The sequence below is a fragment of the Streptomyces sp. M-16 genome (assembly GCF_052114405.1).
Taxonomy (GTDB): Bacteria; Actinomycetota; Actinomycetes; order Streptomycetales; family Streptomycetaceae; genus Streptomyces.
Map to the genome: position 1 here is coordinate 57,672 of NZ_JBFRER010000049.1, position 49,616 is coordinate 107,287.

At 73.9% G+C, this 49,616-nt stretch carries 37 protein-coding genes and 2 pseudogenes; 34 read left to right on the forward strand and 5 right to left on the reverse strand.

The features are described from left to right. Positions 1–6: 6 nt before the first annotated feature. Both AB4039_RS22630 and AB4039_RS22635 read right to left on the reverse strand, forming a co-directional pair. A complete protein-coding gene (locus AB4039_RS22630) occupies positions 7–456 on the reverse strand; it encodes a transposase family protein (RefSeq protein ID WP_442271655.1) in 450 nt (149 codons plus the stop codon). Further along, positions 362–643: a transposase family protein gene (locus AB4039_RS22635; RefSeq protein ID WP_442271656.1), complete on the reverse strand. Its 282-nt coding sequence runs from the start codon at positions 641–643 to the stop codon at positions 362–364. The genes AB4039_RS22630 and AB4039_RS22635 overlap by 95 nt, the downstream gene beginning before the upstream one ends. A gap of 301 nt (positions 644–944) precedes the next feature. Between AB4039_RS22635 and AB4039_RS22640 the strand changes: the two genes are divergently transcribed. The 12 genes and pseudogenes from AB4039_RS22640 to trpD all read left to right on the forward strand — a co-directional run bounded on the left by AB4039_RS22640 (position 945) and on the right by trpD (position 13,585). Next, the gene (locus AB4039_RS22640) at positions 945–1,097 is read left to right on the forward strand and encodes a hypothetical protein (RefSeq protein WP_442271657.1); all 153 of its coding nucleotides are present in this window, start codon (positions 945–947) and stop codon (positions 1,095–1,097) included. Further along, positions 1,094–1,291: pseudogene (locus tag AB4039_RS22645) on the forward strand (lantibiotic dehydratase C-terminal domain-containing protein); the annotation flags it as partial. The gene AB4039_RS22640 and the pseudogene AB4039_RS22645, both read left to right, overlap by 4 nt. A gap of 23 nt (positions 1,292–1,314) precedes the next feature. After that, positions 1,315–1,758, forward strand: coding sequence for a hypothetical protein (locus tag AB4039_RS22650; protein WP_442271658.1), 444 nt, complete (start codon positions 1,315–1,317; stop codon positions 1,756–1,758). After that, positions 1,721–3,001, forward strand: coding sequence for an amidohydrolase (locus tag AB4039_RS22655; RefSeq protein ID WP_442271659.1), 1,281 nt, complete (start codon positions 1,721–1,723; stop codon positions 2,999–3,001). Before AB4039_RS22650 ends, AB4039_RS22655 begins: the two co-directional genes overlap by 38 nt. Positions 3,002–3,282: 281 nt before the next feature. Continuing rightward, positions 3,283–4,077 (forward strand): neocarzinostatin apoprotein domain-containing protein, encoded by a 795-nt coding sequence (locus tag AB4039_RS22660; RefSeq protein WP_442271660.1) that lies wholly within the window; start codon positions 3,283–3,285, stop codon positions 4,075–4,077. A gap of 337 nt (positions 4,078–4,414) precedes the next feature. After that, positions 4,415–7,399 (forward strand): BTAD domain-containing putative transcriptional regulator, encoded by a 2,985-nt coding sequence (locus AB4039_RS22665; protein ID WP_266843095.1) that lies wholly within the window; start codon positions 4,415–4,417, stop codon positions 7,397–7,399. A 77-nt stretch (positions 7,400–7,476) separates the two neighbouring features. Next, a complete protein-coding gene (gene sbnB / locus AB4039_RS22670) occupies positions 7,477–8,511 on the forward strand; it encodes a 2,3-diaminopropionate biosynthesis protein SbnB (protein WP_442271661.1) in 1,035 nt (344 codons plus the stop codon). Positions 8,512–8,583: 72 nt separating this feature from the next. Next, positions 8,584–10,122, forward strand: a complete 1,539-nt coding sequence (locus AB4039_RS22675) for an anthranilate synthase component I family protein (RefSeq protein WP_266843099.1) — start codon at positions 8,584–8,586, stop codon at positions 10,120–10,122. Then, positions 10,119–10,715 carry an anthranilate synthase component II gene (locus tag AB4039_RS22680; RefSeq protein WP_266843100.1) on the forward strand — a complete coding sequence of 199 codons (597 nt, stop codon included), beginning with the start codon at positions 10,119–10,121 and terminating at the stop codon, positions 10,713–10,715. The genes AB4039_RS22675 and AB4039_RS22680 overlap by 4 nt, the downstream gene beginning before the upstream one ends. Positions 10,716–10,738: 23 nt before the next feature. Then, the gene (locus AB4039_RS22685) at positions 10,739–12,058 is read left to right on the forward strand and encodes a class II 3-deoxy-7-phosphoheptulonate synthase (protein WP_266844096.1); all 1,320 of its coding nucleotides are present in this window, start codon (positions 10,739–10,741) and stop codon (positions 12,056–12,058) included. A gap of 265 nt (positions 12,059–12,323) precedes the next feature. Further along, positions 12,324–12,518 (forward strand): hypothetical protein, encoded by a 195-nt coding sequence (locus tag AB4039_RS22690; protein WP_266843102.1) that lies wholly within the window; start codon positions 12,324–12,326, stop codon positions 12,516–12,518. Beyond that, complete coding sequence (gene trpD, locus AB4039_RS22695; protein WP_266843103.1) at positions 12,518–13,585, forward strand: anthranilate phosphoribosyltransferase; 1,068 nt, start codon at positions 12,518–12,520, stop codon at positions 13,583–13,585. Before AB4039_RS22690 ends, trpD begins: the two co-directional genes overlap by 1 nt. Before the next feature lie 81 nt (positions 13,586–13,666). On the opposite strand, the pseudogene AB4039_RS22700 reads toward trpD, so the two are convergent. The 3 genes and pseudogenes from AB4039_RS22700 to AB4039_RS22710 form a co-directional block, all read right to left on the reverse strand. Further along, positions 13,667–14,956, reverse strand: a pseudogene (locus AB4039_RS22700) (cation:proton antiporter domain-containing protein); the annotation flags it as partial. Further along, positions 14,943–15,629: a flavin reductase family protein gene (locus tag AB4039_RS22705; protein ID WP_266843106.1), complete on the reverse strand. Its 687-nt coding sequence runs from the start codon at positions 15,627–15,629 to the stop codon at positions 14,943–14,945. The pseudogene AB4039_RS22700 and the gene AB4039_RS22705, both read right to left, overlap by 14 nt. A gap of 97 nt (positions 15,630–15,726) precedes the next feature. Then, positions 15,727–17,325, reverse strand: coding sequence for a tryptophan halogenase family protein (locus tag AB4039_RS22710; protein WP_442271662.1), 1,599 nt, complete (start codon positions 17,323–17,325; stop codon positions 15,727–15,729). Positions 17,326–17,505: 180 nt separating this feature from the next. Between AB4039_RS22710 and sbnA the strand changes: the two genes are divergently transcribed. The 22 genes from sbnA to AB4039_RS22820 all read left to right on the forward strand — a co-directional run bounded on the left by sbnA (position 17,506) and on the right by AB4039_RS22820 (position 49,427). After that, entirely contained in the window at positions 17,506–18,540 is a 1,035-nt protein-coding gene (gene sbnA / locus AB4039_RS22715; protein WP_266843108.1) for a 2,3-diaminopropionate biosynthesis protein SbnA, read from the forward strand. 138 nt (positions 18,541–18,678) lie between these two features. Continuing rightward, positions 18,679–18,942 (forward strand): acyl carrier protein, encoded by a 264-nt coding sequence (locus AB4039_RS22720; protein ID WP_266843109.1) that lies wholly within the window; start codon positions 18,679–18,681, stop codon positions 18,940–18,942. Further along, on the forward strand, positions 18,939–20,204 hold the full coding sequence (locus AB4039_RS22725; protein WP_442271663.1) for a beta-ketoacyl-[acyl-carrier-protein] synthase family protein: 1,266 nt from the start codon (positions 18,939–18,941) through the stop codon (positions 20,202–20,204). Before AB4039_RS22720 ends, AB4039_RS22725 begins: the two co-directional genes overlap by 4 nt. Beyond that, positions 20,201–21,301, forward strand: a complete 1,101-nt coding sequence (locus AB4039_RS22730) for a beta-ketoacyl synthase N-terminal-like domain-containing protein (protein WP_442271664.1) — start codon at positions 20,201–20,203, stop codon at positions 21,299–21,301. Before AB4039_RS22725 ends, AB4039_RS22730 begins: the two co-directional genes overlap by 4 nt. Before the next feature lie 117 nt (positions 21,302–21,418). Continuing rightward, positions 21,419–22,162, forward strand: coding sequence for a 3-oxoacyl-[acyl-carrier-protein] reductase (gene fabG / locus AB4039_RS22735; protein ID WP_266843113.1), 744 nt, complete (start codon positions 21,419–21,421; stop codon positions 22,160–22,162). Positions 22,163–22,209: 47 nt separating this feature from the next. Then, the gene (locus tag AB4039_RS22740; protein WP_442271665.1) at positions 22,210–22,932 is read left to right on the forward strand and encodes a 2-hydroxychromene-2-carboxylate isomerase; all 723 of its coding nucleotides are present in this window, start codon (positions 22,210–22,212) and stop codon (positions 22,930–22,932) included. Continuing rightward, on the forward strand, positions 22,929–24,419 hold the full coding sequence (locus tag AB4039_RS22745) for a condensation domain-containing protein (RefSeq protein WP_442271666.1): 1,491 nt from the start codon (positions 22,929–22,931) through the stop codon (positions 24,417–24,419). The genes AB4039_RS22740 and AB4039_RS22745 overlap by 4 nt, the downstream gene beginning before the upstream one ends. Continuing rightward, positions 24,416–25,639, forward strand: a complete 1,224-nt coding sequence (locus AB4039_RS22750) for an FAD-dependent monooxygenase (RefSeq protein ID WP_266843118.1) — start codon at positions 24,416–24,418, stop codon at positions 25,637–25,639. The genes AB4039_RS22745 and AB4039_RS22750 overlap by 4 nt, the downstream gene beginning before the upstream one ends. Before the next feature lie 146 nt (positions 25,640–25,785). Then, positions 25,786–26,013 (forward strand): MbtH family protein, encoded by a 228-nt coding sequence (locus tag AB4039_RS22755; RefSeq protein ID WP_266843120.1) that lies wholly within the window; start codon positions 25,786–25,788, stop codon positions 26,011–26,013. A gap of 82 nt (positions 26,014–26,095) precedes the next feature. Beyond that, positions 26,096–31,303: an amino acid adenylation domain-containing protein gene (locus tag AB4039_RS22760; RefSeq protein ID WP_442271667.1), complete on the forward strand. Its 5,208-nt coding sequence runs from the start codon at positions 26,096–26,098 to the stop codon at positions 31,301–31,303. Continuing rightward, the gene (locus AB4039_RS22765) at positions 31,300–37,842 is read left to right on the forward strand and encodes an amino acid adenylation domain-containing protein (protein ID WP_442271668.1); all 6,543 of its coding nucleotides are present in this window, start codon (positions 31,300–31,302) and stop codon (positions 37,840–37,842) included. The genes AB4039_RS22760 and AB4039_RS22765 overlap by 4 nt, the downstream gene beginning before the upstream one ends. A 4-nt stretch (positions 37,843–37,846) precedes the next feature. After that, entirely contained in the window at positions 37,847–38,881 is a 1,035-nt protein-coding gene (locus AB4039_RS22770) for an ornithine carbamoyltransferase (RefSeq protein WP_266843125.1), read from the forward strand. Next, a complete protein-coding gene (locus tag AB4039_RS22775) occupies positions 38,878–40,299 on the forward strand; it encodes an MFS transporter (protein ID WP_266843127.1) in 1,422 nt (473 codons plus the stop codon). Before AB4039_RS22770 ends, AB4039_RS22775 begins: the two co-directional genes overlap by 4 nt. 133 nt (positions 40,300–40,432) lie before the next feature. Continuing rightward, the gene (locus AB4039_RS22780; protein WP_266843129.1) at positions 40,433–41,218 is read left to right on the forward strand and encodes a Tat pathway signal sequence domain protein; all 786 of its coding nucleotides are present in this window, start codon (positions 40,433–40,435) and stop codon (positions 41,216–41,218) included. A 46-nt stretch (positions 41,219–41,264) separates the two neighbouring features. Further along, complete coding sequence (locus AB4039_RS22785) at positions 41,265–42,476, forward strand: inositol-3-phosphate synthase (RefSeq protein ID WP_442271669.1); 1,212 nt, start codon at positions 41,265–41,267, stop codon at positions 42,474–42,476. Next, positions 42,473–43,435, forward strand: a complete 963-nt coding sequence (locus tag AB4039_RS22790; protein WP_442271670.1) for an SCO3242 family prenyltransferase — start codon at positions 42,473–42,475, stop codon at positions 43,433–43,435. Before AB4039_RS22785 ends, AB4039_RS22790 begins: the two co-directional genes overlap by 4 nt. Further along, positions 43,432–44,343, forward strand: coding sequence for a sugar phosphate isomerase/epimerase family protein (locus AB4039_RS22795; RefSeq protein ID WP_442271671.1), 912 nt, complete (start codon positions 43,432–43,434; stop codon positions 44,341–44,343). The genes AB4039_RS22790 and AB4039_RS22795 overlap by 4 nt, the downstream gene beginning before the upstream one ends. Beyond that, a complete protein-coding gene (locus AB4039_RS22800; protein ID WP_442271672.1) occupies positions 44,340–45,038 on the forward strand; it encodes an EboA domain-containing protein in 699 nt (232 codons plus the stop codon). The genes AB4039_RS22795 and AB4039_RS22800 overlap by 4 nt, the downstream gene beginning before the upstream one ends. 31 nt (positions 45,039–45,069) lie before the next feature. Beyond that, entirely contained in the window at positions 45,070–45,927 is an 858-nt protein-coding gene (locus tag AB4039_RS22805; protein WP_266843136.1) for a TatD family hydrolase, read from the forward strand. 21 nt (positions 45,928–45,948) lie between these two features. Beyond that, positions 45,949–47,193, forward strand: a complete 1,245-nt coding sequence (gene eboE / locus AB4039_RS22810; RefSeq protein WP_442271673.1) for a metabolite traffic protein EboE — start codon at positions 45,949–45,951, stop codon at positions 47,191–47,193. After that, positions 47,190–48,575, forward strand: a complete 1,386-nt coding sequence (locus AB4039_RS22815; RefSeq protein ID WP_266843140.1) for a nucleotide pyrophosphatase/phosphodiesterase family protein — start codon at positions 47,190–47,192, stop codon at positions 48,573–48,575. Before eboE ends, AB4039_RS22815 begins: the two co-directional genes overlap by 4 nt. A gap of 30 nt (positions 48,576–48,605) precedes the next feature. Next, the gene (locus tag AB4039_RS22820; protein WP_266843142.1) at positions 48,606–49,427 is read left to right on the forward strand and encodes a 4'-phosphopantetheinyl transferase superfamily protein; all 822 of its coding nucleotides are present in this window, start codon (positions 48,606–48,608) and stop codon (positions 49,425–49,427) included. Positions 49,428–49,616: the final 189 nt, after the last annotated feature.

A 49,616-nucleotide genomic window follows, 5' to 3' on the forward strand; every position in this document is an offset into this window, starting at 1 on the left:
CGACCGTCACTGCTCGACCTCTGTGTTGGCATGCTCGACCGTGATCCGCCGTTGGGGTTGGCGGCGGAACGCACGGCCGTAGAAGTTGCGCTCGGACGGCCCGGCGTCCGTCGCTGGCTTCCTCGGCGGGGCGCTGACCTGGCCGGGGAAGTCGCGGGCCAGGCCGGCATAGCCGGAATCGACTTCGGCTTTCACGTTCGGGTGCAGACGCAACTGCTCCTCGCGGCCCTCGGTGCGTACTGCAGTGACATCGTGCGTCCGGCCTGGGCGGATCGCCCCGAGCCACAGCTCCCGACCTTGCTCGTCGCTGATCATCGTGACTTTCTCGGTGTTCTGCTTCATCTTGCCCGACACGAACGCCTTACGGCCCGGCCGCCCCGCCTTCGAGCGGCGTACCTGCACTTCGGTACCGTCGATCCGCAGCGTGATCCCCTCGGCCTGGGCATAGGCGAACACGTCCGGAAGGGCCCTGAGCCCTGATCCCGGGCCGATCCGGCACCGCGAAGCCGCGAGCGGCCAGCAGCGGGCGCACCTCGCCGACCGCCCGGTCGATCGTGGAGGGCGAGACTCCGAACGGCGCCGCGAGCACCCTGTGCGACAGCGCCCAGCGCGACACCACCAAGGTCACCAGCACCCGGTCCACGAGGACCAGTTGGTGATCCGGCCCAGCCCCGGCCGCCCGCAATCGGCCATGGCCACGCCGCTTGGTCAGCTCAGACTCTCGGGCTGCGGTCCACGGCCCGGCCGCCGGGCGTCGTGGCTGGTGGCCCCCGGCGACCTGCCCCGCCCGGGCCGGGGCCAGTCACCTGTGAGCTTCCTGCTGGAAGTGGAGCGCTGGCGCGCCCGGCTGGGCCTGCCGGACGAGGTCTTCCTCTCCCGCGTCACCGATCACGAGGGCGTCCACCACAAGCCCCAGTGGGTCGGCTTCGACCACCCCGCACGCCGTGTGGGCGGCCTTTCGGCAGATCGACGACGCCACCACCTCGGTGGAGATCACCGAGGCGCTGCCCGGTCGCGACGGGCACTGGACGGCGGATCCGCACCAACCCGCGGCGGCCACCGAATTCATCGCGATGCTGAGGCAGGACGGCCAGTGAGTGATCAGCAGGAATGGCTCTACTACCGGCTCTACGTGGCGAGCATCGCCGAGATCCGTGACCTGGTGGAACAAGTGGTCGGCCCGGCCGTGCGCCGCTTCACCGCCGAGGACCCCGCACTGCGCTGGTTCTTCCTCCAGTACGTCGACCTGATCGGTCTCCAGCTGCGCCTTCGGCTGAGGGGCACGCCCGGCCGCTGGCCGGATATGAAAGGGAGTTGGACCAGGACTTCCGCCGGGCGCTGGACGATCTCGCCGCCGCGGACGGACCGCGCGGACCGCTGGCCGCCCACCGCATGGTCACCAAGCGCCTCTACGAGCCGGAGCACGGCAAGTTCGGCGGCCCCGCCGGGGTGGCGCTGGCCGAGCGTCTGATGCAGTGCGGCAGCGAGGCGGCGCTGATGCGCCTGGGGGTACGCGGCTTCATCACCAAGGACACCTCGGCCGCGAAGCTGGCCGACGTCGTACGCCAGGTCCACGCCGGCGGCCGGTTCATCGACCCGGAGATCGCCACGGACGCGCTGGCCCTCGGCGGCAGTCCGCTCAGCACGCGTGAGCGCGAGGTGCTCACCCTCTCCGGCGAAGGGCTCAGGCTCGCCGAGATCGCGGGACGGCCGGTCGGTGGTGGCGGGCCTCGACGGCGTACTGCCGCAGGCCCTTGAGCTCTACCGGGAGCTGCATGCCGCCCCCGAGCTGTCGGGGCAGGAGGAGCACACCGCCGCGCGCTTCGCGGCATGGCTGAGGGATGCCGGATGCGAGGTGACCGAAGGCGTCGGCGGTCACGGCGTGGTGGGCGTCCTCCGCAACGGCGAAGGCCCGCTGGTGGCGCTGCGCGCCGACATGGACGCCCTCCCGATCGCCGAGTCCACCGGCCTCCCGTACGCGAGCACCCGGACCGCGACGACGGGCGACGGACGCTCCGTCCCGGTGGCGCACGCCTGCGGCCACGATGCTCATGTGGCGTGTGCGGCCGGCGCGGCATCCCTGTTGGGCCGTGCGCGCGACACCTGGTCCGGGACGTTCATGGTGATCGGGCAGCCCGCCGAGGAGACGCTGACCGGCGCCCGCGCCATGCTCGATGACGGGCTGTTCGAACGGTTCGGTGTCCCGGACGTGATCCTGGCACAGCACGTCGCGCCCCTGCCGTGCGGAGTCGTTGCCCATGGACCCGGTGCGCTGACGGCGGCGACCACCGTGGTGGAGGTGGTCATCCACGGCCGGGGCGGCCATGGCGCGGCGCCCCACTTGAGCATCGATCCGGTGCTGACGGCCGCGGCCACCGTGCAGCGGCTGCAGTCGGTGGTCTCACGGGAGAACAACCCGTTCGAGCCCCTGGTCGTCACGGTGGGTGCCCTGCGCGCCGGGACCGTGCCCAATGTCATTCCCGACCGCGCCGAGCTGGGCATCAGCATCCGTTGCTGTTCCGATGACCAGCTGGACCGGGCGGTCGCGGCGGTCGAGCGGATCGTGCGGGCCGAATGCGCGGCAGCGGGATGCCCCCGTGACCCGGACATCACGGTCGGCCCCAAGGCGCCCGTGAACATCAACGAACCGGCCGCTGCCGCGCGGGTGCACGCCGCCCACACGGCGCTGCTGGGTGCGCGGCGCGTCCTGTCCACGCCGCCGATGCTGGCCGGTGAGGACTTTCCGTTCTTCGCGCACGGATCCACCCCGGCCGTCCCGACCGTGTACTGGTTCCTCGGCTGCGTGAGCGCCGCCGATTGGCGCGCCGCTCCGGGCCGTTCGCCGCAGGAGAAGGTGCAGTCCCTGCCCGCCGACCACGCCGCGGACTTCGCTCCGGCCGCGGAGGCCACCTTGCGCCACGGCATCAGCGCCGCGGCCGCCGCGGTACCGGCGCTCGCGAGGGTGGAGCAACGGCAGGGGACCGAGGCCGGCCACCGGTAGGGGGTGCGCGACCACCGTACGGCGGTGGCGGATGCCCACCCGCGCTCCCGGTCGGTGGCCGAGAGCGCACGCCGGACGGCTCGGATCGCGCCACGCGGTGGAGCGGTGCGTCGTCGTGGTCCGGGGCGTGGTGGGGTCGGGTGCCTGCGGGGACGTGGGTGGGGGAGGGGTTTCGGCGGGGGTGCGGGGGGTCGGGAGGCGTCCGGATTCGGGGCCTTGTCGGGGGGTGCCGCGGGCAGGAGGATGCCTGCGATCGGACAGGGCAACCGGAGGGGGAACGCATGAGGTTGTGGGGGTCACTCGCCCGCGCCGCCTTGGTGCTGGCGTTGGCCGGGGTGGGGTTCGGGGGGACCGCGCAGGCGGCGCCGGCGGCTCCGCAGCTGCTCGTGAAGCGCACGACGGGGCTGCTGGACGGGGACGTCGTCGGATTCTCGGTCAAGGGCGGCCCGCCCAAGGCGTACGTCCTGGTCGAGCTCTGCGCCCCGGACACGGTCGCCGGCGCCTGCGACGAGAGCACCGGCCGGCAGTTCCGCGTCCTTCCGGACGGTACGCTCACGGATTTCCCGAAGAAGCTCTACGCCGGGCTCGCCACCGGCTCCGGCACCTTCGACTGCCGTACCGCGACCGCCGCCCATCCGTGCCGGCTGGCGCTGACCGACATCACCGGAGCCGTTCTCACCACCGTCCCGCTGGCCTTCCGGCCGCACGGGGCGCCCGAGGCGGCGCCCACCTTCCGGGTGGACCCGGACCAGGGGCTGGTGGACGGCCAGTCCGTGCACGCCACCGGGCGGGGCTACGAGCCGCAGTTCCACTCGGTGGTCCTGGAGTGCGCCGCGGGGTCCACGCAGGAGACCGCCTGCCGGACCCGGGGCCGTCCGCCGGCCACCACGGACCAGGGCAGGCTCGACGAGACGGTCCTCGTCTCGGCGACGTTCGACACCAATGACGGCCGGACGGTCGACTGCCGCGTCGCGCCCGGATGCGAGCTGCTGGTCTACGGGACCCGGGTCCGGGGTCCGGAATCGCTCCGCCATCCCCTCCGCTTCGCCCCGACGCCGAACCCGGCCCGCGGCTGACGGCCCCCCGCGCACGGCCCGGCCCCCACGAGCGACCACTCGTGGGGGCCGGCCCGTTCTGCGTGCCGGGTCAAGCGGAGCTTCCGGTTTCGTCGAGTGTGGCTTGAAGTTATTCCCTGGGCGCGGAGGGGAGGAGGGCTTCAGGGGATCATTTTCAGCCAATCCCGAGATGATCGATCAGCTTTCGGTCAGGGTGTCTCACCAGTCACTTGGCTTGCGTCCGGCACCTTTTCTGTCAGCGACAGACAGGTAGGCTGCTCCCGCTGGCCGGGCCCGGTCAGTGACGGGGGGAGATCCGTTGGGTGAGCGACTCAGCTTCAGAATTCTTGGTCCACTTATGGCCACCGTGGGGGAGCGGCCGATTCTGGTAGGAGGTGCCCGGCAACGTACGATTCTGGCCCTTCTGCTCCTGAGTCCCGGGCGGATTGTGCCAGTTGACACGCTTGTCGATGTAGTGTGGAACGGCAGGCCTCCTGCCACCGCCCGGACACAGGTGGCCATTGTCATCGCCGCCCTGCGCAAGGCCATCAAGACCGAGGGCGTGACCGAGGAAGTCATCGTCACCGCTCACCCCGGGTACCTGCTGCGTGCGGAGGGGCACGCGCTGGACACGGTCACCTTCACCGGGCTGGTCGCCGAGGCCGAGACCGCGGTCCGCGACGCCCGTCCGGCCGACGCGGCCCGCTGCTACGCCGAGGCCCTAGCGCTGTGGCGCGGACCGGCGCTCGCCGGGGTCACCGGACAGCTCGTCGAGGACGAGGCGGCCCGCTGGGAGGAAGTGCGGATCAACGCCTACGAGGCGATGACCAGCGTCCAGCTGGAGCTCGGCCGGCACCAGCTGCTGCTCCCGGAACTGGCCGCGACCGTACGGGAACACCCGCTGCGCGAACGCACCCGGTACCACTTCATCCTCGCCCAGTACAGATCCGGGCGGCGGGCCGAGGCCATGGAGAGCTTCCGGGAGGCGAGACGCCAGTTCATCGACGAACTGGGCATGGATCCGGGTCCCGAGCTCCAGGAGCTGCACGACGCGATCCTGCGCGACGACCCCTCCCTGGCCTACGAGGCGCCTGCCGCGGCCGGCGCCGACGCGACGGGCGACGCCTTAGGGGCACGCAACCGCGTCGTGCCCTCCGAACTGCCCCCGGACGTACCCGGCTTCGCCGGACGCAGCGACGAACTCACCGCCCTCGACACCCTGGTGGGCGGGCAGGGTGAGGACAGGCGCGCGCCCACCGTCGGGCTGATCACGGGCGTCGCGGGCGTGGGCAAGACCGGTCTCGCCGTCCGCTGGGCGCACCGGATGTCCGAACAGTACCCGGACGGGCGGCTGTTCGCCGACCTCCGCGGATATGACGAGCACCACGCCCCGACCACCGCCGGGGACATATTGAGCCGATTCCTGCGCTCCCTCGGGGTGGAGAGCGAGGACGTGCCCAACGGGCTGGAGGACCGGATCGCGCTGTACCGCAGCGTCCTGGCCGAACGCCGGGTGCTACTGGTGCTCGACAACGTACGCACGTTCGCACAGATCCGGCCCCTGCTGCCGGGAAGCGGCGACTGCACCGTCCTGGTCACGAGCCGGGAGCAGCTGGAGCAGTTGGTCACCTGGCCCCCGCGGGCCCGGGTCCACCTCGGAGTGCTTCCCGAGGACGAGTCCGTCGAGCTGCTCGGCCGGATCGTCGGGGAGGCCCGGATCCTGGCCGCGCCCGATGACTCGGCCCGGCTGGTCGAGTTGTGCGACCGGCTGCCCCTGGCGCTGCGCATCGCCGCGGCCCGGCTGGCGTCCAAGCCGCACTGGTCGGTGCGGCACCTGGTCACCCGGCTCAGCGACGGGCGGCGCCGACTGGACGAGCTCAGCCAGGGCGAGTCCCAGATCCGGGCGAGCTTCGAGCTGAGCTACCGCTACCTGCACAAGGACGCGGCCCGGCTCTACCGCTACCTCGGGCTGCTCTCGGTACCGGACTTCACCGCGTGGGTCGGCGCGGCGCTGATGGACCAGGACGTGCTTGACGCCGAGCGACTGATAGAGCACCTCGTGGACGCCCAGTTCCTGGAGGTCGTCGGCGTCGACGCGACCGGGCAGCTGCGCTACCGCTTCCAGAACCTGATGCGGCTCTACGCCGACGAGCTGGCGCGTGAGGAGGAGAGCGATGAGGACCGACTGGCGGCCTGCGACCGGGTGTTCCGGACCTGCCTGACCATCGCCGAGGAGGCGCACCGGCGCGAGTACGGAGGTGACTACGGCATCGTGCACAGCGAGGTGCCCCGGCGGGAGATCGACGCGGTCCTGCTGGAGGAACTCCTGGCGGCGCCGTTGGAGTGGTACGAGGCCGAGCGGCTCTCGCTGGTCGCCCTGGTCGAACAGACGGCCCGCACGGGCCTGTCCGACCTCGCCTGGGACCTGGTCGCCTCGATGACGGTCCTGTTCGAGTCGCGGAACTACCTGGAGGACTGGCGCCGGTGCAGCGAAGTCGCGCTGAAGGCGGCGCGCGCGGCGGACAACCTGCGCGGCGAGGCGGCGATGGAGCAGCAGCTCGGTGCCCTGGATCTGCGGCTCCGGCTGCTCGACCAGTCCGCCGAGCGGCACGAGACGGCCCTCGACCTCTACGCGCGGGCCGACGACGCGATGGGCAGGGCCCTGGTCCTGCGCAACCTCGCGGTCATCGACCGGATCCGGGGGGAATACGGCCGGGCCGTGGAGCGGCTGGGTGAGGCGCTTCCGGTGTTCCGCGAGGCGGGTGACCGGGCCTCGGAGGCCTACGTGCTCAACGGGCTGGCCCAGCTCGCCCTCGACCAGGGCCAGCCGGAAGCCGCCGTGGAGCTGGGCCTGGACGCCGTACGGGTCTCCGAGGCCATCCAGGGCGGTGTCTCCCGCAGCCTGGCGCAGGGCGCGTACCGGCTGGCCAGCGCGTACCTGGAGCTCGGCAGGCTGGAGGAGGCCGAGGTGGCCTTCGCCCGGGCGGTGCGCATCGTGGAGGAGAAGTCCGACCTGCTCGGGCAGGCCTACGCGCTGCTGGGCCTGGCGCAGACCCGGCACTCGGCAGGCGTCGCCGAGGCGGCCGAGCGGACTTTCCTGGAGGCTCTGGAAGCGGCCCGGCGCACCCGGAGCCCGATGATCGAGGGACAGATCCGGCTCGCGCTCGGCGAGGCCTACCGGGGGAGCGGGCGCGACGAGGAGGGACGGGCGCACCTGCGGGCCGCGCTCGGCATCTTCCAGGGCATCGGCGCCCCGCCGTGGGAGGAGAAGGCGGCGCGGGCGCTGGACCGGCCGGGTTCCGGCGGCGCGTCGGCGCCGGCGGGTGCGGGGGAGAACGCGTAAGCGTGCAATAACCCGGCGATAAGGCGGATCCCTAGCGTCATCGCAGACGAGAAAACTGCCGAGCTGTGGAGTCTGCGATGTCACGTACGACCGGCGCGCCCTCTTTCGCCGTGATCCCCGGCGCCCAGGTGCACGAAGTCCTCGACGGCCGTGCGCCCGAAGTGGTCGGATTGATCGAATCCGCATATCGGGTGCACGGCGAGGGCGGGACGGTGAATCCGCCGTCCTATTTCCTCCGCTTTCCCGACCGGCCGACCTCGCGCATCATCGCGCTTCCGGCGTCCATCGGGGGAGGGGCGCCGGTCGACGGAGTGAAGTGGATTTCCAGCTTCCCCGAGAATGTGGCGGCAGGAATTCCGCGCGCCTCCGCCGTACTGATCCTCAACGACCCGCAGACCGGCTACCCGATCGCCTGCCTGGAATCCTCGATCATCAGCGCGGCCCGCACCGCCGCCTCCGCCGCGCTGGCGGCCGACCGGCTCAGCCCGGCCGGCCGCCGCCCGCGCCGGATCGGCTTCTTCGGCGTCGGCCTGATCGCCCGCTTCATCCACCAGTACCTGGCGGGCACGGGCTGGGAGTTCGACGAGATCGGTGTGCACGACCTGTCCACCGAGCACGCCGAGGGCTTCGCCGACTACCTCACCCGCTCCGGCGAGCAGGGCCCGGTCACCGTCCACGACAGCGCCGAGAAGCTGATCCGCGAGAGCGACCTGGTCGTCTTCGCGACCGTGGCGGGCACCCCCCACGTCACCGACCCGCAGTGGTTCGGGCACAACCCGCTCGTGCTGCACGTCTCCCTGCGCGACCTGGCGCCCGAGGTGATCCTCTCCGGCTTCAACGTCGTCGACGACATCGAGCACTGCCTCAAGGCCGACACCTCCCCCCACCTGGCCGAACAGCTGACCGGCAGCCGTGAGTTCGTCGACGGCACCCTCTACGACGTGCTCTCCGGCAAGCTTCCCGTCCCCGAGGACAAGCCCGTCTTCTTCTCCCCCTTCGGCCTCGGCGTGCTCGACCTCGCGGTCGGCCGTCACATCCACGACACCCTCCACGCGCAGGGCCGGCTGGCCGTCGTCGAGGACTTCTTCCACGAGATGCGCCGCTACGGCTGAGGCCTCCCGCTCCCCGCAATCCCCCACGGCCGCCCCCACCACGGCCCCGAGCCACCCGAGGAAAGTGAACCGGTGACCACACTGCTCGACACCACCACTCGGGCGCCGGCCGACCACGGCCGGCGCCCCCTCCCCGTCCGGATCGAGGAGAGCGCCCTCGACCCGCACCCGCCCATGGAGCTCTACGAGGCGCTGCGCGCCCGGTTCGGGGAGGACGTGTTCCTCCTGGAGTCCCTGGAGAGCCCCGAGTTCGACGGGAACTCGGCCGTCGTCGGCTTCGGCCGGCTCGCCGAGCTGCGGATCCACCCGGGGCGGATCTCCGCCGTCGGGGTGGCCCCCGTCCTGGCCGAGCTGTCCGCGGTCGCCGACCGGCTCGGGCTGGTCGAAGGCCCCGGCGGCGACCGGCTGTTCGAACGGCCCGGACAGGTCTGGGACGTACTGCGCTCCGTGCAGGCGTCCTTCGACGTCGACAGCACCCGCCCCGAGTACGCCTTCGGCTTCCTCGCCACCATCGGCTACGGCGCCGCCTGGTACATGGAGGAGCTCCCCGCCCGCGACGGCTCCGGCGACGAGGCCCCCGACCTGGTCCTGACCCTGTTCCAGGACACCGTCTGGTACGACCTGGACGCCGGCACCGCCGTCCGGCTGGCGGCCCGGAGCGAGGCCTTCGGCCCCGACGGCGGCCCCGCCGCCCGCACCGACCTCGCCGGGATCGTCGAACGGCTGACCGCCGGTATGGCCGAGCCCGCCGGCCGGGCCCCCGGGGCCCCCGCCCCACTGGCCGTCCGCGACAGCACGGACGAGGCCGCCTTCCTGGGCGACGTCGAACGCTGCCTGCGCCACATCGGCGTCGGCGACATCTACCAGATCCAGATCGGCCACCGCATCGAGGTGGACACCGCGCTGACCCCGGCGGACGTCTACCGCCGGCTGCGCGCGCGCAACCCCTCCCCGTACATGTACCTCGTCCCCCGCGACGGCTCCACCCTGATCGGCGCCAGCCCCGAGGTGCTCTTCCGTACCGAGGGCGACCGGATCGTCATGCGCCCCATCGCCGGCACCACCCCGCGCAGCGGGGACCCGGCGGTGGACGGGCCCCGGATCGAGGCCCTGCTCGCCAGCGAGAAGGAGCGGGCCGAGCACGTGATGCTGGTCGACCTGTGCCGCAACGACATCGGCCGCGTCAGCCTGCCCAGCACCCTGGACGCCCGCGACGTCATGACGGTCGAGACCTTCTCGCACGTCTTCCACCTGGTCTCCACGGTCGAGGGCCTGCTCGCCCCGGGGGAGGACACCTGGTCCGCGCTGGCCGCGACCTTCCCCGCCGGGACCGTCACCGGAGCCCCCAAGATCCGCGCCATGGAGATCATCTCCGAACTGGAGAGCGATTCCCGGGGCATGTACGCGGGGGCCGTCGGCCTGGTCGACGTCCGCGGCTGGTCCCGGCTGGCGCTGTGCATCCGTACGGTCACCCACGACGGGTCGACGTACTCCACCCAGAGCTGCGCCGGCATCGTCGCGGACTCCTCGCCCGCCGCCGAGTGGCGCGAGACCCTGCACAAGATGGGGGCCGCCTACTGGGCGCTCACCGGTGAGGAACTGCTCCCGTGAAGGTCCTGCTCGTCGACGCGTACGACAGTTTCACCCACATCATCGACCAGTACCTGCGCACCCTCGGCGCCACCACCGAGGTCGTCCGCTCCCGCACCGAGAGCCCCGACGAGCTCGCCGCGCGGCTGCCGGACGCCGTGGTCCTGGGCCCCGGCCCGGGACACCCCGCCGAGTCGGGCCACGTCGAGCTGGTGCACCGCTTCGCCGGGCGGGTGCCGCTGCTCGGCATCTGCCTCGGTCACCAGGCCATCGGCCTGGCCCACGGGGGCCGCGTACAGGTGGCCGACCGGCTCAAGCACGGCAAGACCAGCGAGGTCGCCCACGACGGCGCCGGGGTCTTCGCCGGGCTCGACGCCCCCATGACCGCCACGCGCTACCACTCGCTCATCGTCGCCGAACCCCTGCCGCAGGAGCTGATCGCCACCGCGCACGCCGTGGACGACGGCTACGTGATGGGACTGCGCCACCGGACCCTCGCCGTCGAAGGGGTCCAGTTCCACCCCGAGTCGATCACCACGGTCGGCGGCATGCGGCTCCTGGAGAACTTCCTCACCACCGCACGGACCCAGCCCGCAGACGCCCTCGCCGGGTGACAAAGGAGCATTTCGTGGACCACGTGGATTCCTGGCGGGCCCTGCCCGCCGCACAACAGCCCGAGTGGCCCGACAGCGCGGCCCTGGACGCCGTACGGGCGCAGCTGCGCGACAGCGTTCCGCTCGTCGTCGCCGCCGAGTGCGAGCAGCTGAAGGCGCGCCTCGGCGCCGTCGCCAGGGGGGAGGCCTTCCTGCTCCAGGGCGGGGACTGCGCCGAGACCTTCGCCGACGTGCGGGAGGACTCCGTACGCCGCAAGGTGCGCACCCTGCTCCAGATGGCGCTCGTCCTCCAGTACGCCGCCTCGGTGCCGGTCGTGAAGATCGGGCGGATGGCGGGCCAGTACGCCAAACCCCGCTCCAAGCCCACCGAGACCCGCGACGGGGTGACCCTGCCCGCCTACCGGGGCGACGCCGTCAACGGCTTCCCCTTCGAACCGGGCGAGCGGGAGCCGGACCCCGGCCGGCTGCTGCGGATGCACCAGGCGGCCTCCGGCACGCTGAACCTCGTACGGGCCTTCACCACGGGCGGCTACGCGGACCTGCGCCAGGCGCACGCCTGGAACCAGGACTTCGTGGCCCGCTCACCCGTCGGCGAGCGGTACTCGGCCCTCGCCACCCAGATCGACCAGGCCCTCAACTTCATGCGGGCCTGCGGGGCCGACGAACGCATCCAGCACGCCGTGGAGTTCTTCGTCAGCCACGAGGGACTGCTGCTGGAGTACGAGGAACCGCTGGTCCGCGAGGACCCGACGACCGGGCGGCGCTACTCGGGCAGTGGCCACATGCTGTGGATCGGGGAACGCACCCGGGACCTGGACGGGGCCCACGTGGAGTTCTTCTCGAAGATCGCCAACCCGATCGCGGTCAAGCTCGGCCCGACCACCGACTCCGACACGGTGCTGCGGCTGATCGACCGGCTCGACCCCGAACGGGAGCCCGGCCGGCTCACGTTCATCGTCCGCATGGGCGCCGGGCAGGTCCGCGAGCGGCTGCCCGTGCTGGTGGAGAAGACGGCCGCGGAGGGGGCGCCGGTGGCGTGGGTCAGCGATCCCATGCACGGCAACACCTTCGAGGCCCCGTCGGGCCTCAAGACCCGCCGCTTCGACGACATCGTCGACGAGGTGAAGGGCTTCTTCGAGGTCCACCGCGAGCTCGGGACGCATCCCGGGGGCGTGCACCTGGAGTTCACCGGGGGCGATGTCACCGAATGCGTGGGCGGCGGTGAGGAAGTGAGCCTGGACGGGCTGAGCGAACGCTATGAATCCACTTGTGACCCGCGGCTCAACCGCACCCAGTCACTGGATCTGGCCTTCCTCGTGGCCGAGATGTACCGGGAACGCTGAGCCTGCGCCCATGGCTTTATCGCCGACCGGGCCGCAACGCACCCTCAAGTGGTCCTCCAGCGGTCCCGGTCTGTTGGTCAAGTGGTGCCCCGATGCTCGTTATCGGCATCGGGGCACCATCTGACCAGCAGTTATATCGTCATTATCGAAATGCTCCCGCCCCTGGGAACGGAGCGATATCAGCTCGAAGCCGCTCCTTCCTAGTGTTCTTCTCACCGGAACAGACCGGAACTCAAGTGGGACTCAACGGGGGAGAAGAACCGAGATGCAGAACACGTGGCGCACCCAGGTCAAGCGGATCACCGTCGCCATCGCCGTGGCCGTGGCCGTAGCGGGCGGAGTGCAGATCGCCGAAGAGGGATCCGACGCCGCCCCGGTCAGCATCACCGCCGACGGCACCGCCGGTGCGACCCCCGTCCCCGTTCCCACCACCACGTCCGAATCCGGAGAATGGCACTGATGGACCGTAACTGGAGCACGCTGCTGGAGACCCTCCTCGCCGGCCGGGACCTCGCTCAGGCCGACACCGGCTGGGCCATGCACCAGGTCATGCGCGGCGAGGCCACCGACGCCCAGCTCGCCGGCTTCCTGGTCGCCCTGCGCGGCAAGGGGGAGACGGTCGGCGAACTGGAGGGCCTGGTACGCGCCCTGCTCGACCACGCGGTGGCCCTCGACGTGCCCGGCGCCACGGTCGACGTGGTCGGCACGGGGGGCGACGGCGCCCGTACGGTCAACATCTCCACCATGTCGGCGATCGTCGCGGCCGGCGCCGGGGCCCGGGTCGTCAAGCACGGCAACCGGGCTTCGAGTTCGGCCTCCGGATCCGCGGACGTGCTGGAGGCGCTCGGGGTCACCCTGCGCCTGCCGCCGGCCCGGGTCGCGGCGCTGGTGGAGGAGGCGGGGATCACCTTCTGCTTCGCCCCCGACTTCCACCCCTCCATGCGGCACGCCTCGCCGGTGCGCAAGCAGCTGGGGATCCCGACCGTCTTCAACGCCCTCGGGCCGCTGACCAACCCGGCCCGGCCGACCGCCCAGGCGGTCGGGGTGGCCGACGCGCGGCTGCTCCCGCTCATCGCGGGGGTGCTGGCCCGCAGGGGCACGAGCGCCTTGGTGTTCCGCGGGGACGACGGGCTCGACGAGCTCAGCGTCACCAGCACCTCGACGGTGCTGAGCGTCGAGGGGGGAAGGGTCCGGGAGGAATCCTTCGACCCCCGCGACCTCGGCATCGAGTTCGCCCCGGCGGACGCCCTGCGGGGCGCCGACGCGGCGTACAACGCGCAGGTGGCCCGACGGCTGTTCGCCGGCGGGGAGCGGGGCCCGGTCCGCGACGCGGTGCTGCTGTCGGCGGGGGCCGCGCTGGCCGCCGCCGGGCGGTCGCGCGGGCGCGGGGTCACCGAGCGGCTGCGGGAGGCCGTCGCCGTGGCGGCGGACGCCCTCGACTCGGGGGCCGCCGAAGCGGTCCTGGACCGCTGGGTGCGGGCCGCCGCCGGACACGCCGGGGCACCGCTCGCCGCGGCGGGGCGGTGAGCGGTGCACACGTAGGGCCGGCATGACGCGCGAACCGCGGCCGTGGGGGGGGGGGGGGGGSGGGGGGGGGGGGGGGGGGGTGGCCGGCAGCTGCACCGGATCGTGTGCCAGGGGACCGTCGGCCGTGTCGTCGGCCTCCGTGCCCCGTGGGACCTTGCGGCGGATCCAGGACAGCGCGGGGCTGGTGACCGCCGTGGTGAGCAGGGCCATCAGGACCAGCAGGGTGAACAGGTCCGGTCCGATCACCCCCAGCTCCAGCCCCAGGTTCAGCACCACCAGCTCGGTCAGTCCGCGGCAGTTCATCAGGGCGCCGATCGACATGGCGTCCCGCCAGGACTGGCCGGTGGCCCGCGCCGCGGAGGTGCTGCCGCCCCACTTGCCAAGGAAGGCGACGACCATGACGGCCAGGGCCCACACCCACATCATCGGGTCGGCGACCACGAGCCCCACATCGGTGCGCAGACCGGTGTTGACGAAGAACAGCGGCAGCAGGATCGGGATGGTGAAGGCCCGCAGCCGGGCCGCGCACAGCTCGATCACCCGGGAGCCGCGCGGGGTGATCACGCCGAAGACGAAGGCGCCGAACAGGGCGTGCACGCCGATCTTGTCGGTGGTGAAGGCCGACAGGCACAGCCCGCTGAACAGTACGACCAGCACGACGGAGTCCACCGTACGGGCGGCCCGCGCGGCCCACCTGGCCAGCAGCGGCCGGACCGCGTAGATCATGAAGGCCAGGAACAGGGCCGCCAGGGCCGCCGTGGTGGCCGCCTCCATGGGGGAGCTGCTGGTGCTGACGGCGACCACCGCGGCCAGCAGGCACCAGGCGGTCACGTCGTCCACCGCCGCGCAGGCCATGGCCAGGGCGCCGATCCGGGTGTTGTAGAGACCCCGGTCGGTCAGGATCCGGGCCAGCACCGGGAACGCGGTGATGCTCATGGACACCGCGATGAACAGGACGAACGCGATCTTGGAGACCCCCTTGGGGGCCAGCGTGTCGAACATCAGGAGGGCCAGCCCGGAGCCGAGGACCAGCGGGAGCGCGATGCTCGCCTGGCTGACGGCGATGGCGGTACGGCTGTGCCCGCGCAGGGCGGAGAGGTTCAGCTCCAGGCCCACCAGGAACATGAACGCCAGCAGACCCAGATTTCCGAACGCCCCGGTGAACGGCAGGACCGTCCCGGGGAACAGCCATGTCTGGGCCGAGGGCCACAGCCAGCCGAGGAGCGAGGGGCCCAGCATGATGCCGACGGCGATCTCGCCGACCACGGGAGGCTGACCGAGGCGTCGGAAGAGCATCGCGCCGGCCTTGCACGAGATGATGACCGCGGGAATCGCGATCAGCAGGTCGGGGAGCGGGTCACGGGCGGACACGGGCGGCCTCCTTGGGCGTCGACGTGGCCGACACGGACGGCGGGGTCGACACGGCCGACGCGGCCGGCGGGGCGGCGGCGGGCGGGGCGGGTATCGCCGGCAGGGGTGGGGCCGCGGCGGGCGGGCCGGGCACGGCGGTGGCATCGGTCCAGCGGGCGTACCTGCGCTTGCCGTACAGCAGGGGCTCCTCCCCGTCGTGCAGGGAGACCCGGGTGACCCGGACGAACACCGCGGTGTGGTCGCCGAACTCGACGGCCCTGACCACCTCGCCGTCGGCGACGGCGTGCGAGGCCGCCGCCAGGTGCGGGCCGCCGGCCCCCAGCGGGAGCCGCCATTCGGTCCGCGCGAAGCGGTCCGGGGCGCCCGAGGCGAACAGGTCGGAGACGGGACGGGCGTTCTCGTGGAGCAGGTTGACGGCGACCTGGCCGGTCTCCAGCACGGCCTGCACGGTCGGGCTCTGCGTGCGCAGGCACAGCACGACGGTGGGCGGGGAGAGGGCCACGCTGGCGAGGGAGCTGCAGGTCATACCGCGCGGCTCGGAATCCGTGCCGATCGTGGTGATCACCGAGACACCGGACGGGAACGCCGACATCAGGGGGCGGATGTCGGCTTCGGCCGCGCCGTCGGACTGATCGGCGCGGAGGGACGGTGAGGGCTGGGAGGTACGGGACATCTGTGGGGACTCCTGGGGATCGGGGTGCGGCGCGGGCCCGGAAGCCGGAGGGAGGGGCCGGCTCCGGGCCTGCGCACCGGAAGGAAGCGACTACGGACTAGCCGTGCAGCTTGCGCAGGTAGTCGTACGCGCTCGGCAGCGTGTCGAGGAGGTGCTCCTGCTCCTGCTTGACCTTGCCGAACATGGCCTCGGCGCCCGCCACGGAATCGGGCTTGTGCGCGAGGATCGGCAGGGGGGCGTCCGGTTCGAGGCCGAGGCCCGCGAAGACGCAGTAGTAGCTGCCGTTGGTCCAGAAGTTCCGGAATTCCGCCTCGAAGTTCCCGTAGTACGTGGACTCGTCGGCGATCGGGGAGTTGATCGCCAGGGCGGCCTTGTACGCGGAGATCTTCTCCTGGATGTTCTGCGGCAGCGTGAGTTCCTTGTTCGCCCGCCAGAAGGGGGTGTCATTGCGCGGCGCGTAGTAGAAGTGCGCCTGGATGAAGTCGCGGGTGTCGTCGAACATCACCTCGATCTCGTGGTTGAAGCTGTTGGCCAGTTCCGGGTTGAAGGTGCGGTCCGGGAAGTGCTTCGCCAGCTGGTAGATGGCCGCGGTGATGAAGTAGATCCCGGTCGATTCCAGCGGCTCCAGGAACGCGGAGGAAAGGCCGATGCTCACCACGTTGTTCACCCAGGCACGGCGGTTGCGGCCCACCCGGAACTTCACGTGGTTGAACTTCGTCGTCTCCGGGTCGAGGCCCCACAGCGCGCTGAATTCCCTGGTCGCCTCCTCCTTGGTCGTGAACTTGCTGGAGTAGACGTAGCCGGAGCCGAAACGGCCCAGCATCGGGATCTTCCAGGTCCAGCCGGAGGACATCGCGATGGCGGAGGTGTACGGCTCGATGCCGTTGGCCTCGTCGTCGTGCGGAACGGCGGTGGCGACGGCGCTGTCACACAGCAGGTGGTCGCTCATGTCGATGAACGGCTCTTCGAGGGCCTGGTTGATGAGCAGGCCGCGGAAGCCGGAGCAGTCCACGAACAGGTCGGCCTCCAGGACCCGGCCGTCCTTGGTGTGGAGGGCCCTGATGAAGCCGCGCTCGTCCTTCTCCGCGTGGGTCATCTCGCCCTGCACGTGGTGGACGCCCTGCTTCTCGGTGGCGAAGCGGCGCAGGAAGTCGGCGACCAGGGCCGCGTCGAAGTGCCAGGCGTAGCGGGTGGACGGGGTGCCGTCGAGCCACTTCGGGGACTTCTTCGCGTCCATGACCGGGGGCTCGCGGAAGCACGCGTAGTCGAACGGCTCCTCGGTCTGGCCCTCCAGCTTCCGCTTGGCCCAGTAGTGCGACATCGGGACGTTGTCGCTGTCCGGCAGGATGCCGAACGGGTGGTAGAAGTGGTCCGGCCCGCCGTTCTCCAGCTCCCGCGCGTCCGGCTCGCCCTGGCCGCCGGTTCTCCAGTTGACGAAGCGGACGGCCATCTTGAAGCTGGCGTTGCACTCCCGCATCCACTCCTCCTCGGCGATGCCGAGGTATTCGAAGAGGACCTTGTGCAGGTTCGGGACGGTGGCCTCACCGACACCGATCCGCGGGATCGCCGGAGCCTCCAGGACCGTGATGTCCACGGTGCCCTGGAGCGCCTTGCCGAGATAGGCGGCGGTCATCCAGCCGGCGGTTCCGCCGCCCAGGATGACGACTTTCTGAATGCGCGAGTCGGTGCCGGTCATGTGAGGGACTCTCTCTTCCGTCTTCATGGGGGACTTCCGTGGTGCGATGTGGAAGAGATTCAGGCCATCGACTATGCGCCACCTATAGCCGGCCGTATGGCGTCGATATAGCGGATTGGCCGAATCTCAATCACGCTGTATCCGCACCCCGCAACTCCCAGCAGAGGATGGCTGCATCAGATGCCGTACGAAGAAGGGACGAAGGGAATCCTCTCCACCGTGGGAGGAACTCCGCTCATCGAACTGGAGCGTTTGCTGCCGGGCCTCGGCTCGCGGGTGTTCGCCAAGGTGGAGCGGTTCAATCCCGGAGGAAGTATCAAGGACCGCTCCGCACTCTCCATGGTGCTGGCGCGCATCAGAACCGGGGAACTCGTACCCGGAAAATCAACCGTGATCGAGTCGAGTTCCGGCAATCTCGCGATCGGGCTCGCCCAGATCTGCGGGTATTTCGGACTGCGTTTCATCTGCGTGGTGGACGCCAGGACGACCCGGCAGAACGTCGCGATCCTGCGGGCCTACGGGGCCGAGGTCGAGATCGTCGTCGACCCCGATCCGGCCACCGGTGAACTGCTGCCGGCCCGGCTCCGCCGGGTGGCCGACCTCGTCGCCGTGACGCCCGACGCCTACTGGCCCGACCAGTACTCCAATCCCCTCAACCCCATCGCCCACCAGAACACGATGCGCGAGATCGCCGAGGCCCTCGACGGCCGCGTCGACCAGCTCGTCGTGGCCGCGGGCACCAGCGGAACCCTGGGCGGCTGCGCGGAGTACATCCGCCGGCACGGGATGAACACCACGATCAACGCCGTGGACGCCATCGGCAGCGTGCTCTTCGGCCCGCAGGAGCGCCGCACCCGGCTCATCCCGGGCCACGGCGCCTCGGTGGTGCCCCGGCTGCTGCGTCCCTCGGACGCGGACCGGGTCATCCACGTCGGCGACCTCGACTGCGTCGTCGGCTGCCGGCGCCTCGTCCGGGACGAGGCGGTGCTCGCCGGCGGCTCCTCCGGTGCCGTCGTCGCGGCACTGGAACGGATCGCCCCCGACATCATCCCCGGCTCGAACGTGGTGCTCGTCCTGCCCGACGGCGGCGACCGCTACCTGGAGACGATCTACGACGACGCCTGGGTGTACCGCCAGTTCGGCGAGGTCTCGCACCTCTGGAAGGAGCCCCGCTCCGCGGGCCTCACTCCGCACCTGGTGGATATAGGCCACTGATAGCGGCCCCTCCCACCATCGAACCATCGCACCACCGCTGGCCCCGCCAGCCCCCCACCCCGAAAACCCGCCGGGCGCCCACCCGGCACGGCACCGGCAGGTCCGCCGCGGACCGCCCTTCACCTGGAGGAACATCAGATGACCACCCAGATCCCCGCCCTCGACGCCGGGCGCAAGGAGCAGATCAAGGACATCGTCTGCGACATCCTCGAACTCGACCTCGACGAGGTGACCGAGACGAGCCTCTTCAAGGAGGAGCACGACGCGGACTCCCTGCGCACCATCGAGATCCTGGCCTCGCTGGAGCGGGTCTTCGGCATCACGCTGGAGCAGTCCGAGCTCAGCCGCATGGTCAACCTGGTCGGCGTCTACGCCGTGATCGCGGAGGCCGAGGGCAAGTGACCACCGAGACGGCCGCGACGGGGCAGCGGACCGCTGCCCGGCACCGGGTGGTGATCACGGGTCTCGGTGTCGTGACGAGCATCGGCACGGGCGTGGACGCCTTCGCCGAGGGCCTGCGTGCCGGACGCAGCGGGGCCAAGCCCATCAGCGCGTTCGACACCACCGGCTTCGCCCACTCCAACGCCTGTGAGATCACCGACTTCGAGCCGGAGGCCTGGCTGCGCGAGCTGCCGGCCGACGAGCTCGGCCGGGCCGCCCAGTTCGCGGTCGCCGGGGCCCGGATGGCGGTGGCCGACGGCGGCCTCACCGAGGCGGACGTCCGGGCCAGGCGCTCCCTGGTCTCGGTCGGCACCACCGACGGCGAGTCCCGCGACCTGGACCACCTCACCGGGCTCCAGGTCGCCGGGGACGAGGAGACCCTCGACCCGGTGGTCGCCCGCCGCGTCTGGCCGGGCCGGCTCTCCGCCGGCATCGTCCGCGAACTCGGCCTGGAGGACGTGGAGACGGTCACCGTCCCCACCGCCTGCGCCGCCGGGAACTACGCGGTCGGCTACGGCTACGACGCGATCAGCTCCGGAGACGTGGAGATGGCCCTGTGCGGCGGGGCCGACGCCCTGTGCCGCAAGACGTTCACCGGCTTCTACCGGCTCGGCACCATCGCCCCCGACGTGTGCCGGCCCTTCGACGCCGACCGGCAGGGCATCCTCACGGGCGAGGGCGCCGGCATCCTGCTCATGGAGTCGCTGGAGTCCGCGCTGGCCCGCGGCGCCCGGATCTACGCCGAGGTACTCGGCTACGGCCTGTCCTGCGACGCCAGCCACCCGGTCGCCCCCGACCGGGACTCGATCGCCCGCTGCATCACCGCGGCGCACGCCAACGCCGGGATCACCCCCGCCGACGTGGACTTCATCTCCGCGCACGGCACCGGGACCAGGGCGAACGACGTCACCGAGGTCGGCGCGATCCGCCAGGTGTTCGGCGAGGACCTGCCGCGCACCGTCTCCATCAAGTCGATGATCGGCCACACCATGGGCGCCGCCAGCGCCCTGGCCTCGGCGGCCTGCGCCCTCGCCCTGCGCGAGGGATTCATCCCGCCGACCATCAACCACCGCACCACCGACCCCGAGTGCGGCGTGGACTGCGTACCGAACGAGGCGGTCGAAGCCGACCTCAAGGTCGTGCAGAACAACGGACTCGCCTTCGGCGGCAACAACGCCGTGCTGGTCCTCGGCCACTGGGAAGACAGGAGCGCAGTCGCATGACGGAAACAGAAGCGGCGCGGCCCCGCGAGCGCCGGCTCGTCATCTCGGGCTGGGCCGTGACCTCCCCCTACGGCCTGGGCCGCCGGTCCTTCACCGAGGGACTCCTGGCCGGGACCACGGCGACCTCCGCCGTCGACGGCGGGCAGTGGCCGGTCCCCTACGGGGAAGCCGGCCTCATCCCGGGCTTCGACATCAAGGCCGTGCTCGGCCGCAAGGGCACCCGCTCCATGGACCGGGCCACCGGGATCGCCGTCGTCACCGTCGGCGAGCTCCTGGAGGACTTCGGCCAGGGCCTGGCCGCCGACCCGGAGAAGACCGGGCTGGTGCTCGGCACCTCCGGCAGCGTCCAGTCCATCATGGACTTCACCCGGGACGCCCTGACGGGGGAGAAGCCCTACCTCGTCGACCCGGCCCGGTTCCCCAACACGGTGATGAACTGCCCGACGGGCCAGAGCGCCATCCGGCACACCCTCAAGGGCCCCAACGTCACCGTCTCCGGCGGCTCGGCCACCGGCCTGCTGGCCCTGAACTACGCCTCCCGGCTGCTGCGCGGCGGCCACGCCAACGCGCTGCTGGCCGGCGCGGCCGAGGAGTTCTCCGTCCAGCGCGCCCGCCTGGAGCGGGTCGCCGACCACGGCGGGGCGGAGGCCGACCCGCTGGGCGAGGGCGCCGCGCTGTTCCTGCTGGAGAGCGGCGAGGCAGCCCGCGAGGGAGGCCGGCGGGTGCTCGCCACCGTCCTCGGTTCCCGCTTCCGGGCCTTCCCGGAGAGCGGACGCGCCGGGGCCGCGCTGGCCCGCTGCGTCGCCGAGGTGCTCGCCGACGCGGGCGTGGGCCCCGAGGACGTCGCCCTGATCGCGCCGGGCACCCCGCCGGGGCAGCTCGGCAAGCAGGAGGAGTCCGCGCTGGAGGGGATCGGCGGCGAGCGGATCGCCGTACGGCCGCTCGTCGGCGACGCGACCGCCGCCTCGGCCGCCTTCCAGCTGGCCGCCGTCCTGGCGCACGCCGGTGCGGAGCCCGCCCTGGTGGACCGGCTCGCCCTGGTCACCGCCCTGGACCGGGACGGCACCGTCGGAGCCACCCTGCTGCGGCTCGGCTGAGACCGACGGGGGGGCGCACGCCACCGCGCCCCCCGGCCCCGTACCGCGCACCATCCCCCCTCGTGCGCGTACACGCGTACACGCGCACCCGTGTCCCGAAGAGAGAGGCATCTATCCATGTCCGAGACACCGAGGCCGGTAGCCCTCGTCACCGGCGGCTCGCGCGGCATCGGCCGGGCCGTGGTGGAGACCCTGGCACGGGACGGCCACGACGTGGCCTTCTGCTACCAGTCCAACGAGGAGGCCGCCGAGCTCGCCGCGAAGGCCGCCCGGGAGCTGGGGGCGCGGGTGCTGGCCGACCGTGTGGACGTCACGGACCGCGCGCAGGTCCGGGCCTTCACCGCGCGGGCCGAGGCCGAACTGGGCCCGGTGGAGGTGCTGGTCACCGCCGCCGGCATCGTCCGCGACGGCCACCTCGCGATGATGAAGGACGAGGACTGGGACGCGGTGGTCCGCACCAACCTCGACGGGACGTTCAACTTCGCCAAGGCGCTGGCCTTCCCGATGATGAAGCGCCGCCGCGGCACCATCATCACCCTCTCCTCGGTCGCCGCCGCCGGCAACGCCACGCAGAGCAACTACTCCGCGACCAAGGCCGGGATCATCGGCTTCACCAAGGCCCTGGCCAAGGAGTCCGGCCGCAGCGGCCTGCGGGCCAACGCCGTCGCCCCCGGATTCATCGCCACCGACATGGTCGGGGGCCTGTCCGAGAAGCACGCCAAGGAGATGACGGCCCGGATCCCGCTGGGCCGCTTCGGCGAGGCGCACGAGGTCGCCGAACTGGTGTCCTTCCTGGCCTCCGACCGCGCCGCGTACATCACCGGACAGGTCTTCCACATCGACGGCGGTCTGGTCGTCTGACCGGCCCCCCACCAGTCCGACCAGCCTGATTCACAGAGGAGTTCGACATGGCCGGCCGTGCCGCCAAACCGCCCCGGTTCTACTTCAACCTGCGCAGCCCCTACAACTTCTTCGCCCTGCACGACCTGGAGCGCGAGCACCCCGGTCTGCTCGACCGGGTCGAGTGGCGCCCCTTCTGGGAGCCCGACGAGACCAGCGCCAAGCTGCTGGACGAGGCCGGCGGGCAGTTCCCGTACACCCCCATGACCCGCGCCAAGCAGTTCTACATCCTGCGTGACGTACGCCGCCTCGCGGCCGAGCGCGGGCTGGAGCTGACCTGGCCGGCCGACCGCGAGCCGTGGTGGGAGCCGGCCCACCTGACCTGGTTCCTCGCCGTGGACGCGGGCCTGGGCCGGGAGTGGGTGGCCCGCGCGGGCCGGGCCCGCTGGCTGGAGGGACGCGACATCTGCGACCCCGCGACCGTCCTCGAACTGGCCGTGGAGACCGGCCTCGACGCCGACGCGGTGGCCGCCGCCACCGACAGTCCGGAGCTGCGCGAGCGGGCCGTCGCCGCCCTGCTGGACGTGCACCGCGACGGGGTCTTCGGCGTCCCGTTCTTCGTCAACGGCAGAGAGCCCTACTGGGGCCTGGACCGGGTGGCCGCCTTCGCCGCCTCCTTCGGGAACGCCGCCGCCCCCGCGGCCCCCGCCGCGCAGCCCGCCGAGGCGGAGCTCGCGGTGGTCGGCGCCGGGCGCACYACGGACATGAGCCACGCGGGAGGCTGCGGATGACCGCCGTGACCGCCGTGACGGACACCACCGCCGGGGCGCCCGGCGCTGTACGGGCGCTGCCCCTGACCGCGATCCAGCAGTCCATGTGGACCGCCTACCGGGTCTCCCCCGAGGCCTCCGCCTACAACATCGTCATGCCGCTGCGGCTGCGCGGCCGGGTCGACCCCGCCGCCATGGACGCCGCCGTCACCGCCGTCGGCGCCCGTCAGGAGCTGCTGCGCTCGGTGTTCACCGAGAGCGCCGAGGGGGTCCGCCGCACCGTGGGCGAACAGCCCCTGGTCCGCCTGGAGTTCCGCGACCTCGACGGCGCCGGCGAGGAGGCCCTGCACCGGGCCGCCGAGGAGGCCGGGGCCCGCCCCTTCCGCCTGGAGTCCGCGGCATTCCGCGTGGTGCTGCTGCGCAACACCGACGATGACTGGGCGCTGGTCACCTCCGCCCACCACATCGTCAGCGACTTCACCTCGCGCTGGCTGCTGGTGCGCGACGTCCTCGACGCCTACGAGGGCTTCGCGTCCGGGCAGGAACCCCGCTGGCGGCCCATCCCCGGCTCCTACGCCGACCACGCCGCCGAGGAGCTGCGCTACACCGCCTCCGCGTCGGGCCTGCGGGCGGCCGAGCTGTGGCAGGAGTCGGTGGGGCAGGCCCCCGCCGCCGAACTCCCCCTGGACCGGCCCCGGCCCGCGCTGCGCTCCTACCGGGGCGGCACCGTCGTACGGCAGCTGGCCGCGGAGAGCGCCGCCGCCCTGGCCCCGGCCGCCGCCGTCGCGGGGGTGACCCCCTTCGCCTACCTCCTCGGCGTCTTCCAGGCCCTGACCCACCGGTGGACCGGCCAGGATGCCTTCGTGCTCGGGGTCCCGGCCACCAGCCGGATGGGCCGCGCGCAGCGGGACGTGATCGGCTGCTTCCTCAACACCATGCCGGTGCGTGCCGACTTCACCGCCGGCTCCACCTTCCGCAGCGCGGCCGAGCAGGCCGGGCAGCGGGTGATGGGCGGCATGATGGGCGTCCGCTACCCGTGCGCGCTGGCCTTCCCCCGGGCCACGGTGTTCCGCACCGCCCTGTTCCTCGTCCAGATGGACCGGATGGAGCCGCCCGTGCCGAACGTCGCGCCGGGCGCCGCCGAGGGACCGTCCGTCCCGTACGCCGGGCTGGACATCGCCCTGATCGACGTCCCGCAGCAGGAGGGCCAGCTGGACCTGCTGCTGCGCATCGAGCAGACCCCCGAGGGGGTCACCGCGGTCTTCTCGTACGACACGGACGTGCTGGACCGCGAGACGGTCGCGCGCTTCGCCGACGGGTACGAGCGGATGCTGGCGGCCGCCGTCGCCGAGCCGGACACCCGCGTCGTCGACGTGGAGCTGGCGGGCGCGGGGGAGCTGGAGGCGCTGCTGGCCCTGGGCTCCGCGGGCGGGGCCGGCGCGGACTTCGGATCCTTCGACTCCGCCGACGAGTTCGAGTCCTTCGAGAGCGCCTGGGAGTACCGGTGAGCCTCGAAGTGGCCGTGATCGGCGCGGGTCTGGGCGGCCTGACCGCCGCCGCGGCCCTGTACGCCCGGGGCCTGGACGTCACCGTGTACGAGCGGGGCGGGACCCTGCGCGAGCAGGGCGTGGGCATGCACCTGGGTCCGAACGGCACCCGGCTGCTGGAGCGCCTGGGCCTCGGCCCGCGCCTGGCCGAGCTGGCGGTCCGCCCCGAGGCCCTGGAGGTCCGGGCCTTCCACAACGGCGCGCGGGTCGCCGTACAGGAGATGGGCGGGGCCTGGGAGCGGCAGTTCCGCGCCCCCTACCTCACCGTCCACCGCGGCGACCTGCACCGGATGCTCGCGGGACTGGTGCCCGGCGAGCGGGTGCGCACCGGCAAGGAGCTCGTCCGCTACGAGGAGGGCCCCGACGGGGTGCTCCTGGAGTTCGCCGACGGCACCACGGGCCGGGCCGACGTCCTGGTCGGCGCCGACGGGGTCCACTCGGCGGTGCGCCGCGCGGTGGCCGGCGCGGACGCCCCCGTGTACTCCGGCAACAGCGCGCTGCGGGGGCTGGTGGACGCGGCGGACGTGCCCTCGCTGGACCCGGGCCGGATGTACATGTTCGCGGGCCCCGAGTCCCGGGTGCTGTGCTACCCGGTCAGTGGGGGAAGGCAGTTCACGTACGTGGTGGTCACCCCCGCCGACGAGGGCGACGCCGAGTCCTGGACCAGCGCCGGCGACCGGGCCGACCTGGACGCCGTCCTCACCGGCTGGGCGCCCGAGGTGCGCGAACTGGTCGGCGCCGCGGGCGAGGTCCGCCGCTGGGCCCTCTACGACCGGGCCCCGCTGGAGCGGTGGAGCACCTCCCGGGTGACCCTGCTCGGGGACGCGGCCCACCCGATGCTGCCCCACCACGGACAGGGTGCCAACCAGGCCGTCGAGGACGGCGTGGCGCTCGCCCTGTGCCTCGCCCGCGCGGACGAGGACGCGCGGGGCGTCGCCGACGCCCTGGAGCGCTACGAGTCGCTGCGCCGCCCGCACACCACGAAGGTCCAGCTCGGATCGCGCACGGGCCGTCCCGCCCCGGGCGCGGGCGGCCGGCCCGGTGGTGTCAAGGAGGCCGCCGCGGACGTCGGCTGGATCCTCGGGCACGACGTCGAGGCCGCCTTCGAGGCCGCGTTCCCGACCCTCCTCCAGGGCGCTCCCGGCACCGCCGGCACCGGCCTGAGCGGCGCCGCCGCCTGACCCGCCACCCCCGCCGCACCGCAGGGCCCCCGAAGCCGACAGGCATCGGGGGCCCTGCCGCGTTCCGGCACGTATATGCGCTCGATAGGGCATCGATAGCGGCCTCTTCAAGGATGGCGACACCTGACCACGCGAAGGGAACAGCGATGAGCGAACAGCAGAACGAGAACCAGGCGGACACGGTCCACCGCGTCGTCCTCAACGACGAGGAGCAGTACTCGATCTGGTGGGCCGACCGCGACCTGCCCGCCGGCTGGCACGCCGAGGGCACCGAGGGCACCCGCGAGGAATGCCTCGCCCGGATCACCGAACTGTGGACCGACCTGCGCCCCGCGAGCCTGCGCCGCCGGATGTCCGCGGGCTCCGCCGCCTGACCACCCGGACGTGCGGGCCACCCGGGCGCCCCGGCCCCGGGAAGCGGCCGACGCCACCCCCGATCCCGATGAAGGAGAGAACGTGAACGACCGTACGCAGTCGGGATCCGCCCCCGGCCGTCTGCTGCTGCCCGGCCTGTTCAGGGCCCAGGCCGCCCGCACCCCCGAAGCTCCCGCCGTCCTCGCCACCACGGGGGCCGATTGGACCTACGCCGATCTGGAGCACCACGCCGCCCGCTACGCAGCCGCCCTGCGGGCCGGCGGAGTGGCGCCCGGCGACTTCGTCGGCGTCTGCCTGCCGCGCGGCCCCGAGCTGATCGCCGCRCTGCTCGGCGTCTGGTTCGCCGGCGGCGCCTACGTCCCGCTCGACCCGACCTACCCCGAGGCCCGGCTCGCGCTGGTCCTGGAGGACGCCGGCGCCACCGTGGTCCTCGCCGGTCACGGCACCGCGGCGCGGCTGCCCGCCGGACTCACCGTCCTGGACGTCGCCGACGCCCCCGACTCCGTCTCCGCCGCCGAGGCCGCCGGCTTCCCGCTCGCCCCCGACCCGGCCCGGCCCGCGTACGTCCTGCACACCTCCGGCTCCACCGGCCGCCCCAAGGGCGTCCTCGTCCCCCACGCCGGCATCGCCAACCGGGTGCGCTGGCTGGCCCACCGGCACAAGCTCGGCCCCGCCGACCGCTTCCTGCTCAAGACCACCGTCGGCTTCGACGCGGCAGGCCTGGAGCTCTTCTCGCCGCTGATCAGCGGGGGAGCGGTGGCCGTGGCCCCCCAGGACGCCGAACGCGACCCGGCCGCGCTGCTGCGCGCCGTCGGCGACCACAAGGTGACCGTCCTGCAGGGCGTCCCCTCCGTCTACCGGCGCCTGGCCGAACAGTCCGGCTGGGAGCGCGCCACCGCCCTGCGCCTGATCTTCAGCGCGGGCGAGCCGCTGCACGCCGAACTCTGCCGCGCCCTCGCCGAACTGGCCCCGCGCGCCGAGATCTGGAACACCTACGGTCCCACCGAAGCCTCCGTCGACATCACCGAGCACCGCTGGGACCCCGCGCAGGAGACCGGCGCCGTCCCCATCGGCCGGCCCATCGCCCACATGCGGGCCCTCGTCCTCGACCCGGCCGGCCGTCCCGTCCCGGTCGGCGTCCCCGGCGAACTGCACGCCGGGGGCATCGGCCTCGCCCTCGGCTACCAGGGCCGCCCCGACCAGACCGCCGAACGCTTCGTCCCCGACCCCTACGGCCCGCCCGGCGAGCGGCTCTACCGCACCGGCGACCGGGTCCGCTGGCAGGCCGACGGCACCCTGGAGTACCTCGGCCGCCTCGACCACCAGGTCAAGGTCAACGGGGTCCGCATCGAGACCGGCGAGGTCGAGGCCGCGCTGGCCGCCCACCCGTGGGTGCGCGGCGCCGTCGCCGCCGCCGTCCCCGACGGCGACGGCGGACACCGCCTCGTCGCCTGGGTCCGCTCCCGTGGCGAGCGGCTGCGCCCCGAGGAACTGCGCACCTTCCTGCGCCGCTCCCTGCCCGACCCGCTGATCCCCTCCGTCTACGTGCCCGTCGCAGACTTCCCGCTCACCGCCAACGGCAAGATCGACCGCTCCGCCCTGCCCGAGCCCGCCTCCGCGGCGGCCGAGGCGGAGACCGCGCACGTCCCCGTACGCACCGCCGCCGAGCGGGTCGTCGCCGAGCAGTGGGCCGCCCTCCTGGACATCCCCGCCGCCCGGATCGGCGCCACCAACGACTTCTTCCAGCTCGGCGGGGCCTCCCTGCTGCTGAGCCGGCTGGCCCAGGCCCTGTCCGCCGCCTCCGGCACCACGGTCCCGCTGCGCGCCCTGTTCACCGCCACCACCGTCGAGTCGCAGGCCGCCCTGCTGGCCGACGCCCCCGCCCTCGCGGGCACCGCCACCGCCGACAACGGTGACGCCACCGCGGCCGCCGGCGACGACGGCGTGCGGCCCGTGCCCCGCACCGAAGCGGGACTGCCGCTCTCGCCGGGCCAGCAGGGCCTGTGGCTGATGGACCGGATGCGCCCCGGCAGCGCCGAGTGGAACGCGCCCGTCTTCATCACCCTGCCGCCCGCCTACGCCGACGACACCGTCGCGGCCGCCCTGCACGGACTCGCCGCCCGCCACGAGATCCTGCGCACCCGCTACGTCCTGCGCGGCACCGAGCCGGTCCAGATCGCCGACCCGGCCCCGCACGTCGAGCTGCGCACCACCCGCGCCGAGACCGCCGAGGCCCGCAACGTCCTGATCGAGGACGAGTTCAGCCGCCCCTTCGACCTGGAGAACGGCCCCGTCTGGCGCGCCCTGACCGTCCGCGGCGCTGGCTCCCTCCACCTGGTCCTGTCCATTCACCACATCGCCTGCGACGGCTGGTCCTCGGTGGTCCTGGAACGCGACCTGCTGGCCCTCGCCGAGGCCGCGCACCACGGCACCGACGCCGTGCTCCCGGCCCTGCCGGTCCAGTACGCCGACCACGCCGTCCACCAGCGCCGCCGGCTGACGGGATCCGCCGCGACCGGGGAACTGGCCCACTGGAAGCGGGCCCTGGAGGGGTCCGTCCCCGCAGACCTGCCCGCGGACCGCGCCCGTCCGGCCGTCCGCGACGGCGTCGGCGCCGCCCACGTGTTCACCGTGCCCGCCGCACTCGCCGACCGGGCCGCCGCCTTCGGGCGCGGCCACGGGGCGACCCTCCAGCAGACCCTGCTGACCGTCTTCGGGACGCTCGTCGCCCGGCTGACCGGCCAGTGGGACGTGCCGGTCGGCGTGCCCGTCGCCGGACGGGAGCGGCCGGAGGTCGCCGATGTCGTCGGCTTCTTCCTGAACACGCTGGTGATGCGCTGCGACGCCCCGGCCGACGCCACCTTCGAGGAGGCGCTGATCCGGGTCCGGGACACCGCCCGCAGTGCCTTCGCCCACCAGGACCTGCCCTTCGACCGCCTCGTCGCCGAGCTCGACGACGCCCGCGACCCCGGCCGCACCCCCCTCTACCAGGTCATGTTCGACCTCCACGAGGAGGGCCGGACCGGCACGGCCGCCGCCGAGGGCGACATCGAGGCCTTCCGCGGGGCCTGGCGCAGCGCCCGTACCGACCTCACCTTCGTGCTCCAGCGCCAGGGCGACGGCTCCCTGCTCGGCCTGGTCGAGTACGCCACCTCCCTCTTCGACCCGGCCACCGTGGAGCGCTTCGCGGCCGGCTGGGTGCGGCTGCTGGAGTCCCTGGTCGACGAGCCGTGGGTGCGCCTGGACCGGGCCGCGCTGCTGCCCGGCTCCCTGCGCGAGGAGATCCTCGCCCTCGGCCCCGGCGCCCCCGAGCCCGGCACCGCCGGTGCGGCCGACGACCTCGTCCACGCCGTGATCTCCGCCACCGCCCGTGCCAACCCCGGGGAGACCGCCGTCGTCTGCGGCGGCGAGAGCTGGACCTACGCCCGACTGGAGCGCCGTGCCGAGGCCTTCGCCCGGCGGCTCGGCGAACTGGGCGCCGGTCCCGAGACGACGGTCGCCGTCATGCTCGGCCGCACCCCCGACCTGATCGCCGCCTACCTCGGCGTCTGGAAGGCCGGCGCCGCCTGGGTGCCGCTCGACGCGGCCGCGCCGGTCGAACGCCTCGGCTACGTCCTGGACGACGCGGGGGCCCGGCTCCTGGTCTCCGACCTGGCGGGCGCCGCCCGGCTGCGCGGCCACCACGACGGGCCCTGGCTGGCCGTCGACACCGACGAGCGCCTCGCCGCCTTCGACGGCGGGGCGACCGCCCCGGCCGACGCGGCCGATGCGGCCGCCGCGGGCCACGCGGCCGGCGCGTCCGCCGCCCTCGCCGCCTGCAGCGACCCCGCACTGGCCGCCGACGGGATCGACGCCCGGTCCCGTACCGCACACCCGGGCGGGGCCCCGGCCGACGCGGCCCGGCTGGCGTACATCATGTACACCTCCGGCTCCACCGGGCGCCCCAAGGGCGTCGCCGTCGAGCACCGCACGCTGCTCGCCATGCTCCGCGCCTCCCAGGCCCACCTGGACTTCGGGCAGGGCCCCGACGACGCCTGGCTGGCCCTGGCCCAGCCCACCTTCGACATCTCCTGCACCGAGCTGCTGATGCCGCTCGTCGCCGGGGGCCGGGTGGTCCTGGCCCGGGAGCGGGACCTCGCCGACCACGCGGCGCAGCTGCGGCTCATCGAGGAGCACGGCGTCAGCCACCTCCAGGTCGCGCCGCCGCACTGGCAGATGCTCATCGACGCGGGCCTGGGGCGGCGCCCCCTCGTCGGCCAGACCGGCGGCGAGCCGTGCCCGCCCGCCCTGGCCCGGGACCTGTCCCGCCGCCTGCTGCGCTTCGTCAACGAGTACGGGCTCACCGAGACCACCATCGCCGCCACCCGCTGGGACGCGTACGACACCGCCGCCGCCGTCCCCGTCGGCCGCGCCTACCCGCACGTCACGGCCCGGGTCCTCGACGAGTACCTGGAGCCCGTTCCGTACGGCACCACCGGCGAACTGTGCGTCGGCGGATCCGGACTGGCCCGCGGCTACCACGGCCGCCCCGACCTGACCGCCGCCGCCTTCGTCCCCGACCCGTACGGGCCCCCCGGCGCCCGCCTCTACCGCACCGGCGACCGCGCCCGGATGCTGCCCGACGGCACCCTGGAGTTCGCGGGCCGCGCCGACGGCCAGGCCAAGATCCGCGGCCGCCGCGTGGAGACGGGCGAGGTGCAGGGCGTCCTCGCCGAGCACGCGGGGGTCTCCCAGTGCGCCGTCGTCGTCCACGGCACCGGCCCCACGGCCGCGCTCATCGGCTACTGGGTCCCGCGCGGCGACAACCCGCCCGCTGACGGGGAACTCCTGGACCACTGCGCCCGCCGCCTGCCGGACTACATGGTCCCCGCGCTGCTGGTGCCCGTCCCGCGGATCCCGCTCACCCGCCACAACAAGGTGGACGTCAAGGCCCTGCCCGCCCCCGACCTCGCCGCCGCCCTCTCCGACGAGCCCTACACCGCGCCCGAGGGCCCGGTCGAGGAGATCGTCGCCGAGATCTGGGCCGAGGTCCTCGCCGGGGAGGACGGCACCACCCGCCGGATCGGCGCCCGCCAGGGCTTCTTCCGGATCGGCGGCAACTCCGTCCTCGCCGCCCGCGTCATCGCCCGCCTCCACGAGGAGTTCGACGTCGAGATGCCCCTGCGCGCCGTCTTCGAACACCCCACCGTCGCCGGACTCGCCGCGGCCGTCGAAGAAGCCGTACGCACCGAGATCGAAACCCTCGACCACGCCGAACTCGCCATCGCCCACAGGGAGTACCAGCCGTGACCGCACCCACCGCACCCACGCAGGACGAGCTGCGGGCGGAACTGCTGCGCCGACGGCTCGCCGGACGCGCGGGCCGCACCACGGGCCGCGGCCCCGCCCGCACCGGGATCCCGCGCGCCGACCGGGAGGCCCCGCTGGCGCTCTCCGCCGGCCAGCGCCAGCTGTGGTTCCTCCACCAGCTCGACCCGGACAGCCCCGAGTACCTGCTGCCGCTCGCGCACCGGCTGCGCGGCACCCTCGACGAGAGCGCCCTGCGCCGCTCCTTCGACGCCCTGGCCGCCCGCCACGAGATCCTGCGCACCCGCTACCTCCTCGAAGGCGGGGAGCCCCGGCAGGTCGTCGACCCGGCCGGCCCCGTCGACTACGCCGTCAGCGAGGTCACCGGCATCGACGCGGCCGACCGCGACGCCGCCGCGGCCGCCTTCGCCCAGGCCCGCGCCGGCGAGGTGTTCGACCTGGCCGCACAGGCCCCGCTGCGGGTCCGCCTGCTGCGCCTCGCCGCCGACGACCACGTCCTGGTCGTCGTCATGCACCACATCGCCTGCGACGCCCTGACCCGGCCGCTGATCCTCGCCGACCTGGCCGCCTGCTACCGGGCCGCCGGCACCGTCACCGGTCCGCTGGACGGCGTCCTGCCCGAACCCCCCGTCCAGTACGCCGACTACGCGGCCTGGCTGAACGCCCGCCAGTCCGGCCCCGCGGCCGAGGCCGCCCTCGACTGGTGGCGCGGACAGCTCGCCGGCACCGAGCCCCTCGGCCTGCCCACCGACCGGCCCCGCCCCTCCGTCCGCGGCTGGGACGGCGCCGTCGCCGGGTTCGACGTGCCCGCCGAGGTCGCCGCCCGGCTGCGCGCCCTCGCCGAACAGGAGGGCGCCACCCTCTTCATGGTCCTGCTCAGCGCCTACCAGGCACTGCTGGGCCGCTACACCGGCAAGCAGGACGTCGCCGTCGGCACCGCCGTGTCCGGCCGCACCCGCCCCGAGCTCAGGCAGATGGCCGGCTACGCCTACAACAGCCTGGTGCTGCGCGGCCGCTGGGAGGGCGACCCGGCCTTCCGGGAGCTGCTCGCCGGCAACCGCACCACCGTCCTGGACGCCTTCGACCACCAGGACACCCCCTTCGACAAGATCGCCGACGAACTCGAACCCGAACGGGACCTGTCCACCACCCCGCTCTTCCAGGTGATGTTCGACCTCGCCTCCGGCCAGGGGTCCGACAGCCCCGACCTGCCCGGTCTCACCGTCACCCCGGTCGCCGCCAGTGGCCGCATCGCCCGCTTCGACCTCACCCTGCACCTGTCCGAACGCGCCGACGGCTCCCTGCACGGCGCCCTGGAGTACTCCACCGACCTGTTCGAGGCCGCCACCGCCGAGCGGATCACCGGCCACTACGCGGCCCTGCTCGCGGCCGTCGCCGAACGGCCCGGCGCCCCCCTGTCCACCCTCGACTTCCTCGGCGCCGCCGAGCGCGCCCTGCTGCTCGACGGCCCGGCCGAACCGGTCGGCGCCCCCGTGGACGCCGCCGCCCTGCGGCCCGTCTTCGAGACCATCGCCGACCGGATCGCGGCCACCCCCGGCGCGGTCGCCGTCCGGCACGCCGCCGGCGAGCTCACCTACGCCGAACTCGACGCCCGCGCCGACCGGTTCGCCCGCCGCCTGGTCCAGCTCGGAGTCCGCCCCGACGACACCGTCGGCGTCCTGCTCGACCGGGGCCCCGACCTCGTCGCCGCCCTCCTCGGCATCTGGCGCGCCGCCGCCGCCTACGTGCCGATCGATCCGGGATACCCCGACGAGCGCATCGCCTTCATGCTCGGCGACACCGCCACCCGCCTCGTGATCACCCAGGCCCGCCACGCCGGCCGCTTCGACGGCCCCGGCCTCGTCGTCGTCGACGACCCGGCCGAGCGGACCGCCCTGGCCACCGCCGAGGCCGAACTGCCCACCGCGTACGACCTCGACCAGCTCGCCTACGTCATCTACACCTCCGGCTCCACCGGCAAGCCCAAGGGCGTCCTCATCGGCCACCGCGGCCTGGCCAACTACCTCACCTGGACCGCCGGCGCCTACGCCACGGCCGGCACCGGCGGCGCCCCGCTGTTCTCCTCCGTCGCCTTCGACCTCGGCGTCCCCGACCTGTACGCCCCCCTGATGACCGGGCAGGCCGTCCACCTGCTCCCGCAGGACTTCGACACCGCCGACCTCGGCACCCTGCTGGCCGACGGAGGACCGTACGCCTTCATCAAGCTCACCCCGGGCCACCTCGACCTGCTCTCGCAGCAGCTCACCGACGGGCAGATCCGCGACCTGGCCGGGCTGGTCATCGCCGCCGGCGACTCCTTCACCCACCGTCTCGCCGAACGCTGGGCCGCCGCCGCGGGACCCGGGGGCACCCGCCTCGCCGCCGAGTACGGACCCACCGAGATCACCGTCGGCAACTCCGCCCACTTCCTGCCGRCCGACGGCACCGCGCACGGCCCGGTCACCACCGAGCTCGTCTCCATCGGCCGGGCCGTCCCCAACACCACCATGTACGTGCTCGACGAGCGGCTGCGCCCGCTGCCCCTGGGCGTCCCCGGCGAGGTGTGGATCGGCGGCACCGGCCTGGCCCGCGGCTACGCCGGCCGCCCCGACCTGACCGCCGAACGCTTCCTGCCCGACCCCTACGGCGCCCCCGGCGCCCGCATCTACCGCACCGGAGACCTCGCCCGGGTCCTGCCCGACGGCAGCCTCGACTTCGTCGCCCGCATCGACCACCAGGTCAAACTGCGCGGCTACCGCATCGAACTCGGCGAGATCGAGACCGCCCTCACCGCGCTGCCCGCCGTGGCCGAGGCCGTCGCCCTGGTCCGCGAGGACACCCCCGGCGACAAGCAGCTCGTCGCCTACCTGGTCCCCGCGTCCGGCGCCGACGACGCGGACCTCGCCCCCGCCGCCCTGCGCGACGCGCTCGGCGAGGCCCTGCCCGCCTACATGGTCCCCTCCGCCTACCTGCGCCTGGACGCGCTCCCGCTGACCGCCAACGGCAAGCTGGACCGCCGCGCCCTGCCCGCCCCCGGCCGCGAGGCCACCACCGTCGGCGAACACGTCGGGGCGCGCGACGCCGCCGAAGCCTCCATCGCCGCCGTCTGGGCCGAGGTCCTCGGTCTGGAGACCGTCGGCGTCCACGACAACTACTTCGACCTCGGCGGGGACTCCATCCGCGCCGTCTCCCTCGTCGGCGCCCTGCGCGAAGCCGGCTGGGAGACCAGCGTCCGCGACGTCTTCGAGCACCGTACGGTCGCCAAACTGCGCGCCGCCCTCGGCGACCAGGCCGGCGACGGCTCCGCCGAGCGGGCCGACGGCCCCGTCGCGCCCTTCGCCCTGATCGGCGAAGAGGACCGGATCACCCTGCCGCACGGCGTCACCGACGCCTACCCGGTCTCCCGGATCCAGGCGGGCATGCTCGTCGAGATGCACGGCCGCAGCGGCGAGAACCGCTACCACAACATCACCTCCTTCCGGATCCGCGACGAACTCCCCTTCGACCCGGCGGTGTTCCAGCGGGCCGCGGACCTGATCGTCGAGCGCCACGAGGTGATGCGGACCTCCTTCGCCCTCTCCGGCTACAGCGAACCCCTCCAGCTGGTGCACGAGGCCGGCTCCGTATCGATGCCCTGCCTCTTCGAGGACCTGCGCCACCTGCCGCGCGAGGAGCGCGAGTCCACCCTGTGGTCCTTCGCCGACCGCGACCGCGAGGAGCTCTTCGACCTCACCGTCGCCCCGCTCATGCGGATGGCCGTCCACCTCGTCGACGACGAGAGCTGGTGGCTGTCCATCACCGAGTGCCACCCGGTCATCGAGGGCTGGAGCTACCACTCCCAGCTCATGGAACTGCTGCGCGCCTACCGGGCGATCCGCACCGGCGGCGAGCCCGAGCCGGCGCCGCCCGTCCCGGCCGTCCGCTACGCCGACTTCATCGCCGGTGAACTGCGCTCCCTGGAGTCCGCCGAGGACCGCGACTACTGGCGCGGACTCGTCGACGGCCACGAGAAGTTCACCATCCCCACCGGCTGGGCCGGCGACCCGCTCGGCGCGGACGAGCGCTACCGCATCGACCTCGAACTCGGCGACGTGGAGCCCGGCCTGCGGGCCCTCGCCTCCGCCGCGGAGGTCCCGTACAAGAGCGTGCTGCACGCCGCGCACAGCAAGGTCCTGTCGATGCTCACCCGGGCCGGGAGCTTCCGCGGCGGCATGGTCGCCGACGCGCGCCCCGAGGAGGCCGGCGCCGAACGGGTCTCCGGCATGTACCTCAACTCGGTGCCCTTCCCCTACCGCAAGGGCGCCGCGACCTGGGGCGAGCTCGCCCGGGAGGTCTTCGCCCGCGAGGTCGAACTGTGGCCCCACCGCCGCTACCCGATGCCCGCCATGCGCGTGGCCGGCGGCGAGAGCCACCTGATCGACGTGCTCTTCCACTACCTGGACTTCCACCAGGTCGACGTCGAGCTCATCGACATCATGGCCAGCCGCGACGACAGCCCCAACGAGTTCCCGCTCGTCGTCGGCACGCCGGTGCGCGGCCACCTCTCGATCGCCTCCCGCACCCGGACCCTCGCCAAGGCCAACGCCGAGCGCCTCGCCGCCCTCTACAAGGCGGTCCTCACCGACATGGCCCGCACCGGGGCCGACGGCGACGCCCGGAGCGGCTTCCCCAACCACCAGGAGCACTACCGCCTCGCCGCCCCCGCCCTCCCGCACCCCGAGACCCCCGTCGAAGCCCTCGCCGGCTTCGAGGCCCAGGCCGCGCGCACCCCCTGGGCCACCGCCCTCACCGGCGCGGGCACCCCGGACGGCTCCGGCACCTCGTACGCGGAACTGGACGCACGGGCCAACCGGATYGCCCGCCGCCTGCGCGCGCTCGGCGCCGGCCCCGAGACCCGGGTGGCCGTCCTGCTGGACCGCGGGCCGGACCTGGTCGCCGCCCTGCTCGGCGTGTGGAAGGCCGGCGCGGCGCAGCTGCCCGTCGACCCCTGCACCCCGGCCGCCCGGCTGTCCGCGCTCGGCTTCGACCTGGCGCTCACCCAGGGCGCGTACGCCGACCGGTTCGCCGGGACGGCCGGCGCCGGGCGGATCCTGCTCGCCGAAGAGGTCTCCCACGAGGGAGACGACGGCCCGCTGGGGCTGGACCTGGACCCCGACCGGCTCGCCTACGTCCTGTACACCTCCGGCTCCACCGGCACCCCCAAGGGCGTCGAGATCAGCCACCGCTCGCTCGCCCACTACCTCGACTGGGCCGTACGGGCCTACGCCGAGACCGGCTCCGGCGGCGCCCCCTGGTTCACCTCGGTGGGCTTCGACCTGGGCCTGCCCGCCCTGTACGCGCCGCTGATGACGGGGCAGCCGGTGCGCCTGCTGCCGCAGGACTGGCAGCCGGGGGAGTTCGGCCCGCTGCTGATGGCCGGGGCCCCGTACGCCTTCGTCGGCCTCACGCCCGGCCACCTCCAGCTCCTGGAGGCGCAGCTGAGCGACTCCGAGCTGGGCGGCCTCGCCGCGATCGCGGTCTGCGCCGGCGACGCCTACCCCACCGCGCAGGCCGAACGGGTCGCCGCCCGCATCGCCGCGGCCGGCGGGCGGATGCTGCTCGGCGCCGAGTACGGGCCCACCGAGGCCACCGTCGCCGCGACCTTCGGCCACGTACGCCCCAACACCCGGCGCACCCTCGTCCCGCTCGGCTCCCAGCTGCCCGGGGTGCTGCTGCGGATCCTCGACGACCGGTTGCGGCCCGTGCCCGACGGGATCACCGGCGAGGTCTGGCTCGGCGGCGAGGGACTCGCCCGTGGATACGCCGGGGCGCCCGCCCTGACCGCCGCGTCGTTCCTGCCCGACCCGTACGGCCTCCCCGGCACCCGCATCTACCGCACCGGGGACCTCGCCCGCATCCTGCCCGGGGGAGGGCTGGAGTTCACCGGCCGCGCCGACGAGCAGGTCAAGGTACGCGGCCACCGCGTCGAGCCCGGCGAGGCCGAGGCCGCCCTGACCGCCGACCCGGCCGTCCGCGAGGCACTCGTCACCCCCGTGGACGCGGCCGACGGCGGCAAGCGGCTCGCCGCCTGGGTGGTCCCGGCCGACGGGCACTCCGTCGAGGTCCCCGCCCTGCGCGACCGGCTGCGGGCGGTCCTGCCCGCCGCCGCCATCCCCGCCGCCGTCACCGTCGTCGACCGGCTCCCGCTGACCGCGAACGGCAAGCGGGACAAGGCCGCCCTGGCCTCCCGCCGGGCCACCGCGACACCCCTGCCGTACACCGCCCCGCGCACCGACCTGGAGAAGGTGCTCGCCGAGGTCTGGTCCGAGGTCCTCGGCCTCGAACAGGTCGGCGTCCACGACGACTTCCGCGACCTCGGCGGCGACTCGCTGCTCGTCGCCCCGCTGCTCGTCGCCGCCCGCCGGCACGGGCTCACCCTCGACCTCGCCACCGCGCTGCGCAACCACACGGTCGCGCGGACCGCCACCGCACTCGAAGCCGCCGCTCCCCACACCGGCGCAGACCACCCCGAGAAGGGCTGATCCGATGGACCCGCAGCACACGAACGACCCCGGCGGCCGCCGCCCGGCGCGCCACCTCATCTCCATCGACGACCTCACCGACCGGGACCTGCACCGGATCGTCGCCCGCGGCGCCGAGTTCTCGGCGGGCACCGTCACCCGCTCCCGCGCCCTGGAAGGCCTGGTCGCCGGCGTCTACTTCGCCAAGACCTCCACCCGCACCCGCACCGCCTTCTCCTCCGGGGCGCTGCGCGTGGGCGCCCGGATCGTGGCGTACGGCCCCGGCGACCTCCAGCTCAACACCGGAGAGTCCGTGGAGGACACCGGACGCGTGCTCTCCGGCATGCTCGACGTCCTCGTCGCCCGCACCGCCGGCCCCGAGGCGGAACTGCGCGGCTGGGCCGCCCAGGACCGGATGGCCGTGGTCAACGCGATGAGCGCCGAGGAGCACCCCACCCAGGCCCTCACCGACCTCACCACCCTGCTGCGCCACTTCGGCCGCGTCGACGGACTGCGCGTCCTGTACGTCGGCGAGGGCAACAACACCGCCGCCGCCCTGGCCCTGGCCCTGACCCGGTTCCCGAACGTCCACTTCGAGCTGCGCACGCCGCCCGGCTACGGGCTGCTGCCCTCCATCGCCGACCGGGCCCGCGCCCGGGCCGCGCGCACCGGGGCGGTGCTCGTCGAACGGCACGACATGGACGTGCTGCCCGAGGGCTTCGACGTCGTCTACACGACCCGCTGGCAGACGACGGGCACGCAGAAGCCGGACGCGAACTGGCGCGAGATCTTCGCCCCGTTCCAGGTCACCTCCGGTCTGTGGGAGACCAGCCCGCGCGCCGTGTTCATGCACGACCTGCCCGCCCACCGGGGCGAGGAGGTCACCGCGGAGGTCCTGGACGGTCCGACGAGCATCGCCTTCGCCCAGGCCACCAACAAGATGCACAGCGCCATGGCCGTACTGGAGTACACCCACTCCGCTCCGGCGGACGGCGACGCCACCGGCCCCCGCTTCGCCGCGGACCTGGACGACGCGCACCTCGCGACGGCCGTACGGTGACCCCGCCGCCGAAGACGGTGACGGACCCGGCGGTCCTCCCGTGGGAGCTGGCAGCCTCCCCCCCGGCGGGAGACGCCCCGGAGCCCCGGACCGACCCGGGCACGGAGTCCCGGCCCACGGGCCGGGCCGAGCCCGAGGCCCCATCCGGGAGCGGGGAGGCGGCCCCGGGCCCGGAGCACGGCGAGGCCCCGTCGCCAGGCGTTCCGCTGCGTCGCAACCGCGACTTCGGGCTGCTGTGGGGCGGCGCCGGACTCTCGCTCCTCGCCGGCCGGGCGACCGCCGTCGCCTACCCGCTCACCGTCCTGTGGATCACCGGCTCGCCCGGTGACGCCGGCCTGGTCGGCACCGCCCTCCTCCTGCCCCAGCTCCTCGTCCAGCTCCCCGGCGGCGCCCTCGTGGACCGCTGGGACCGGCGCCGGATCATGATCGGCGCGGGCCTCGGGCAGGCGCTGGTCGCCGGGGCCGTCGCCGCCCTGCTGCTCAGCGGGCACGTCTGGCTCTGGGCCCTGCTCGCGGCGGCCTTCACCGAGGGCACCCTCGGGGTGCTGCACCAGCTCGCCGAGCGGGCCGCGGTCCCCGCCGTCGTCCCCACGGAGCAGCTCCCCGCCGCCCTCACCGGCAACGAGGCCCGGACCCGCGGCGCCGCCATCGCCGGACAACCGCTCGGCAGCGGCCTCGTCGCCCTGGGCTCCTCCTTCCCGTACGTGGCCGCCCTCGTCGGCCAACTCGCCTCCGTCGTCCTGCTCTTCGGAGTACGGGGCAAGCTCCAGGCCGAGCGCACCGGGCCCCGGCCCGATCTGGTGCGGGAGATCAAGGAGGGGCTCGTCTGGATGTGGCGCCAGCGCTTCCTGCGGGCCGTGATGGCCGCCGTGGCCGTCTCCAACGTGCTGTTCCAGGGCCTCAACCTCGCCGTCATGACCGGCATCCAGGAGAACCACGGCTCGCAGTTCCAGATCGGCGTCGTGCTCTCCCTCAGCGGGGCCGGCGGACTCGTCGGCGCCATCACCGGCGGCTGGTGGGCCACCCGCTTCTCGCTGCGCACCCTGGTGCTCGGCGGGCTGGCCGTCTGGACCGCCCTGATGGTCCCCGTCGCGTTCCTGCGCGACCCCTACGCCCTGGGCGCGCTGTTCGCCGCCAGCGGCTACGTCGGCGGCGTGTTCAACGTCGCGGGCGGGGTGTTCATGGTCCGCGTCGCCCCCGACCGGATGCGCGGCAGGGCCAACTCCCTCGCCATGCTGGTCGGCGGCGGCGCCATGGCGGCCGGTCCCGTGGCCGCCGGCTTCGCCCTGGAGGCCTTCGGCCCCACCCGTACCGTGCTGGGCCTCAGCGTCGCCATGGGCGTCACCGCGCTCGTCGCGCTGCTGTCGCCGTCCCTGCGCCGCAACCCCCTGGAGAAGGGCTCCCCGGAGCCCGCGTAGCCACCTCCGGGCCCCGCCTGTGACCTGCGCGAACAGCGATATAGGGCAGGTATGGCGGGGCCCGGGAGAGTAAACCCATCGCACCCCCCGATGATCCGTCCGCATCCGAGACAGAGCCAGAAGGAGCACGACCATGCCGCTCAACTCCATGGACCGCAGGAGCGTCCTGCGGACCGCCCTGGGCGCCGCAGGCGCCGCGGCCGCGGTCACCGTCCTCGGCGCGGGCCCGGCGGCCGCCCACGGCCGCCGCCCGCAGCTGCCCAAGGTCGAGGGCCTGGTCGGCGACCGCTGGGCGAGCGAGTTCTGGTACGAGTACGACGAGATGTCCTACTACACGCCGTCGGACGGGATGAAGGCCGCGGTCGCGGCCATCACGGCGCCCTTCGGCGGCTTCACCAAGTCCTACGACGCCTGGCTCGCCACCCGCCAGGGCGGGCGCTACCCGCGCAGCTGGATGGAGCTCATCCAGCCCAACAAGGCCCACTTCGAGCTGCTCTCCCGCGAGCAGAAGAAGGTCTACGACAAGTGGTACGGCCACGACCCCAAGGGACTGGTCTTCGCCTTCCAGGAGTTCGGCCAGGGCACCCTGTTCGACCCGCGCCGCCCGGCCGGCAACAAGGTCCACATGATGAACTACACGCCGCCGGAGGCCACCCACGCCTACCACCGCTGGCACGCCTACCTGCAGTCCTTCCAACTGCTCGGCATCGACCGCCGGTTCTGGGCGCAGATCAACCGCCTCGCGGGCGCGGCCTGGGAGCTCCAGTCCATCGCCAAGCCGGTGAACGACGCCAACGACAACAAGCACCTGCCCAGGCACGTGGTCCGCCACGTCACCGACAAGTGGCTGTGCCGCTCCGACGAGAAGGTCACCAAGGCCTTCGACGTCTGGCCCTACCCGGTCGACCTCGGCAAGTAGTCCGGCTGACCCCCCGCTCCACACGACTCAGGAGGAATGGCACACCATGCGAGACACGACCGGATCTTCACCCCGAATCGGCGTCTGGATGGTCGGCGCGCGAGGCTCGGTCGCCACGGCCGCCATCGCCGGCGCCGCCGCCATCGTCGCGGGTGCCGCCTCCCCCGTCGGGTGCGTCACCGAAACGCCCCCGTTCCGTGACGCACCTCTGCCGGCCCTCGCCGACCTGGTGTTCGGCGGCCACGACGTCGTCGACACCCCCCTGTCGGCGAGGGCCGGCCAACTCGCCGAGGCGGGCGTCCTGCCCTTCGCTGTCCTCAAGGCCCTGGACACCCCGCTGGCCGCCGCCGAGCTGGAGATCCGCGACGGTGGCGTCCGCCCCGGCGAGTCGCAGTCCGACACCGCCGCCCGCCTCGCCGAGGACATGGCGGCCTTCCGCGACCGGCACGGTCTGGAGCAGGTGGTCGTCGTCAACGTCTCCTCCACGGAGCCGCTGCCCGAACCCGACCCCGCCTTCCTGAGCCTGGCCTCCCTGGAGGCCGCCCTCACCGCCGGCTCCGTCACCCTGCCGGCGAGCTCCCTCTACGCCTACGCCGCCTTCACCGCGGGCTGCTCCTACGTCAACTTCACCCCGTCGGCGGGCGCCGCCCTGCCCGCCCTGGAGGAACTGGCCCGGCTGCGCGGGGTCCCGCACGCCGGCCGCGACGGCAAGACCGGCGAGACCCTCGTCAAGAGCGCCCTCGCCCCGATGTTCACCCAGCGCGCCCTGCGCCTGCGGTCCTGGTCCGGCACCAACCTGCTGGGCGGCGGCGACGGCGCGACCCTCGCCGACCCGGCGGCGGCCCGCTCCAAGACCGAGTCGAAGCAGCGCAGCCTGGAGGAGACCGTCGGCCACGCGGTCCAGGGCCAGACGCACATCGACAACGTCCCCGAGATGGGGGAGTGGAAGACCGCCTGGGACCACATCTCCTTCGAGGGCTTCCTCGGCGTCCGGATGACCATGCAGTTCACCTGGCAGGGCTGCGACTCCGCGCTGGCCGCCCCGCTGGTCCTGGACCTCGTACGGCTGGCCGCGCTGGCCGGGCGGCGCGGCGAGTCCGGGGCCCTGGCCGCCCTCGGGTTCTTCTTCAAGGACCCGGCCGGCTCCACCGAGCACAACCTCACCCTCCAGTACGAGGCCCTCACCGCCTGGGCCGCGCACCCCGCCCCGGTGTCCACCGCGACGGGCGCCGATCCGCTGACGGGGGCCCGGCCGTGACCACCGCCACCGCCGCGGCGCACGACGCCCGCCCCGGGACCGCCGGACCCGCCGGCGGGAGCGGACCCCTGCGGCTGCCGCCGTTCCCGGGCCGCGCCTTCCGCGCCCGGCGCACCCTGCGCGCCTACGCCGAGCTGGTCCGGGCGCCCGCCGCGATCACCGTGCCCGGCGACGTCCTGGCCGGCGCCCTCGCCGCCGGACGCGGCACCGGCCCCCGCACCCTCGGCCTCGCCGCCTCCTCCGTCTGCCTCTACTGGGCGGGCATGGCCCTCAACGACTGGGCCGACCGCGAGCTCGACGCCGTGGAGCGGCCCGAACGCCCGCTGCCCTCCGGCCGGATCCGCCCCGAGGCCGCCCTGGCCACCGCCGCCGGGCTGACCGCGGCCGGTCTCGGCATCGCCGCCCTGGCCGGTGGCCCGCGCACCGCCCTGCGCCGCACCCTGCCCCTGGCCGCCGCCGTGTGGGCCTACGACCTCGGCGCCAAGGCCACCCCCCTCGGCCCCGCCGTGATGGCCACCGCGCGCGCCCTGGACGTCCTGCACGGCACCGGGCCCGGCCCGGTCCGCCCCGCCCTCGTCCCGGCGGCCGCCGTGGCGGTCCACACCCTGGGCCTGACCCGGCTCAGCCGCCACGAGGTCGACGGCGCCCCGCCCCGCGAGGCGGCCCTGACCCTCGCCGCCGCGGCGGCCGCGGTCGCCGGCACCGCGCACCGCGGCACCGGACCCGCCCAGGCGGCCGCCCTCGCCCTGTACGCCACGAGCTTCGGACCCGCCCTCACCCGCGTCCTGCGCGACCCCGCCGCCCCCCGCGTGCGCCGGGCCGTCGGAGCCGGCATCCACGCCCTGCTGCCCCTCCAGGCCGCCCTGGCCGCCCGGGCCGGTGCGCCGCGCGTCGCCGTACCCCTCGCCGCCGCCCTGCCGCTGGTCCGCGGCCTCTCCCGGAAGGTGTCCTCCACATGAGCACCCCGACCGGACCGCGGTTCTCCTACGGCACCAACGGCCTCGCCGACCACCGCCTGGGCGACGCGCTGCGCCTCCTCGCCGACCTCGGCTACGAGGGCGTCGCGCTCACCCTCGACCACCAGCACCTGGACCCGTACGCCCCCGGCCTCGCCGCGCGCGTCGAGGAGGTCCGGCGCGCCCTGGACGCCACCGGTCTCGCCGTCGTCGTGGAGACCGGCGCCCGCTACCTCCTCGACCCGCGCCGCAAGCACCGCCCGACGCTCCTCTCCGCCGAACCCGAGGGCCGGGAGCTGCGCCTGGACCTGCTGCGCCGGGCCGTCGGCATCGGCGCGGAACTGGGCGCCGGCGCCGTCCACTTCTGGAGCGGCACCCCCGACCCGGAGACCACCCGCGAACAGGCCTGGCAGCGGCTGGTCGACGGCTGCGCCGAAACCGTCGGCCACGCCGACGCCGCGGGCATCGACCTCGCCTTCGAACCGGAGCCCGGCATGCTCGTCGCCGACCTCGCCGGATACCGCAGGCTGCTGGCCGACCTCGGCCGCCCGGACCGCTTCCGGCTCACCCTGGACATCGGGCACTGCCGCTGCCTGGAGCCCTACCCCGTGGCCGACTGCGTGGCACTGGCCGCCGACCGCCTGGCCCACGTCCAGATCGAGGACATGCGCCGGGGCACCCACGAACACCTGCCCTTCGGAGAGGGGGAGATCGACTTCCCGCCCGTGCTCGGCGCCCTCGCCGGCGCCGGCTACCGGGGGCTCGTCTCCGTCGAACTCCCCCGCCACAGCCACGCCGGCGCCGAGACCGCCCGCCACAGCATCGCGTTCCTGCGCGAGGCGGCCGCCCGGTGCGCGTCCCGCGACACCCGTCCGCCGCAAGAGCCGTTGAAGGAGGCCGTACCGGCATGACCGCCCCCACCCTCGCCCAGCCCGTCCCGGTGGCACCCGCCACCGCCGCCGCCGACCAAGCCGTCCACGACGCGCTGACCCTGCGCACCCTGGAGGAGTCCCTGCGCTCCGTGCTCGACCAGGACCACCGGGTCCGGCTCGCCGCCGACACCGCCGCCGTGGCCGCCGAGGGCCCCGCCGCCCTGGACCGCCGCTTCCCGGCCGCCGGACGCGACTACGGCCGCGGCCCCCTGCCCGGCTGGGCCGACTGGGCCGTCGAGGACGCCGTCCGCGCCGTCCTCCTGCTCGCCCTGACCCGCTACGGCACCTCCGGCGCCGCCCTCGCCCGCGAAGCGGGCGAGCGCTACGCCCACGGGGACGCCGCCGAACGCCGCGGCGTACTGCGCGCCCTGCCCTTCCTCCCGCTCGGCGCCCGCGCGGTGCACCTCACCGACGACGCCCTGCGGACCAACGACAACCGGCTCATCGCGGCCGCGCTGGGCCCCTACGCCCGCGCCCACCTCGACCAGTACCGCTGGCGCCAGGCCGTCCTCAAGTGCCTGTTCACCGGCATACCGCTGGCCAAGGTCGCCGGACTGCACGAGCGCCGGGACGCCGAACTGGCCCGGATGGCGCACGGGTTCGCCGCAGAGCGGCGCGCCGCCGACCGCCCCGTGCCGGCCGACCTGTGGACCGTAGCCACCCTCGACCACTGACCCAGTCACCCACCCCTACCGGAGCCCGACCATGCGCATCTTCGACCCGCACATCCACATGACGTCCCGCACCACGGACGACTACCGAGCGATGCACGCCGCCGGCGTCCGCGCGCTGGTCGAGCCCGCGTTCTGGCTTGGGCAGCCGCGCACCTCCCCCTCCAGCTTCACCGACTACTTCGACGCCCTCCTGGGCTGGGAGCCCTACCGCGCGGCGCAGTTCGGCATCAGCCACCACTGCACCATCGGCCTCAACCCCAAGGAGGCGAACGACCCGCGCTGCACCCCCGTCCTGGACCTGCTGCCGCGCTACCTCGCCAAGGACGGGGTCGTCGCCGTCGGCGAGATCGGCTACGACACCGTCACCGACGCCGAGGAGCACGCCTTCGCCGTCCAGCTCTCCCTCGCCGTCGAGTTCGGCCTGCCCGCCCTCGTCCACACCCCGCACCGCGACAAGGCGGGCGGCACCGCCCGCTCCCTGGCCGTGATCCGGGAGTCCGGAATCGACCCGGGCTTCGTCGTCCTCGACCACCTCAACGAGGTCACCGTCCGGGAGGTCCGCGACTCCGGCTGCTGGATGGGCTTCTCCATCTACCCCGACACCAAGATGACCCCGGACCGCATGGTCGCCATCCTCAAGGAGCACGGCACCGAGCGCGTCCTCGTCAACTCCGCGGCCGACTGGGGCCACAGCGACCCGCTCCTCACCCGCGCCACCGGCGACGCCATGCTCGCCGCCGGCTTCGACGAGGACGACGTGGACCGCGTCCTGTGGCGCAACCCGGTCGCCTTCTACGCGCAGTCCGGCCGGCTCGGCCTGGACGGCTACACGGACGAGCAGGCCGCGGGGCTGTACGCCGGGAACTCGATCGCCCGCGGCGGAAACTGATCAGGAAAGAGGAGCCGCCTGATGCGCTTCCGCCACCCGGACGGCACCGCCGTCCACCTCGCCTACTGCACCAACGTGCACCCCGCCGAAACCCTGGAGGGCATCACCGCCCAGCTCGCCGCGTACGCGGAACCGGTCCGCCGCGCCGCGGGGGAGTCCGTCATCGGACTCGGCCTGTGGCTGCCGGTGGACGCGGCGGCGGCCCTCGCCGCCGACCCGGCCGCCGTCACCCGGCTGCGCCGCGAGCTCACCGCCCGCGGACTGGAGACGGTGACCCTCAACGGGTTCCCGTACAAGGGCTTCCACGCCCCCGTGGTCAAGCGGGCGGTGTACTACCCGGACTGGTCCGAGCCCGCCCGCCTCGACTACACCCTGAACCTGGCCCGGGTCCTGGCCGGGCTGCTGCCCGACGACGCCGAACGCGGCTCGGTCTCCACCCTGCCGCTGGCCTGGCGCACCGCCTGGTCGCGCACCCAGCGGGCCGCCGCCACGCGCCAGCTCGACAAGCTCGCGGCCGGACTGCGCCGCATCGAGGCGGAGACCGGCCGGACCGTGCGCGTCGCCGTGGAACCAGAACCGGGCTGCGTCGCCGAGACCACCGCGCAGGCCGTCGAGGCGCTCAAGGGCGTCGACCACGAATGGATCGGGCTCTGCCTGGACGCCTGCCACCTGGCCGTCGCCCACGAGGAGCCGGACGCCGCCGTCGCCGAACTCCTGACGGCCGGACTCCAGGTGGTCAAGGTCCAGGCGTCCAGCGCCCTCCAGGCCGCCGACCCTGCGGACCCCCGGGTCCGGGAGGCCCTGGCGGCCTTCGCGGAACCCCGCTTCCTGCACCAGACCCGCGAGGCCGCCCCGGCCGGCGGCGCCCTGCTCGGCTCCGACGACCTGGGACCGGCGCTGGCCGGGGCCCTGCCCGGCGAGGCGCCCTGGCGGATCCACTACCACGTACCGCTGCACGAGGAGCCGGCCCCGCCGCTGGCCTCCACCGGGCCGGTGCTGCGCGACACCCTCCGGGCCCTGTTCGGAGGGGACCACGCCGTCACCGACCACATCGAGGTGGAGACGTACACCTGGTCGGTGCTGCCCGAGGGCAGCCGGCCGGTGGGCGACGCCGGGCTGGCCCGGGGCATCGCCGCCGAACTCGACTGGACCGCCCGGGAGCTGACCGCACTGGGCCTGACCCGCACGGCGCCCGCCCCCGTACCGTCCGCTCCCGTACCGCCCGCCCGCGTACCGTCCGCCGCGCAGAAGGAGCCCGGCTCATGACCCCCACCGCCCGGAAGAAGACGGCCGTCCTGTGCACCGTCGGCCTCACCCCACGGCTGCTGCCCCACATGCCCAACGTGCGGGCCATCGGCGAGCGGGGCTTCGCGGCCCCCCTCGACACGGTGTTCCCCGCCGTCACCGCCACGGTCCAGGCCACCCTCACCACGGGGACGCTGCCGCGCGACCACGGGGCGGTCGGCAACGGCTGGTACTTCCGCGACCACGGCGAAGTGATGATGTGGCGCCAGCACAACGCCCTGGTGCGGGGCGAGAAGGTCTGGCAGGCCGCCCGGCGGCACGACCCGGACCACACCACCGCCTACCTGTGCTGGTGGTGGGCCATGGGCGCCGACGTCGACACCGTCCTGACCCCCCGGCCCGTCTACCACTACGACGGCCGAAAGGCTCCCGACTGCTACACCGTCCCGGCCGCCCTGCGTGACGAACTCACGGCCGCCCAGGGCGAGTTCCCGCTCTTCAACTACTGGGGTCCGACGGCCTCCCTCACCTCCACCCGGTGGATCGCCGGCGCCGCCCGGCACGTGGCCGACACCCGCGACCCCGACCTGTCCTTCATCTACGTCCCGCACCTGGACTACGACCTCCAGCGCTTCGGCCCCGACGGCCCCGAGGCCGTCCGCGCCGCCCGCGAGGCCGACGCCGCGCTCGGCCCGCTCCTGGACGACCTCCGCGAACGCGGCACCACCGTCGTCGCCCTCAGCGAGTACGGCATCTCGCCCGTCAGCCGGCCCGTGGACATCAACCGCGCGCTGCGCCGCGAGGGACTGCTGTCCGTCTACGCCCAGCGCGGCATGGAGTACCTCGACCCCTACACCTCACGGGCGTTCGCCGTCGCCGACCACCAGGCCGCGCACGTCTACGTGGCCGACCCGTCCGACGTCCCGCGCGTGCGCGACGTCCTGAAGTGCCTGGACGGGGTCGACGAGGTCTGGGACCGCACCCAGCAGGCCGACTACGGCATCGACCACCCGAACGCGGGCGAACTGGTGGCCGTATCGGAGCCCGACGCCTGGTTCACCTACTACTACTGGCTCGACGACCGCCGCGCCCCCGACTTCGCGCGCGGCGTCGAGATCCACCGCAAACCCGGCTACGACCCGGCCGAACTCTTCTTCGACCCCGCCGATCCGGCGGCCAAGGCGAAGGCCGGCCTCGCCGTGCTGAAGAAGAAGGCGGGCCTGCGCGCACCGCTCCAGGTGGTGCCGCTCGATCCGGGCTGCGTCCGCGGCAGCCACGGGCGGCTGCCCGAGGACGACCGGGACGGACCGCTGCTGCTCTGCTCCGACCCGTCGCAGGAACGCGCCCGCTACCACGCCACCGAGGTGAAGGACCTGCTCCTGCGCCTGGGTGGACTGACCTGACAACGCCCTCAAGGGGGAGAGGAGGATCCGATGACCAGCCAGACCCTGGCCGCCGTCCGCGGCCGCATCGACCACACCGACCACACCGGTGTACTGCCCGTGCCCGAATCGGCCGCACGGGAGGCGGCCAGACTCCGGGAGACCGGCGAGGCCCACGTCTGGTGGTGGCCGCTCGAAGACCGGGTCGACCAGGCCGACTTCGACCTGCTCGACGAGGTCGAGCAGGTCCGCGCACGGCGGTTCCGCCTGGAGCGGGACGCCGCCGCGTTCATCCGTACCCGGGCCGGCGCCCGGCGCGCCATCGGCGGGCTGCTGGGCGTGGACGCACGTGAGGTGGCCCTCGGCCGCCGCGTGTGCCCCGGCTGCGGTGACCTGGAGCACGGCCCGCCCGCCGTGTCCGCGCCCGCCGTCGGACTCGCGCTGAGCCTGACCCGGACCAGCGGCTGCGGGGTGCTCGCCCTGCACGCCGGCGACTGGATCGGGGTGGACGTCGAGGCCCTGCGGCCCGTCGAGTCCGGCTCCCTGGCCAGTGTGGTGCTCGCGCCCGCCGAGCACGCGTACATCCTGTCGCTGCCCGCCGGGCCCGAGCGGACCGCCGCCTTCCACCGGGTGTGGACCCGTAAGGAGGCCGTTCTGAAGGGAGTCGGGCTCGGGCTCCTCGGCATCGACCTCAACGCGCTGGACGTCCGGCCCGGCACGGCCGGCCCCGTCGAGGTGGAGCACGGCTACCAGGGCGAGGTCAGCAGCTGGCAGATCGACGACCTCGACCTCGACGGGAACTGGTCGGCCTCCCTGGCCCGCCCCGTCGACGGCTCCCCCCTCGGGGCGGTCCACCGGCACCGTCCCGCCTGACCCGCGTCCGCCCGCCCCCGCTCCCGCCCCCGCGGCGGGGTCCGGGGGCGGGCGCACGGCCTCCCCGCACGGAGAACCCACCCCTCCCGGAGCTCCTCATGGCCCAGCCCGCCCTCCAGACCGCCGCCCCCATCGCGCCCACGCCCGCCGCCGTGCCCGCCGTGCCCGCTGCCGTGCCCGCCGCCGCCC

What these genes read in the sequence shown, in the direction of transcription:
- AB4039_RS22720 (WP_266843109.1), top strand. Translation starts at nt 18,679, where the DNA reads ATGACCACCCAGATCCCCGCCCTCGACGCCGGGCGCAAGGAGCAGATC.
- AB4039_RS22745 (WP_442271666.1), top strand. Translation starts at nt 22,929, where the DNA reads ATGACCGCCGTGACCGCCGTGACGGACACCACCGCCGGGGCGCCCGGC.
- AB4039_RS22805 (WP_266843136.1), top strand. Translation starts at nt 45,070, where the DNA reads ATGCGCATCTTCGACCCGCACATCCACATGACGTCCCGCACCACGGAC.
- AB4039_RS22665 (WP_266843095.1), top strand. Translation starts at nt 4,415, where the DNA reads ATGGCCACCGTGGGGGAGCGGCCGATTCTGGTAGGAGGTGCCCGGCAA.
- AB4039_RS22690 (WP_266843102.1), top strand. Translation starts at nt 12,324, where the DNA reads ATGCAGAACACGTGGCGCACCCAGGTCAAGCGGATCACCGTCGCCATC.
- AB4039_RS22730 (WP_442271664.1), top strand. Translation starts at nt 20,201, where the DNA reads ATGACGGAAACAGAAGCGGCGCGGCCCCGCGAGCGCCGGCTCGTCATC.
- sbnA (WP_266843108.1), top strand. Translation starts at nt 17,506, where the DNA reads ATGCCGTACGAAGAAGGGACGAAGGGAATCCTCTCCACCGTGGGAGGA.
- AB4039_RS22705 (WP_266843106.1), bottom strand. Translation starts at nt 15,629, where the DNA reads ATGTCCCGTACCTCCCAGCCCTCACCGTCCCTCCGCGCCGATCAGTCC.
- AB4039_RS22780 (WP_266843129.1), top strand. Translation starts at nt 40,433, where the DNA reads ATGCCGCTCAACTCCATGGACCGCAGGAGCGTCCTGCGGACCGCCCTG.
- AB4039_RS22660 (WP_442271660.1), top strand. Translation starts at nt 3,283, where the DNA reads ATGAGGTTGTGGGGGTCACTCGCCCGCGCCGCCTTGGTGCTGGCGTTG.
- AB4039_RS22820 (WP_266843142.1), top strand. Translation starts at nt 48,606, where the DNA reads ATGACCAGCCAGACCCTGGCCGCCGTCCGCGGCCGCATCGACCACACC.
- AB4039_RS22710 (WP_442271662.1), bottom strand. Translation starts at nt 17,325, where the DNA reads ATGACCGGCACCGACTCGCGCATTCAGAAAGTCGTCATCCTGGGCGGC.
- trpD (WP_266843103.1), top strand. Translation starts at nt 12,518, where the DNA reads ATGGACCGTAACTGGAGCACGCTGCTGGAGACCCTCCTCGCCGGCCGG.
- AB4039_RS22795 (WP_442271671.1), top strand. Translation starts at nt 43,432, where the DNA reads ATGAGCACCCCGACCGGACCGCGGTTCTCCTACGGCACCAACGGCCTC.
- AB4039_RS22755 (WP_266843120.1), top strand. Translation starts at nt 25,786, where the DNA reads ATGAGCGAACAGCAGAACGAGAACCAGGCGGACACGGTCCACCGCGTC.
- eboE (WP_442271673.1), top strand. Translation starts at nt 45,949, where the DNA reads ATGCGCTTCCGCCACCCGGACGGCACCGCCGTCCACCTCGCCTACTGC.
- AB4039_RS22815 (WP_266843140.1), top strand. Translation starts at nt 47,190, where the DNA reads ATGACCCCCACCGCCCGGAAGAAGACGGCCGTCCTGTGCACCGTCGGC.
- AB4039_RS22800 (WP_442271672.1), top strand. Translation starts at nt 44,340, where the DNA reads ATGACCGCCCCCACCCTCGCCCAGCCCGTCCCGGTGGCACCCGCCACC.
- AB4039_RS22770 (WP_266843125.1), top strand. Translation starts at nt 37,847, where the DNA reads ATGGACCCGCAGCACACGAACGACCCCGGCGGCCGCCGCCCGGCGCGC.
- fabG (WP_266843113.1), top strand. Translation starts at nt 21,419, where the DNA reads ATGTCCGAGACACCGAGGCCGGTAGCCCTCGTCACCGGCGGCTCGCGC.
- AB4039_RS22785 (WP_442271669.1), top strand. Translation starts at nt 41,265, where the DNA reads ATGCGAGACACGACCGGATCTTCACCCCGAATCGGCGTCTGGATGGTC.
- sbnB (WP_442271661.1), top strand. Translation starts at nt 7,477, where the DNA reads ATGTCACGTACGACCGGCGCGCCCTCTTTCGCCGTGATCCCCGGCGCC.